Genomic DNA, 56,434 nt, shown 5'->3' on the forward strand with positions numbered 1-56,434 from the left:
GGGCCGGGACCCGATCTCCAGGGCCACGTTGAGCCCGGCGAAATGCTGGGCGAGCTCCCGGATGCGCGCCAGGTAGCGGTCGCGGACCTGTTCGACTATGAAGGCGTTCGGCGCGTAGAGCACGACGCTGTCGGCGCGCTCCTCGGCCTGCAGGGGTTTGAGCCAGGTATGGACGTCCTCGGCCGGGAATTCGGCTTCGAGGCGTTCCAGACAACGGGGCCAGGCATCCATCGGAAAGGCAAAGCTCGTGGGGCGATCGCCGCGCCGCCATCGCGTCGCCGGACGACCGCAGGGGTCGGAGTGGGACTGGGCAGACTATCATCGGCCCCGGTGTTTCCCCAAGACTTATTCACAGGGCATCCACAGCGTCCAAGGCGGCCTGCGATGGCGCGGGTGCCCGGCGGGTTGACCCGACCGGCAGGCGCCCCGTAGAATTTCCGGTTCTTTCGATCCGAACAAGCCGAGTGCCGCCATGGCCACCAAGCGCACCTACCAGCCCAGCAACCTCAAGCGCAAGCGCGACCACGGGTTCCGTGCCCGCATGAAGACCGCCGACGGCCGCAAGATCCTGGCGCGTCGCCGCGCCAAGGGCCGCAAGCGCCTGACCGCCTGATCGCGCCGCGGTCCCTGCCCGGCATCGACGGGCATCAGCCGGGCCGCCGCGATCCGCAACACCTGATGACCTCCGACCCGCGCGCGCGATTCCCTCGCAGCGCGCGGGTTCGTTTGCGCGCGGAATACACCGCCGTGTTCGAGCAGGGCCGGCGTTCCGGCGACAGCCTGCTTGGACTGCACTGGGTACCCGGGCCGCAGCCCGCCCGCCTGGGCCTGGCGGTGTCGCGCAAGGTCGATCCCCGCGCGGTTGGCCGCAACCGGATCAAGCGCATCCTCCGCGAAGCGACCCGCCGGATGCGGCCGCAACTGGCCGGTGGCGACTATGTCGTGGTCGCGCGTCCGGCGGCCGGCCGGGCGGCGCGGGCGCAGATCCTCGAGGCCTACCTGACGCTGCTGCGCCGTGCCGGTGCATTGCCCCCCCCGGCCGCCGGCGGCACAATGCCCGCGGCCCTGTCGCCGAACACCCCCCGTCCCCCGACGCCCCCTTCCACGCCGGACTCCTGAGCCGGCCGAGCCCGCCTGCCCGATGAACCAGACCCGCGTATTCCTGATCCTTGCCTGGCTGATGGTGGCGATGCTGCTGTGGATGGAATGGGGCAAGGAACAGGCCGCGCCGCCGACCGAGGCCGCCACGACCACGTCCCTGCCGGCAGCCGGTCCGGACGCGGCCGCGATCCCCGCCGCCGTGCCCGCGGCGACCACGCCGTCCGCCGATCCGAGCGTGCCCGCCGCGTCCGTGCCGGCGGCCGCGTCCGTCCAGGCCCCCGTGTCGCCGTCGGCCGCCGCCGCCCGCGTCCATGTGCGCACCGATGTCCTGGACCTGGTCCTGGATGGCGGCAGCGTGCTGCAGGCGGACCTGCCCAAGTTCCCGCAGACCCGGCAGCCCGGCAGCGCCCCGGTCCGCCTGTTCGACACCGATCCCGCCCATCTCTATGCAGCCCAGGCCGGCTGGGTCAGCGCCAGCGGCGCGGCGCCCAACCACCAGTCCGGGTTCGTCCCGGCCGGACCCGAGCGCGACTTCGTCCTGGCCGACGGCCAGGAGCAGGTGGTGGTGCCGTTTGTCTGGCAGGGTCCGGACGGGGTCAGCATCCGTCGCACCTACACCCTCACCCGCGGCTCCTATGCGGTGGAAGTGCGCGACGAAGTGGTCAACCAGGGCAGCACGCCGTGGCAGGGCCAGATCTACCGCCAGCTGCTCCGCAAGCCGCCGCTGATCAAGCGCGGCTACACCCAGCCCGAATCCTTCAGCTTCACCGGTACGGCCTGGTACGACGGCGAATACAAGCGGCGCAAGTTCGACGAGGATTATCTTGACGGTGACAAGAAGGTTAATAAGCATGTAGCGCAAAGCTGGGTCGCGATGCTGCAGCACCACTTCTTCAGCGCTTGGGTTCCTGAAGGAGAGGAGCTGTCGACGATCTCACTGGGCGCACCGACCGGGGTTGCACTAGTGCGCGAATTGGGCGACGAAATACAGGTCGCACCAGGGGCCACCGCCACCACCCAGGCGCGCTTGTACGTCGGCCCGAAGTTGGTCTCGCAGATCAAGGCACAAGAGGTAAAGGGCCTTGAACGAGCTGTGGACTACAGCAGCAACATCATCCTTGCCACTCTAGGCGAGGGCCTGTTCTGGGTGCTGAGCCACCTGTATGGCCTGTTCGGCAACTGGGGCTGGGCGATCATCGGCCTGGTGGTGCTGGTCAAGGCGGTGCTCTATCCGCTGTCGGCGGCGCAGTACAAGAGCTTCGCCAAGATGCGCAAGTTCCAGCCGCGCATCCAGCAGCTCAAGGAGCGCTACGGCGACGACAAGCAGAAGTTCCAGACCGCGATGATGGAGCTTTACAAGAAGGAGAAGATCAACCCGATGGGCGGCTGCCTGCCGATCCTGGTGCAGATGCCGGTGTTCCTGGCGCTGTACTGGGTGCTGGTGGAGTCGGTGGAGCTGCGCCACGCGCCGTGGATCCTGTGGATCCAGGACCTGACCGCGCGCGACCCGTACTTCATCCTGCCGATCATCAACGTGGCGGTGATGTGGTTCACCCAGAAGCTGCAGCCTGCGCCGGGCATGGATCCGATGCAGCAGAAGATGATGCAGTTCATGCCGGTGGCGTTCGGCGTGATGATGGCCTTCTTCCCGGCCGGCCTGGTCCTGTACTGGGTCACCAACGGCGGCCTGGGCCTGCTGCAGCAGTGGTGGATGATGAAGCGCCACGGCGAGCCGGCAGCGAAGGCCACGCCGGCCAAGTGACCGCGGCGCCGGCCCGGTTTCCCGCAAAAACCCGCCTTACCGGCGGGTTTTTGCTGTGCCAGACTGGATCGCGATGAGCGAGCGTCCGGCCAACGACACGATCGCGGCGATCGCCACCGCGCCGGGCGCCGGCGGCGTCGGCATCGTCCGCCTGTCCGGCCCGCGTGCGCTGGCGATCGCCGAGGCGATCGGCGGCCGCGCACTGCTTGCCCGGCGCGCCACCCGCGCACTGTTCTCCGATGCCGCCGGCGAGACCATCGACGACGGCATCGCCCTGGCGTTCCCGGGCCCGCACAGTTTCACCGGCGAGGACGTGGCCGAGCTGCAGGCGCATGGCAGCCCGGTGCTGCTGCGCCGCCTGGTCGAGCGCTGCTGCGAGCTGGGCGCGCGCCCGGCCCGACCCGGCGAGTTCAGCGAGCGCGCCTTCCTCAACGGCAAGCTCGACCTGGTCCAGGCCGAGGCGATCGCCGACCTCATCGCGGCGGCCGACCTGCGCGCGGCGCGGGCGGCGCGACGCTCGCTGGAAGGCGCGTTCTCGCACCGCATCGACGCGGTCGCGGCGACCCTGCTGCGCCTGCGGATCCACGTGGAGGCGGCGATCGACTTCGTCGACGAACCGATCGAGACGCTCGGCATCGACCGCGTCCGCGTCGAGCTGCACGGCCTGTGCGATGCGCTGCGCCAGCTGCTCGCCGAGGCCGAACGCGGCCGCCGCCTGCGCGACGGCCTGCACGCGGTGCTGCTGGGTCCGCCCAACGCCGGCAAGAGCTCGCTGCTCAACGCGCTGGCCGGCGATGCGCGGGCGATCGTGGCCGATGTCGCCGGCACCACCCGCGACGTCCTGCGCGAGACCGTGCGCATCGACGGACTGGAGCTGGAACTGTCCGACACCGCCGGCCTGCGCGAAGGCGGCGACGCGATCGAACGTGAAGGCATGCGCCGCGCCCATGCCGAACTGGCCCGCGCCGACGTGGCCCTGCTGGTCCTCGACGCCCGGGATCCGTGCGCCGGCCGCGATGCGCTGGCGGCCGCGTCGGCCGGAGTGCCAGCACGGTTGTGGATCCTGAACAAGTCCGACCTGGCCGATCCTGCGGCCATCGGCGAAGCGGCAGCCGACGAGGTGCGGGTCTCGGCCCTTACCGGCGCCGGCATGGAAGAACTGCACATGGCCTTGCGGCGGCTGGCTGCGGGAGGGGCTCCGGAGGCCGTCGAAGGCGAGTTCAGCGCGCGCGCGCGCCAGGTCGGGGAGTTGCGTACGACCCTGGCGCACGCCGAGGCAGCTACTGCCGAGCTGGCCGCCGAGCGGATGGAGCTGGCGGCCGAGGAACTTCGGCTGGCGCACCGGGCGCTGGGCCGGATCACCGGGCAGACCAGCGCCGATGAACTGCTGGGCCACATCTTCTCCAGCTTCTGCATCGGCAAATAGGCCGCCGGGACTTGACCCACGTCACGCTTCGCGGCGTCCGCCGGCCCCCGCCAAGGGACCGCGGCGCTTGTGGCCGGACCCCCGGCGGTTGACAATCCCCGGAGGATTGCGCGATCTAGGGGACGCGATCCATGCCGTATCCGAGTTTTTCCACGGGGGAGTTACCAATGCTGTCCATGACGATTTCGCCGAAGTCGCGGCTGTGCGCATGCCTGTTGCTGGCCGCCGCGCTCGGCGCCTGCTCCAAGCAGGAAGAAGCCGCGCCCGCTGCGGGCGCCACGCCCCCGGCCCCGAGCGCACCGGCCGCTGCCGCCCCGGCGGCGCCGCCCGCCCCCGCGGTCGCGGCCACCGTCCAGGCGATGGGCGCCGACCAGCTGCGCGATGCCGCCAGCCAGGCGCTGCGCGAGAACCGGATGTACGCGCCGGCCGGGGACAACGCCATGGAGTACTACCTGGCGCTGCGCGACAAGCTGCCCGACGACCCGGGCGTGTCCAGCGCACTGACCGACCTGATGCCCTACACCGTCATCGCCGCCGAGCAGGCGGTCGGCCGCGAGCAGTTCGACGAGGCCCAGCGCCTGGTGGCGCTGATCGAGAAGGCCGACAAGACCGCGCCGGCATTGCCGCGGATCAAGCAGAGCATCACCAACTCGCAGCAGGCGGTGGCCCAGCGCAGCGAGGCCGAAGCCGCGCGTGCCAAGGCCGAAGTGGAGGCGCGCGCCCAGGCCCAGCAGCAGCAGCTGGCGCAGCAGCAGGCCGCCGAAGCCGAAGCCGCCCGCCGCCTGGCTGCAGAAGCCGAAGCCGCGCGCGAGGCCGCGGCCGAACGCCAGGCCGCCGCGGCCCGCGAGGCGGCCGCCCGCCAGGCCGCCGCGCAGCAGGCGGCCGCCACGCCGGCACCGGCGCCGGCCCAGCGCAACCTGCGTCCGATCAGCATGGCCTCGCCGCGCTACCCGCCGGACGCGCTGCGCGCCGGGACCTCCGGCGAAGTCCTGGTCGAGTTCACCGTGGGCACCGATGGCTCGGTCACCGATGCGCGCGTGCTGCGCGCCAACCCGGCCCGCACCTTCGACCGCGAGGCGCTCAATGCGGTACGTCGCTGGCGCTTCGAGCCGGTCGACGCGCCGGTGACCACCCGTCGCACCGTGGCCTTCAACCCGGGCGGCGGCTGACAGCGGCCCACCGGCGGAAGGCCAGGAAAAAGGCCCGGCAATGCCGGGCCTTTTCTTTTCCACTCCGGAACCGGCTGGCCGGTCGCGACGGATCAGGTCGAGATCGCCAGCTTCTCCTGGCGGTAGCGCATCACCGCCGCCAGCCACAGCAGCAGGGCCAGGCCCAGGCTGCTGCCCAGGTACACCGCCCAGACCTGCGCGGAGATCGGCTCGGCGCGGATCACCTTCAGCAGCAGCTGGTTCTGCGCCAGGAACGGCACCGCGAACTGCCACAGCTGGGTCTTCACCGGATTCACCATCAGCATCATGGTGGGGATCATCGGCATCAGCATCAGCCAGGTCATGTGGCTCTGCGCTTCCTTCAGGCTCTTCGCCGCCGCGGCGAGGAACGTGAGCAGCGAAGTTCCGATCAGCAGCATCGGCAGCAGCACGAACAGCATGCTGGCGATGGACATCAGCGACATGTCGAGGGAGCGGGCCATGCCGGTGGCGAACTGCGCGCTGAGCTTGATCGCCAGCAGCGACAGCAGCAACGACACCACGCCGAGCAGGCAGGCGGCGACGATCTTGCCGCTGACGATCGCTCCGCGCGGGGCCGGCGTGGCCAGCAGCGGTTCCAGGGTCTGCCGTTCGCGTTCGCCGGCGGTGGCATCCAGCACCAGGGCCGCGCCGCCGAGGAAGGCGGTGATGATCAGGAAGTACGGCAGCATCACCGACAGCATCAGGCCGCGCTTAGCCTCGGGCGTGGACACGTCCAGCGTGCCGGTGTTGACCGGCTGCGCCACCGACGGGTCCATGCCCCGCGCCAGCAGGCGCAACGCCCCGACCTGGCCGCTGTACGCGGACAACGCCCCGCGCAATCGTTGCCCGGGAATGCTGGAGTCGCGCTGCGTCGTGTCCAGCATCACCTCCACCAGCGCCGGCCGGCCGGCGCGCCAGTCCTCGGCGAAGCTCTCCGAGACGCGCAGGCCCACGTCCTGCCGCTGTTCGCGCAGTGCCGCTTCCAGGTCCGCCGGCGCTTCCACCGCCTTGATCCCCTGGGTGGCGAGGAACGCCACCAGGTTCGGCGCGCGCTCCATGCCGATGACCGGCACCTCCAGCACCTTGTCGATCTGGGTCTTGGCCCGCTTCTCGGCCAGCGCGCCCATGCCCAGGATCAGCGCAGGAAACAGCAACGGCCCCAGCAGCAGGGTCAAGGCAAGCGTGCGGCGGTCGCGGCCGATGTCGCGCAACTCCTTCAGCATCACGATCCACATCGTCGACAGCGTGCTCATGCGTGCAGGCCCTCCTCGGAGCCGATCACCTTGACGAAGGCGTCTTCCAGGTTGCTTTCGCCGGTCTGCTCGCGCAGCTGGTCGGCGGTGCCCTCGGCCACGACCTGGCCCTTGGCGATGATCACGATCCGGTCGCAGAGCGCGGCCACCTCCTGCATGATGTGGCTGGAGAAGATCACGCAGCGGCCCTCGTCGCGCAGGCCGCGCAGGAAGTCGCGCATCGCGCGCGTGGTCATCACGTCCAGGCCGTTGGTCGGTTCGTCGAGGATCACGTTGCGCGGGTCGTGGACCAGCGCGCGCGCGATCGCGGTCTTGGTCCGCTGGCCCTGCGAGAACCCTTCGGTCTGGCGCTCGAGGATCTCGCCCATGTCCAGCGCCGAGGACAGCGCGGCGATGCGTTCCTCCACGCGCGCGGCCGGGATGCCGTGCAGGCGGCCGAAGTAGGCGATGTTCTCGCGCGCGGTCAGGCGCTTGTATACGCCGCGGGCGTCCGGCAGCACGCCCAGCGCGCGGCGCACCGCGACCGGATCGGCCGCCGGGTCCACGCCATCCACTTCGATCCGGCCCTGGTCGGGCCGCATCAGCGTGTAGAGCATGCGCAGGGTGGTGGTCTTGCCCGCGCCGTTGGGCCCGAGCAGGCCGGTGATCTGGCCGTCGTGGGCTTCGAAGCTGACGCCGGAGACCGCGTTCACGGTGCCGGTCTTGGTCTTGAAGCTCTTGTGCAGGTCATGGGCGCGGATCATGGCGCGGCTCCCGCTGGATTGTGTCGGCGCATCAGGGTTCCCATCCGTTGAAACTGGTGAAAGGCGGCACGTAGGTCATCGAATCCAGGCAGCCGGCATCCAGCGCCTTCGCATCGGTCGACTCGAGGAACTGGCCCAGCAGCCTGGGCATGCAGCCCAGGCCGAGGGTGCCGTGGGCCTGGCCGCGCAGGACCAGGTGGCGGCCGTTGGGCAGCGTCTGCAGGACGCGTTCGGCGTAGCGCGGCGGCGTCACCGGGTCCAGTTCGCCCGACAGCAGCAGGACCGGCACGTCCGACGACAGCGGCGCGGTGAAATCCTCCGGCCGGCCGCCATGCGGCCAGGTCGCGCAGGCGGCGAAGAACATGCGTGCCACCTCCGGCCCGAGCAGCGTGCCTTCGGCACCGCCTTCCCGGTACCGGTCCGCGTCCTCGGCGCAGATCACCGACCACTGCATGCCGCGCGCCATCGAGCCGCCCATGTTGCGGCCCATCAGCTCGTGCAGCGACATCAGCGGCGCGTAGCGGCCCTGGCTGGCCTCGTCCAGCACCAGCGGCAGCAGCGAGGCGGTCTGCGGCATGTACGAGAACATGAAGGCCAGGCCGGTGACGGTGTCGGCGCTGACGGTGCCGGTACGGCTCTCACCGCTGGCCGGGTCGCGGTACTCGACCTGCGCCGGTGCGTCCTTGAGCTTGGCTACCAGTGCCCCGAGCTGTGCGCGCGCATCCTGCGGAAAGCGCTTGGCGCAGGCCGGCAACTGGTGGCACTGCTGCGACTGCAGGCCGATCGCATCCTCGAAGGTGTGCGCGAACTCGCCACCGACCACCAGGTCGTTCGGCGCCACGCCGTCGAGCACGATGCTGCGCACGTGCTGCGGGAAGCGCCGGGCGTACTGCTGGGCCACGCGCGTGCCGTAGGAGCCGCCGACCAGGTTGATCTCGCGCGCGCCGATCGCCTCGCGCACCGCGTCCAGGTCGGCGATGGCGTCGGTGGTGGCGTAGAAGCGCGGATCGGCGCGGTCGGCCGCCTGTTCGGCGCAGCGCCGGGCGAAGTCCGCGATCGCCGCGGCGTCGACGGTGGCGGCGGCCTGCGGATCGGCGTCCCCGCCTTCGGGCGCGCACGACAGCAGGTTGGAGCCGCCGGTGCCGCGCTGGTCGACCAGCACGACGTGGCGCTGCTTGCGCACTTCCCTGAAGGCCGGATCCAGCTGCGGCCAGACCTGCACCGCCGACTGGCCGGGACCGCCGGCCAGGAAGAACACGGGGTCGTCGGTGGCCGACCCCTCGTCGGTCGCCGGCAGCCAGGCCAGGTTGAGCTTGATCCTGCGGCCGTCGGGCGTGGCCCGGTCTTCGGGAACCTCGAACGTGGCGCATTGCGCCTGCACGTTGCCGGCGGACATGCCGCTGGCCAGCGTGCACGGTTCGAAGGCGATGCCGCCGTAGTGGCGGGTGGAGCCGGTCGCCGCTTCGGGCGCCGGGGCGGAATCGCAGCCGGCGAGCAGGGCCGTGGAAACGGCGAGCACGGTGGCGGCGGTGAGCTGGCGGGTGTTGCGGGACATCATCGAAACGGCCCCTCTCGGTTGCACTTCTGGATGGAAAAGCGGTTGCGTGGCACGGTCACTCGGGCGAGAACACGTCCTCGATGCTCAAGCCGAACAGGCGCGCGATGCGGAACGCCAGCGGCAGGCTCGGATCGTACTTGCCGGTCTCCAGCGCATTGACCGTCTGCCGCGACACCTCCAGCCGCTCGGCCAGCTCGCCTTGCGACCAGCCGCGCGCGTCGCGCAGTTCGCGCAGGCGGTTGTTCACCGGTAGCGCCGCGCGACCACGACCTTGGCCAGGCCGTAGGTGAGGCAGACCAGCGGGAACAGCCAGATCAGCACCGCGCCGGCAGGCAGGTCGATGACCTTGGCCGTCTGCAGGAAGCCGCCCGCCAGGTAGAGCAGCGAGACCAGCGCGGTGGCAATACACACGGCTTCCAGCTCGATGCGCTGTTGCATCTCGTCCGAATCGCGGATGTAGCGGACGATGGCGCGCAGGGCGAACGCGATCGGCGGCACCGGCAGCAGCGCCACCAGGGCGCGCAGCGCCGGCGCCTCGACGTGCCGCAGCAGCCAGACCGAGGCGAACAGGACCAGGGTGTAGGCGCCCATCGCCAGCAGCAGCTCGCGGGTGTAGCGCCTGCGCAAGCCCGGCGAAGCCGAATCGCAGGGCTCGGGCAACTGCCCGCGCAGCAGCGCGGCGAAGGCCAGCACCAGCGCGAACACGAACAGCACCGGACCGGCCCAGGCAGGCAGCAGGCCGGGCCACAGGCGCGGGGGCACCGCTCCGGCCAGGCCCGCCAGTACGGCAGCGGCCAGCAGGCCCCAGGTGGTCGTGCGCCGGCTCACGGCCGGATCCACCGGAAAGGACGGAGGTGGCGCGCCATCGCGGAAATCCTTGTCAAGGAAGCTTGACAGGACGATAGGGGTCCGGCCGCGGGCTTGTCAAGCTTCCTTGACAGCAGGCGGAGCGCTCCGCCGGACCCGCCGGGGTGCTGCCTACGTGCGCCGGCATAGGCGCCGGCCTACTTGTTGGAGACGTATTTCTCGCGCCGGATCTGCGGGATCGGCAGTCCGTATCCCTTCAGCGCCTCGAAGCAGGCATCGACCATGTCCGGGTTGCCGCACAGGTAGGCGATGTCGGTGGTGGGGTCCGGGGCGAACTCGGCCAGTTGCTGCTGCACGTAGCCGTGGCGCACATCCGGGTGGGCGTGCGCCGAGCCGGCCGCGGGCAGTTCGCGCGACAGGCAGGGCACGTAGCGGAAGCGCGGATGCGCCTCGGCGAAGGCGCGGAAATCCTCCGCGTAAAGCAATTCACCGGGTGTACGCGCGCCCGCCAGCACCACCACTTCCAGGTCGCGTTCGGCCATGCGCTGCGCCAGCACCGGCAGCATCGAGCGGTACGGGGTGACGCCGGTGCCGGTGGCGATCAGCAGGTAGCGGCGGTTGTGGTCGCCGGGCATCAGGCAGAAGCGGCCATAGGGTCCACTGGCATTGACCCGGTCGCCGATGGCCATCCCCTCGAACAGCGCGGTGGCCGCGCCGCCGGCGACGTGGCTCACCGCGATCTCCACCGCTTCGCCCGGCCCCAGTGCGTGGTCGTGGATGGTGGACAGCGAGTAGCTGCGCCGCGCCGGCGTGCCGTCGGCGTAGTCGAAATGGATCTGGATGAACTGGCCCGGTATGAAGTCCAGTGGCTGGCCGTCGTCGCGGGCCAGCACGTAGTGGCCGATGGTGGGCGCCAGCATGCGGCGGTCGACGAGGCGGAGCGGGAACTGGACGGGCACGAGGGTCGTTTTCGCAACGGTGTGTGGCCGGGAGCGTACCCGGCGGCGGCCTATAATAGCCGCAGCCCCCGAACCAGGCGCCGGTACGCGGCGCGAAGGCGTCCATGACTTCCCCCGGCGAAGCAGCCGTGCCCGCGCTGCGCGTGCGCGACCTGCGCAAGACCTACGACAACGGCGTCCAGGCGCTCAAGGGCGTCTCGCTCGACGTCGCCCCGGGCGACTTCTTCGCCCTGCTCGGCCCCAACGGCGCCGGCAAGTCCACCCTGATCGGCATCACCAGCTCGCTGGTCAACCTCAGCGAAGGCTCGGTGGAAGTGTTCGGCATCGACCTCACCACCCGCCGCAGCGATGCGATGCGGATGATCGGGCTGGTGCCGCAGGAGATCAACTTCAACCTGTTCGAGCAGCCGTTCGACATCCTGGTCAACTACGCCGGCTTCTACGGGATCCCGCGCGAGGAGGCCGAGGCGATGGCCGAGGCCGAGCTGCGCCGCGCGCACCTGTGGGAGAAGGCCAGGGTGATGAGCCGCACCCTGTCCGGCGGCATGAAGCGCCGCCTGATGATCGCCCGGGCGATGATGACCCGCCCGCGCCTGCTGATCCTGGACGAACCCACCGCCGGCGTGGACATCGAGATCCGCCGCGACATGTGGCGGGTGCTGCGCGAGATCAACGCCGCCGGCACCACCATCATCCTGACCACGCATTACCTGGAGGAAGCCGAGAGCCTGTGCCGGCACCTGGCGATCATCGACCACGGCACGATCGTCGAGTCCGGGCCGATGCGCGCGTTGCTGGCCAAGCTCGACGTGGAAGGCTTCCTGTTCGACATCGACGGCGCGCTGCCGGCGCAGCTGCCGGTGATCGAGGGCACCACCCTGGTGGCGCTCGACCACCACACCCTGGACCTGGACATGCCGCGGGCGATGGACCTCAACCGCGTGTTCGCCGCGCTGCAGGACGCCGGCATCCGCGTGCGCTCGATGCGCACCAAGAGCAACCGCCTGGAAGAGCTGTTCGTGCGCCTGACCGGCCCGAAGCAGGAGGCCGCCGCATGAAGCACGACGCCGACACCGCGGCCGCCATCGCCGCCACGCGCAGCGACGCGGCGCGCAACTGGACCGCGCTGGGGACCATCGTCCGCCGCGAAGTGCGCCGCATCCTGCGCATCTGGGGCCAGACCCTGGTGCCGCCCGCGATCACCATGACCCTGTACTTCCTGATCTTCGGCGGCCTGATCGGCTCGAAGATCGGCGACATGGGCGGCTTCACCTACATGCAGTTCATCGTGCCCGGGCTGGTCATGATGAGCGTGATCCAGAACAGCTACGGCAACATCTCCTCTTCGTTCTTCGGCGCCAAGTTCGGCCGCCACGTCGAGGAGCTGCTGGTCAGCCCGATGCCGAACTGGGTGATCCTGGGCGGCTACGTCGCCGGTGCGGTGCTGCGCGGGCTGATGGTCGGCGTGATCGTGCTGGCGATCGCCATGTTCTTCACCCCGGTGCGCATCCCGCACCCGCTGGTGACCTTCACCACGGTGCTGCTGGGCGCGACCATCTTCTCGCTGGCCGGCTTCGTCAACGCGGTCTACGCCAAGAAGTTCGACGACGTCGCGATCGTGCCGACCTTCATCCTGACCCCGCTGACCTACCTGGGCGGCGTGTTCTATTCGGTGACCCTGCTGCCGGGCTGGGCGCAGGCGCTGACCCACGCCAACCCGATCTTCTACATGGTCAATGCGTTCCGCTACGGCCTGCTCGGTACCTCGGACGTGCCGTTGTGGGTGGCCTACGCGCTGATGCTCGGTTTCGTCGCTGCGCTGTCGACGCTGTCGCTGTGGCTGCTGCGCCGCGGCGTGGGCCTGCGCAGCTGAGCCCGAGCATGCGTGTGCTGGTGCTCGGCGCCGGCGGCACCGGCGGCTACTTCGGCGGCCGCCTGGCCCAGGCCGGCGCGGACGTGACCTTCCTGGTTCGGCCGGCGCGCGCGATGCTGTTGCGCGAACGCGGCCTGCGCCTGCGCAGCCCGCTGGGCGATGCCGACCTCGACGTCGCGGCAGTGACCGCCGATGAACTGCCTTCGCAGCCGCCATTCGACCTGGTCGTGCTGAGCTGCAAGGCCTACGACCTGGACAGCGCGATGGACGCGATCGCGCCCGCCGTCGGCCCGGCGACCAGCGTGCTGCCGATCCTCAACGGACTGCTGCACTACGCCGCGCTCGACGCGCGTTTCAGCCGGGCGCGCGTGCCGGGCGGACTGTGCTTCATCAGCGCCACGCTCGGCGCCGGCGGCGAGGTCGTGCATATGGGCGGGCCGGCCTCGATCACCTTCGGCCTGCGCGAAGGCAACACCGATACCGGCGTGCTGGCGCAACTGGCGTCCAGCTATGCGGCCGCTGGCGTGGACCACCTCCTGGCGACGGACGTCGCACAGGCGCAATGGACCAAGTTCAGCTTCCTGGCCGCGCTAGCGGCCGGTACTTGCCTGATGCGCAGCAGTGTCGGCGACATCGTCGCCAGCGAAGGGGGCGAGGCGTTCATGGCCGCGTTGCACGAGGAATGCCTGGCGGTCGCCGCCGCCGAAGGCCAGCCGGTGCCGGACACCGAAGCGCGCATCGCGCGCGGCCACCTGACCCGTGTCGGTTCGCCGGTCACCGCCTCGATGCTGCGCGACCTGCAGGCCGGCGCGCGGGTCGAGGCGCTGCAGATCGTCGGCGACATGGTCCATCGCGCGCATCGGGCCGGCCTGGCCGCGCCGCGACTCGAAGCCGCCTGGATCCATCTGCAGGCCTACGAATCCGCCCGTACCGCCGGCTGAGGCCGGGTCCGTCATCGCCGCCTGCACCGGCTTGGCTACACTCGCCTTCCCTGGACGCGGAGTATGGATGCATGGAAACGAGCAGGACCTTGTTGGCCCTCGGCGTGACGATCGCCTTGCTGGGCGGGTGCAAGAAGCAGGAAGACGCGGCGCCGGCCGCCGCCGAACCGGTCGCGGCCGCCACCGCCGAGCCGGCGCCTTCGGTACCCGCGCCTGCAGCGGCTGAAGCGGCCGCCCCCGCCGCCGCAGCCCCGGGCACCCGCTTCGACCTCGCTGCGCTTCCGGTCAGCACCGCCGCGCTGCCCGCCTGGCCGTACCTCGTGCCACCGGCGGGCTACGAGTTCGACGATGCCAACCGGCTGCAGGAGCGGACCAAGGACCTGGCGCGGATCCCGGTGTGGACCGGCGGCCAGCTGCTGTGGGTGGAAGGCCGGGTCTTCAGCGACGGCATCGAGAATGCCGACGGCAAGACCTTCTCCAGGTTCGAACTGGCCAAGGGCCTGCGCCAGCAGATCGAGGCGCTGGGCGGCGTGCGGGTGAGCGAGCGCAGCTACGCCCGTGACTTCTACGCGGCCAACGAGAAGGCGCTGGACGACTTCCGCCAGGAGTTCGACGACCTGCAGGACGCCTACTGGTACGACAAGGACGTGGACACCTACGCCATCCGCCGCGCCGACGGCGTGGTCTGGGTAGTCCTGCAGACGCGCAACGAGGATGCCGCGGTGCTGGTGGCCGAAGGCCCTGCGCCGACGGCGGACTGACGGCTCAGGCGGTCGCTCCCGGCAGGCGGAAGAACGCCGCCGCCGTCGCCGTCGAGGCGGCGGCGGTGGTCTCCAACGCCTCGCCGCGGTCGCGCGCCAGCTCCTCGACGATGTGCGACAGGAACGCCGGCTCGTTGCGACGGTCCCTCGGCATCGGCTTGAGGGTGCGCGGCAGCAGGTAGGGGGCGTCGGTCTCCACCATCAGCCGGTTCGCCGGGATGTTCTTCACCAGCTCGCGCAGGTGCGCGCCGCGGCGCTCGTCGCACAGCCAGCCGGTGATGCCGATGTGCCAGTCGCGGTCGAGGTAGTCGAACATCTCTTCGCGGGTGCCGGTGAAGCAGTGCACCACCGCCGGACCGGTCCGGCCCTCGAAGTCCTTCATGATCGCCAGGAAGTCGGCGTGCGCATCGCGCTGGTGCAGGAACAGCGGCTTGGGGTTGCCGGCGGCCGCCAGGTCCGCGCCGATCTGCAGCTGGCGCTCGAACGCCCTGCGCTGCGCCGGCCGCGGCGAAAAGTCGCGGAAGTAGTCCAGCCCGCACTCCCCCACCGCCACCACCTGCGGATGCGCGTGCAGGGCGCGCATTTCCGCGTCGCACTCGTCGGTGTACTCGGTGGCGTGGTGCGGATGCACGCCGGAGGTGGCGAACAGCACGCCCGGATGCGCCTGCGCCAGCTGCAGCGCCAGCGGCGAATGTTCGCGGCTGGCGCCGGTGACCACCATCTGCGCCACCCCGGCTGCGCGGGCGCGGGCCAGCACCGCGTCGCGGTCGCGGTCGAAGCTGTCGTGGGTGAGGTTGGCGCCGATGTCGACGAGGAGCATGCGGGAAGAACCGGGTGGTGGCCGTCTATTGTAGGAGCGGGCATGACCGCGACACGAGCGCTGCAGTTGCGATCGGATTGCCTGTTCCAGCGTCGTCGGGTCGCGGTCATGCCCGCTCCTACAACAAGGCGGCGGTCCGTATCCTGTGTGCATGGAATCCGCCACCTTCCCCATTTCCCCGCTGCTGCCGGCCATCGCCGACAGCCTGGCGGCGCATCCGCGCCTGGTGCTCGAAGCACCGCCGGGCGCCGGCAAGACCACCCAGGTGCCGCTCGCCCTGCTGCATGCGGCGTGGGCAGAAGGCCGCCGCATCGTGATGCTCGAGCCGCGCCGTGTCGCCGCGCGCAGTGCCGCCGCGTTCATGGCGCGCCAGCTCGGCGAAGCGGTCGGCGAGACCGTCGGCTACCGGATCCGCTTCGAGAACAAGGTCGGCCCGCGGACGCGGATCGAGGTGGTCACCGAGGGCATCCTGACCCGGATGATCCAGGACGATCCCGAACTCGGCGGCACCGGGCCGGGCGGGATCGCCGCGCTGCTCTTCGACGAGTTCCACGAACGCCACCTGGCCGCCGACCTGGGCCTGGCGCTCGCGCTCGACGTGCAGGCCCAGCTGCGCGAGGACCTGCGCATCGTGGTGATGTCGGCCACGCTCGACGGCCAGCGCCTGGCGGATTTCCTCGACGCGCCGCGCATGTCCAGCGAGGGCCGCAGCTTCCCGGTGCAGGTTGCGCACTATCCGGCGCGCCGCGAGGAATCGATCGAGGCGCAGGCGCGCCGGGCGACCACCGAGGCGCTGGCGCGGCATCCGGGCGACGTGCTGGTGTTCCTGCCCGGCCAGCGCGAGATCGCGCGCCTGCAGGCGGCGCTGGAGGCGGCGGCCGCCCTGCCGGCGGATACCGAAGTGCTGGCCCTGCACGGCGAGCTGCCGGTGGAGCAGCAGTCGCGCGTGCTGCAGCCGGCACCGGATGGCCGCCGCCGCGTGGTCCTGGCGACCAACGTCGCCGAGTCCTCGGTCACCCTGCCCGGCGTGCGCGTGGTCATCGACAGTGGCCTGGCGCGCGAGCCGCGCTTCGATCCCAACAGCGGCTTCTCCCGGCTGGACGCGGTGGCGATCTCGCAGGCCTCGGCCGACCAGCGCGCCGGCCGCGCCGGCCGCGTTGCCGAGGGCTGGGCCTGGCGCCTGTGGCCGGAGTCGCAGCGCCTGGAGGCGCAGCGCCGCCCGGAAATCGCGCAGGTCGAGCTGACCGGGCTGGCGCTGGAACTGGCCAGCTGGGGCAGCGACGCACTGCGCTTCGTCGATCCGCCGCCACCCGGTGCGTTGGCCGCCGCGCGCGAACTGCTGCAGCGGCTCGGTGCGCTGGCCGACAGCGGCGGCCTGACCGCCGCGGGCAAGAGGATGCTGGCGCTGGGCACGCATCCGCGCCTGGCGGCCATGCTGCTGGCCGCGCGCGACCCCCGCGAACAGGCATTGGCCGCCGACCTGGCCGCGCTGGTCGAAGCGCGCGATCCGCTGCGCAGCCGCGGCGACGCGCTGGCCGAGCGCTGGCGTGCGCTGGCCGCGTTCCGTGGCGGCCACACGCCGGCCAACGCCAGCCGTACGGCGCTGGCGGCGATCGATGCCGCCGCCCGGCAGTGGCGACGCCGCCTGCGCTGCGACGCCACGCCACCGGACACCGTCGAGGCGCACGCGCTGGGCGACCTGCTCGCGCACGCCTTTCCCGACCGGATCGCCGCCCGGCATCCGGCCGATCCGCTGCGCTACCAGCTCGCCAACGGCCGCATGGCCAGGCTGTTCGACGACAGCGCCCTGCGTGGCGAGCCCTGGCTGGTGGCCAGCGAACTGCGCTTCGAAGCGCGTGGCGACGCCCTGCTGTTGCGCGCCGCGCCGGTCGACGAGGCGCGGCTGCGCGAGGATTTCCCGCAGCGCTTCGTCGAACGCGAAGGCGCGGTATGGGATCCGGACAGGCGCGCGCTGGTGGCGCGCCGCGAATCGCGCTTCGACCGCATCGTGCTGGACAGCCGGCCGGCCGGGCGCGTGGATCCGGCCCAGGCGGCCCAGGCGCTGACCGACGCGGTGCGTGAGCTCGGGGTGTCCGCGCTGCCGTGGACCGATGCGCTGCGCCAATGGCAGGCGCGCGCGTCGTCGCTGCGGCAGTGGATGCCGGAACTGGCCCTGCCCGATGTGGGCGACGGCGCGCTGGCGGCGACGCTGGACGCCTGGCTGCGGCCCGCCTTCGCCGGCAAGACCCGGCTCGATGCCCTGTCGGAGGAGGAGCTGGGCCAGGCGCTGAAATCCTCGCTGGACTGGAATGCGCGCCAGCACCTGGACCGGTTCGCGCCGGCGCGCATCGTCGTCCCCTCCGGCATGGAGCGGCGGATCGACTACGCGCTGGACGACGGGGGCGTGGCGCGCCCGCCGGTGCTGGCGGTCAAGCTGCAGGAGCTGTTCGGCCTGGCCGACACCCCGCGCGTGGCCGACGGCCGGGTGCCGGTGCTGCTGCACCTGCTTTCCCCGGGCGGCAAGCCGCTGCAGGTGACCGGCGACCTCAAGGGCTTCTGGGACCGCACCTATCCGGAGGTGAAGAAGGAGATGAAGGGCCGCTACCCGCGGCACCCATGGCCGGACGACCCGTGGAGCGCGACCGCGACCCACCGCGCCAAGCCGCGAGGCACCTGACCGGCCCGCCCGGGACTTGGGGCACCGCCGCGGCCCGGGGCCGGCATCGGCAATGAACCGCAGGCATCGGCCGATGAACGACCACGGCCTGGCCGCGGCGGCGCTGACGTATCGTCCACATGCCGTGGCCGACACTGGCCGCGCCTCCCACCTCTCTCCGCGGGGATCCCCATGAGCAAGCTGACCATCATTTCCGATCGCGCCCTGGAGCTGGCCGGACAGGCCGGCGCGGGCCTGCGCCACGCCGGTTCGAGCCTGCGCGACGCCGGCATCGGCGCCGAACAGTGGATCAAGACCGGCGCCGCGCTCGGCGCGGCCAAGGCCGGCTTCAAGGTCGCCCGTGGCACCGTGCGGCGCCATCCGGTCGCTGTGGCTACCGCGGCAGCGGTCGTCGGCGCCGGCGTGCTGGCCTACGTGCTGTACCGCAAGCGCCGCCAGCAGCAGGCCCAGGAGCCGATCGAGGGCGAGTCCAGCCGCGTGCCGCGCAGCAACGGCAACGCCTCGGCGCGTGCGCGCGCCAGCCGCGCACGCCGGCCGTCGTCGACCTCGACGTCGACCTGATATCCACCCCGCGCCGGGCAGGAGTGCCCGGCAGCGGTGGCGCCAGGCCGGCGCGCCCGCGTCTCAGGGCTTCAACCGTCCACGCTACCGGTGTTGCGCGACCGCGAAGCGCGCGTCAGCGGCGATCCACGGCGAGCCAGTCTCCGGGCATCAGCCACGCGCCGTCCCGTGCACGGTCCAGTCGATACGGGCCGACCGCCACCCGCACCAGCCGCAGCGTCGGCAGTCCCACGGCCGCCGTCATGCGTCGCACCTGGCGATTGCGTCCCTCGGTGATCTGGAGTTCCAGCCACGCGTCCGGCACGGTCTTGCGATGGCGCACCGGCGGGTCGCGCGGCCACAGCGCCGGCGCATCGATGCACCGGGCCTGCGCCGGACGGGTCGGTCCGTCGTTGAGTTCCACTCCGTCGCGCAGGGCGCGCAGCTGCTCCGGACGCGGGTCGCCTTCCACCTGTACCCAGTAGGTCTTGGGCTGCTTGTGCCGCGGATCGGTCAGCCGGTGCGCGAGCGCGCCGTCGTCGGTGAGCAGCAGCAGGCCCTCGCTGTCGTGGTCCAGGCGACCGGCCGGATACACGCCGGCCGGCAGGCCGAAGCCGGCCAGGGTCGGGCGCGGCGGCTGCGAGCGGTCGGTGAACTGGCACAGCACGCCGTAGGGCTTGTTGAACGCGACCAGCATCGGGATGCACGGACCTCAGGCGGTCGCCAGGCCGTGGCCGCCGAGCGGGCGCGTCTCGGTGCGCGAATCGAAGCCGGCGATCAGCGGCCGCCCGCGCGCGATCGCGTCCTTTACCGCCGGCAGCGCCAGCGAGCCCTGGTGGCTGGCCGCGCTGTCCCAGACTTCGGTGACCCAGAGCGCGTCCTCGTCGGCCGGATCCTCGGCGATGACGTAGGTCAGGCAGCCAGGCATCGCCGCAGTGCCCTCGAGCAGGATGGAGGCCAACGCGGCGCGCTGGCCCGGGATGGCGCGCATCCTTCCGATCAATCCGTACATCGACGTGGCTCCGTTCAAGTCCGGCAGGACCAACACCGACGCCCCCGCGCCCAGCAAGGTGATGAAGCTGCGTCGGTCCATGCCGTGCGGCGGGTTTACGGTGCGTGGCGGCAGCGTGCAGGCTGGGCCGCGTGCGCGGCCCCGGCGCTCTCACCCCCATTCGCTTCTCACTTTTTCACGAAGCGCAGGGTCATGCGGTCGCTCTCGCCGATGGCCTGGTACCTGGCGCGCTCGGCCTCGGGATGGTTGTTCGACGGCGGCAGGGTCCACACGCCGTTCGGATGGTCCTTGGTGTCGCGCGGGTTGGCATTGACCTCGCTGCTGCCAGCCAGCTCGAAACCGGCGGCCTTGGCCAACGCGATCACCTGGTCCTGGCCCACGTAACCGCTCTTGTCGTCGGCCGGCACGTCGCCCTTGGCGCGGTGCTCGACCACGCCGAGCACGCCGCCGGGCTTGAGCACCTCGTAGAAGCCCTTGAACATGCCTTCGGCCTGGCCGGCGCTGCGCCAGTTGTGCACGTTGCGGAAGGTCACCACCAGGTCTGCCGAGCCCGGCGCGCCGAACGACGGGGCCTTCGGGTCGTAAGCCACCACCACGGCCTTGTCGAACTGGGCGGCGCCGTCGGCGAACTTCTTCGCCAGCCCGTCCTTGCCGCGCTGGTAGTAGTCGCGCTGGCGGCCGGCCTCGAACGCTGCCGGATCGACGATCGCGGCCACGTACTTGCCGTCGTCGCGCAGGTACGGGGCGAGGATTTCCGAATACCAGCCGCCGCCGGGGGTGATCTCCACCACGGTCATGTCCGGACGGATGCCGAAGAAGGCCAGGGTCTGGCCCGGATGGCGGTACGGGTCGCGCGCGGTGTCGGCCGGGTCGCGCCAGCTGCCGGCGATGGCCGCCTGCAGCGCCGCATCGGGCGCCGGCAGGGTGGCGCTGTCGGCCGGCTTGACCGCCTGCGCCAGCGGCGCGGCGAGTGCCAGGGCCAGTCCCAGCAGGCAGGCGCGGGAGAGCGGGGTGCGGTTCGACATCGCAAGGCTCCAGTCGATGGAAGGTGGCGGCGAGCCTAGCACGCGCCCGGTCGCGGCCCGTGTGCACGGGTCGGCAATGTCGACCCTGGCCGACGAGGCGCGGGTGATCGGCCCCGGCGTGTAGCGCGACTTGCCCCCTCGCCTTCATGGACAGGCCGCAACCACTCCGTCGTAGAGCGGGGCTCGCCCCGCTGCCGTTGCCGATGGCGCCTTGAACCACCAGTGCAGCGGGGCAAGCCCCGCTCTACGCCAGCTTCAACGCATCCGGATAAGGCGGCGTGTCCGGCCATTCGCCGCTGCGCAGCTGCGCCTGCAGCTGCCACCACCACTGCGGCCGGAACAGCTGGCCGTGCACGGTCTTCAGTGCGGCGGCAAGCGGGCCCGGCAGGCCCATGAACATCGGGAAGCGCTCGGGGAACACATCTTCCGGCGCGACATGGAACCAGGGCTCGCTCGCCATCTGCTCGTCGTATGTCTGCGCCTGCGGCCACTCGCGGAACCGGCATTCGCCCACCGAACGGATCTCGTCGTAGTCGTAGAAGACCACGCGCCGGTGGCGCGACACGCCGAAGTTCTTCAGCAGCATGTCGCCGGGGAAGATGTCGTTGCGGGCCAGGTCGACGATGGCCTGGCCGTAGTCGAGCGCGGCCTCGCGCACCGCTTCGCCGGCCTGCTCGCGCAGGTACAGGTCCAGCGGCCGCAGCCGCCGCTGCACGTAGCACAGCGACAGCACCACGTCATCGCCGTCCTCGGCCAGGCTGCCGGCGCAGCTCGCGCGCAGTTCGGCCAGCAGCGAAGGATCGAAGCGGGCACGCGGGAAGCGCAGGTGGCGGAACGGTTGCGCGTCGAGCAGGCGGCCGATCCGGTCCAGCCGGAACACCCGCTCGTACTGCGCCTGCACCTGCTCGCGCGTGGTCGCCTTCGGCCAGGCGAAGCGGTCGCGGATCACCTTGAACACCAGCGGGTAGCCCGGCAGGGTGAACACGGCCATGACCATGCCCGGCGTGCCCTCGGCGCGGACCAGGCGCTCTTCCGGGTGGCCCTGGAAGTAGCGGAAGAAGCTGCGGTAGCGTTCGGTCTTGCCCTGCTTGGCGCGGCCGAGCACGGTGTACAGCTCGTCCACCGGCTTGTTCGGCAACAGCGTGCGCAGGAACACCACCGCGTCGCCCACGGTCGGCAGGTCGGCCTGGAAATAGCTGCGCGAGACGCCGAACAGCTGCGCCACGTCGGCGCGCCGGGTCAGTACCGCCTCGGCGCGGATCCCGCCGTCGCCGTGCACCAGCGCGATCACGCACGGCGAGAAGCGGTGCTCGCCGAACACGCGGCCGACCAGGTAGGCGCGGCGCTCGCGGTAGAACACCGTGTCCAGCAGCTCGATCCCGCGCACGGGGTGCCCGCCCCAGTGGGCCAGGTCGTCCTGCAGGCGGATGGCTATCGCCGCCGCGCAGCGCATGCGGTGCGCATAGGGCACGGCGAAGCGGTAGTTCTCCAGCACGCGCATGAAGGTGTCGGTCGGCCGCGTTTCCGACACCGCGTAGCTGTGCCGGGCGACCGGCGTAGTGATCGCGTCGGTCGGCTCGATCTCCAGGGCCACGAACTCGATGGCCGGATCCACGCCGCGGGTGCGGAAGAAGCGCCGGGTCAGCGTGTTGTAGAACGTCTTGTACAGCTCGATGTCGACCAGGCCGTCGATCAGCGCCGCGTACGCCGCGCGCACTTCGATCCACGGCGCGCGCTCGTGCGGGCGGGAGGACAGCAGCGCGCCCAGGCGCCGGCCGCATTCTTCGATGCAGGCGTCGTACAGGTCCAGGCGCTCGGTCGCGTCCTCGCGCGCCGCGGCCCAGTCGCGGGTTTCGAAGCGCTTCTGCGCGCGACGGCTGATCGCGGCGAAGCGCGCATGGTAGTCGTCGAAGGCGTCGCGGATCTGCGCGGCGATGGCATCGGCACGGGGCATGCGCACATGGTAGGGCGGGACCGGGCAGCGTCGCCACGGACCGCTTCGCGCTCTGCCGCGTCCGTCGACCGGTCGTCCGTGGAGCGGGGCTTGCCCGCTGCTCTCTTCGGCGTGCGACAGGAGCGGGACAGGCCCCGCTCCACGATGTCAGAGCACCTCGAGCGTCTTGACCCAGACGTAGCGCCCGGCAGGACCCCGGTCCACTTCGCCCAGCAGTCGCACCCGGGTATCCGGACCGACCTGTCGCCCGCCCCAGACGCCGGAGGCGATCTCCACGCGGATCTCGCCAGTGTCGTCGCGGAACGTGAAGTAGTCGCTGCGCTGGTGGTTGACGATGTTGCCGGTCAGGGTGACGTAGCTGCCGATGCGCGCGTTGCCGATGGCGGACACGGTGGTGGGCTGGCCGCTGGCACTGGGTCCGGTGAACTGCGCCATCGCGGCGGAAGCGGACAGCACGGACAGGCAGAACACGAAGGCGAAGACGATCCTCTTCATCGCGTTGCACTCCTTTGGCGGGAAATGCCGGGCCGGAGCAGTGCCGGACGGCCGGCGCATCGATTATGCATGCGCCACGCCGTTGCCCCTGACTGCGTGGCCGTTGCGGTCAGCCGCGCGTCCCGGCCGCCTGATCGAGCAGCCATTCGCGCACGGTGGCAAAGCCGGCGTGCGACAGGCTGCGCTCCGGGTACACGAGGTAGTGGCCGAAGCCGGCCTGCATCCGCTCCTGCGCCAGCGGCTGCAGCCGGCCAGCGCGCACCAGTGGTTCGGCCAGGGTCCAGCGCGCCAAGGCCACGCCAATGCCCTGCACCGCGGCCTGGTGCAGGGTCTCGGTGTCGTCGAACCGCGCGACATAGCGTTCGGGCGGCAGCCCGCCGAAGCGCGCGAACCAGTCCTTCCAGCGATCGGCCGGATCGCCCAGCAGCGGCCAATGTGCCAGCTGGTCCGGCGCCGGCGTGCCGAGCCTTTCGACCAGCCCGGGACTGGCCACCGGCACGATGGATTCGTCGAACAGCAGCTCCGCACGCACGCCCGACCACTGACCGCCGCCCAGGCGCAGTGCCAGGTCCACCGGCTCGCGCTCGAAGTCGACCACGTGGATGCTCGATTGCAGGTTCAGCGCCAGCTCCGGGAACTGCGCCAGGAACGCCGGCAACCGCGGCACCAGCCAGGCGGTCGCCATCGACGGGATCAGGCTCAGGGTCACCGTGTTGTCGCCGCGCACGGTGGCGTGGCGCAGCGCGTGCTCGATGGTGGCCAGCGGACCGGCGATCGCGTCGAACAGGCGTTGCCCGTCCGGGGTCAGTTCCACCCCGCGCGGCCCGCGCGCCAGCAGGCGATGCCCCAGCCGCTGTTCGAGCAGGCGCATGCGATGGCTCAGCGCGCTCACGGTGAGGTTCATGCGCTCGGCCGCGCGGGTCAGGTTGCCCAGGCGGGCGGCGGTGACGAAGGCGTCCACCTGATCCAGCGGGAGTCGGCTCATCTTGAACTCACCTCAAGCCTAGCTTGCTGATGTTTCGCTATGTGAGCGCAAATCGTGACCCTATCTTGGCAATCATTCAAGCCGGCGCGCCGGCGCAGATAGGAGCGGTGTGATGGGCAGCGGGAACCGGAAACAGGTGTGGCACCAGCTGGCCGTGATGTACCAGGGCCTGCTGTTCCTGGGCGGCCATGTCGTCGATCCCGGGCTGGCCACGGGTGAGGATCGCCGAGCGCGCTCGCGCGATGCCGCCGGCGAAGCGGCCGCGCACCGGCACGCGCGCGCGCAGGTGCGGCTGGATGCGCGCCGGATGCGTGCGGGCACCACGCTGTCGCTGTTCCGCTGACAGCCGGCCTGGAACGACGACGCCCGGCACAGGCCGGGCGTCGGATGGAACCGGTAGCGGCCGGGGCCGCGATCAAGCTCAGCCCAGCATCGCCAGCGCGGCGTTGAAGGTCGCCGACGGACGCATCGCCGGACCGGCCTTGGCCAGGTCCGGGTGGTAGTAGCCACCGATGTCGACCGGCTTGCCCTGCGCACCGTTGAGCTCGCCGATGATGGCCGCCTCGCCTTCGGTCAGGGCCTTGGCCAGCGGGGCGAACTTCGCCTTCAGGCCCGCGTCCTGGTCCTGCGCGGCCAGGGCCTGCGCCCAGTACAGGGCCAGGTAGAAGTGGCTGCCGCGGTTGTCGAGTTCGCCGACCTTGCGCGCCGGCGAGCGGTTGTTGTCCAGGATCAGGCCGTTGGCCTGGTCGAGCGCGGCGGCTAGCACGCCGGCGGAAGCATTGCCGGTCTGCTCGGACAGGTGCTCCAGCGAGGCGGCCAGGGCCAGGAACTCGCCCAGCGAATCCCAGCGCAGGTAGTCCTCCTCGACGAACTGCTGCACGTGCTTGGGCGCCGAGCCGCCGGCGCCGGTCTCGAACAGCCCGCCACCGGCCATCAGCGGCACGATCGACAGCATCTTGGCGCTGGTGCCCAGCTCCAGGATCGGGAACAGGTCGGTCAGGTAGTCGCGAAGAACATTACCGGTCACCGAGATGGTGTCCTTGCCCTGGCGGATGCGCTCCAGCGAGAACTTCGTGGCCTCCACCGGCGACAGCACGCGGATGTCGAGGCCGGCGGTGTCGTGGTCCTTCAGGTACTTCTCGACCTTGGCGATGACCTGGCGGTCGTGCGCGCGCGCGCCGTCCAGCCAGAACACCGCCGGGGTGCCGCTCAGGCGGGCGCGGTTGACGGCGAGCTTGACCCAGTCCTGGATCGGCGCGTCCTTGGTCTGGCACATGCGCCAGATGTCGCCGGCCTCGACCTTGTGCTCGAACACGACCTTGCCCGCCTCGTCGGTGACGCGCACGGTGCCGGCGGCCGGGATGCGGAAGGTCTTGTCGTGGCTGCCGTACTCCTCGGCCTTCTGCGCCATCAGGCCCACGTTCGGCACGCTGCCCATGGTGGTCGGGTCGAACGCGCCGTGCGCCTTGCAGTCGTCGATCACCGCCTGGTACACGCCGGCGTAGCAGCGGTCCGGGATCACCGCCTTGGTGTCCTGCAGCTTGCCTTCGGCGTTCCACATCTTGCCCGAGTCGCGGATCATCGCCGGCATCGAGGCATCGACGATCACGTCGCTGGGCACGTGCAGGTTGGTGATGCCCTTGTCGGAGTTGACCATCGCCACCGCCTGGCCGGCGGCGTACACCGCCTCGACGTCGGCCTTGATCGCGGCCTGCTGCGCTTCCGGCAGCGAGGCGATGCGCGCGTACAGGTCGCCGATGCCGTTGTCCGGGGAGAAGCCCACCGACGCCAGCGCCTCGGCGTGCCTGGCCAGCGCGTCCTTGTAGAACTCCGAGACCACCACGCCGAACATGATCGGGTCGGAGACCTTCATCATGGTCGCCTTCAGGTGCAGCGAGAACAGCACGCCCTGCGCCTTCGCATCGGCGACCTGGGCGGCGACGAACGCGGCCAGCGCCTTGCGGCTCATGGTCGAGGCATCGACGATCTCGCCGGCCTTGACCGCGACCTTCTCCTTCAGCACCACGGTCCTGCCGTCGTCCTGGACCAGCTCGATCTTCAGGCTGCCGGCGGCGTCGACGGTGGCCGACTGCTCGCTGCCGTAGAAGTCGCCGCCGTCCATGTGCGCCACGTGGGTCTTCGAGTCCTTGCTCCACGGCCCCATGCGGTGCGGGTGCTTGCGCGCGTAGCTCTTCACCGATGCCGGCGCGCGGCGGTCGGAGTTGCCCTCGCGCAGCACCGGGTTGACCGCGCTGCCCTTGGTCCGGTCGTAGCGGGCCTGGATGTCCTTTTCCTTCTCGTCCTTCGGCGCGTCCGGGTAGTCCGGCAGCGGGTAGCCCTGGGCCTGCAGCTCCTTGATCGCGGCCTTCAGCTGCGGCACCGAGGCGCTGATGTTGGGCAGCTTGATGATGTTGGCCTCGGGCCTGGTCGCCAGTTCGCCCAGTTCGGCCAGGTGGTCGCCGATCTTCTGCGCATCGCCCAGGTAGTCCGGGAACTGGGACAGGATGCGGCCGGCCAGCGAGATGTCGCGGGTCTCGACCTGGATCCCGGCGGTACCGGCGAAGGCCTGGACGATCGGCAGCAGCGACTGGGTCGCCAGGAACGGGGCTTCGTCGGTGAGCGTGTAGATGATCTTCGGCGTGTTCGACATGGTCTGGGCGGGCTCTCTTCGGTTCGACAGGCGGAACGGGAAGGCCGGCGGCGGCGGCACGGAAAGCGGTGCGGCCCGGCGCGGCGAAACCCCCGCATTGTCGCGTGTTTTGCCCGCCGCTGCGCGCGCGCCGGCCATGCCCGGCGGTATGGCGCGGGACTGTCCGGGACAGTGTTCGCGCGCGATACGCTCGCATCGGCCCGCCACGCCCGCTCCGCGCCGGCCTCCTTGGCAGGACGCGCCCGGGATGGACGCACGGGTGGCGGGTGCGGCGGTGCGGGCCGCCACGGCGGGCGGCCTTTACAATGCGCGCATGGATACCCACTACCCCACCGTACGGCTCAAGAACGCCTGGCGCTCCAGCCACCCCTGGATCTTCCAGAAGGTGGTCGACAAGCCGGCGCAGAAGCCCAAGCCCGGCGAGATCGTCGACGCCTTCGACATCGACGGCCAGTTCATCGGCCGCGGTTTCTACAACGGCCATTCGCGGATCGCGCTGCGCATCCTGGAGACCGATCCGGCGGTGGCCGTCGATGCGGCCTGGTTCGAGCGCCGCATCGGCGCGGCGGTCGAGTTGCGCCGCCAGGTGTTGAAGCTGGACGAGGTCTCCAACGCCTGGCGGGTGGTCCATGCCGAGGGCGACGGCCTGTCCGGGCTGGTGGTGGACCGCTACGACGACCTGCTGGTGGTCGAATTCTTCAGCGCCGGCATGTACCGCCACCGCGAGTGGATCTATGCGGCGCTGCGCGCGCAGTTCCCCGGCGCGCGCATCTACAGCTTCGCCGACGAACACGTGCAGAAGCAGGAGAGCTTCGACTACCGCCCGGTCTACAGCGAGGGCGGCTCGCCGGAGCCGGCGGTCATCACCGAGCACGGGATCCGCTTCCGTGCCGACCCGGCCGGCGCGCACAAGACCGGCTTCTTCGCCGACCAGCGCGAGAACCGTGAATGGTTCTCGCGGCAGGTCGCCGGCAAGACCGTGCTGGACCTGTGCTGCAACACCGGCGGCTTCGCCGTGTACGCGGCCGCGCGCGGCGCGTCCGAAGTCACCGGCATCGACATCGACGAAGCGGTGATCGAGATCGCCAAGGGCAATGCGCGGCTCAACGGCGTCAAGCCGCGCTTCGTCCAGGCCGACATCTTCCCGTGGCTGCGCGACGCGGCCAACCGCGGCGACCGCTACGACGCGGTGATCCTCGACCCGGCCAAGATGACCCGCGACCGCGACCAGGTCATCACCGCGCTGAAGAAGTACCTGGACATGAACAAGCTGGCGCTGGGCGTGGTCAAGCCGGGCGGGCTGTTCGCCACCTTCTCCTGCACCGGCCTCGTCGCCGAGGACCAGTTCCTGGACATGCTGCGCCGCGCCGCGTTCTACGCCGGGCGCACGGTGCAGGTGCTGAAGGTGGCCGGCGCCGGCGCCGACCACCCGTTCCTGGCCAACGTGCCCGAGTCGCGCTACCTCAAGGCGGTGTTCTGCCGCGTGCTGGACTGAGCCCGACACACCGGCGCGCCCATGCGGCCGGCGGCCGCTCCCTCGTAGAGCGGGGCTCGCCCCGCTGCTTTCAAGGGTCTCGTGGCCAGACCGGAGCAGCGGGGCGAGCCCCGCTCTACGACAGCGGTGCGGACCGTAGGCGTCAGCGTCCGAGCTGGCTGTTGCGCCGGGCATAGGCCACGTACAGCACGAAGCCGACCACGTTCCAGGCCAGGAAATACAGCTGGGTCTTCTGCGGCAGGCTCCAGAACAGGTAGGCGCAGCCGAGGATGGCCAGCGGGGCGACCATCCAGGCCAGCGGCGTGCGGAACCCGCGCGCGCGATCCGGCTCGCGCTTGCGCAGCACCAGCAGGCATACCGACACGGCGATGAAGGCGACCAGCGTGCCGGCATTGGCCAGCGCGGCGATCTCGTCCAGGCGGGCCACGCCGGCGAGGGCGGCGACCAGGATTGCGGTGAACACGGTGATCGCCACGGGCGTGCCGGTCCTGGGATTGACCAGCGACAGCGAACGCGGCAGCAGGCCGTCGCGCGACATCACGAAGAAGATCCGGCTCTGCCCGTAGAAGAACGCCAGCAGCACCGTCGGCAGCGCGATCACCGCGGCGATGCCGATGGCGGCGGCGGCCGTGCCGTGGCCGAGCTCGCGCAGGATCAGCGCCAGCGGCTCGGCGCTCTGCCCGAACACGGTGTAGGCCATCGCGCCGACGGCCGCCAGCGCGACCAGCACGTAGATCAGGGTGCAGCCGATCATCGAGCCGATGATGCCGATCGACAGGTTGCGGCTGGGGTCCTTGGTCTCCTCGGCGGCGGTGGAAATCGCATCGAAGCCGTAGAAGGCGAAGAAGATGATCGCCGCGGCGGCCATCACCCCGCGCTCGACGCCGTCGGCCCCCATCGACTTCGGGAAGCCGTACGGCATGAACGGCTGCAGGTTCCCGGCGTCGAACGCCGGCAGGGCGATGGCGATGAACACCGCCAGCGCGATCAGCTTGACCACCACCAGCACCGCGTTGAGCGTGGCGCTCTCGCGGGTGCCGGCGATCAGCAGCCCGGCCACGGCGAAGGTGATGAGGATCGCCGGCAGGTTGATGATCCCGCCCGCGTGCGGCCCGGCCGCCAGCGCCGGCGGGATGGTGATCCCTACCCACTGCATGAAGCCGACGAAATAGCCCGACCAGCCCACCGCCACGGTGCTCACCACCAGCGAGTACTCCAGGATCAGGCTCCAGCCCACGATCCAGGCCAGGGTCTCGCCCAGCGCGGCATAACTGTAGGTGTAGGCGCTGCCGGCGGCCGGCATCATGGTCGCCATCTCGGCATAGGCCAGCGCCGCGCAGGCGCAGACCATGCCGGCGATCACGAACGACAGCAGCACCGCCGGGCCGGCCTTGTCCGCACCGACGCCGATCAGGGTGTAGATGCCGGTACCGACGATGGCGCCGATCCCGAGCGCCACCAAGTGCGGCCAGGTCAGGGTCGGGACCAGGCGGCGGCCTTCTTCGTGCTGGGTGATGGTGTCGAGGGACTTGCGGCGGTGCCAGCTCATGGAAATCCTGCGGCGGAAGCGAAGCGCGGAGTGTGGCGCAATGCGGCGCAGCAAAGCCATGGGCCGGTGCGGCCGGATCAGGCGGAGCCGGACCCGCGCCCGGCGTGGCGGCGGGCCGGCCGGTGCCCGTGCAGGACGTAATCGCGCAGCGCGACCGCATTGTTGTGCTCCTCGTCGCGGGCGGCGTAGACCAGGGTCACCGGTCCGCGGACCAGGTAGCCGCGCAGCTGGGCCAGCGCCTCCGGGTTGGCCTCCAGTTCGGCGGCGTAGCGCGCGCGGAAGCCCTCCCAGCGCGCCGGATCGTGGTTGAACCACCTCCGCAGCGCGGTGCTGGGTGCCAGCGCCTTCAACCAGGCCTCGGCCTGCAGGTCCGCCTTCGACACCCCGCGCGGCCATACGCCGTCGACCAGCAGGCGCTGGCCGTCGCCCGGCGCCGGCTCCTCGTAGGCGCGCTTGAGGAAGATGGGAGGGCGGGCGCTGCTGGCCATGGCGGCAGTCTGGGCGCATCCGGTTGTAGTGGCGTGAATGGCGTGGCCGCCCGCGGCCCCGGGCACGACGCGAAGGGGGCGGCGCCGGCCGCCGGGGCCGGCGGCTCCGGTGCGAACAAGGCCGATGGCGGCACCCGGCGTCGCGCCTGCCGAGACAGCCGCCGCTAGACTGGGCGCATGACCGACACTTCCCTGCTCTACCTGCTCGCCGGCCTGCTGCTGGCGGTGCTGGCGTTCCAGCTCGCCCTGTTCCTGCGCCGTCCCGACGCCGCGCTCGAGTCGCTGCGCGCGCGGCTGGAGGAGGCGCTGCGCAACGAGCAGCGCGACGGCCGCCTGGAACTGCGCCAGCAGCTCGACGGCCTGGCCGCGACCCAGGGCCAGCGGATCGACGGCTTCGCCCGCCACCTGGCCGACCTGGGCACGCGTACCGACGGCCGCCTGGACCAGCTGCGCGACACCCTCACCGAGGACGCGCGCAAGGGCCGGCTCGAGGCGGGCGAATCGCAGCAGCGCTTCACCGAGGCGCTGTCGGCGCAGTTGCGCGAGCTGACCCAGCGCAACGAGCAGCGCATCGGCGAGATGCGCGCCACCCTGGAGCAACAGCTGCGCGCGCTGCAGGAAGACAACGCGCGCAAGCTGGAGAAGATGCGCGAGACGGTCGACGAGAAGCTGCAGAGCACGCTCACCACCCGCCTGGACTCCTCGTTCAAGCTGGTTTCCGAGCGGCTGGAACAGGTCCAGCGCGGGCTCGGCGAAATGCAGCAGCTGGCCACCGGCGTGGGCGACCTCAAGCGGGTGCTGACCAACGTCAAGAACCGCGGCGGCTGGGGCGAAGTGCAGCTGGAAAACATCCTCGAGCAGACCCTGACCCAGGACCAGTACGCGCGCGGCGTGCGCGTGCGCCCGGATGGCGCGGAGATGGTCGACTTCGCCGTGCGCCTGCCCGGGCGCGGCGAAGCGGACGCGCCGGTGTGGCTGCCGATCGACTCCAAGTTCCCGCGCGAGGACTACGAGCGCCTGCTCGATGCGCAGGAGCAGGGCGACCCGGAGCTGGTCCGCGCGACCGGTGCCCAGCTCGAACGCGCGATCCGGATCCAGGCCAAGTCGATCAGCGACAAGTACATCGCGCCGCCGCATTCCACCGACTTCGCGGTGATGTTCCTGCCCACCGAAGGCCTGTACGCCGAGGCCCTGCGCCGCGCCGGCCTGACCGACGCGCTGCAGCGCGAGCACCGCGTGGTGATCGCCGGCCCGACCACCGTCACCGCGCTGCTCAACAGCCTGCAGATGGGCTTCCGCACCCTGGCCATCGAGCAGCGCTCCAGCGAGGTGTGGAGCCTGCTGGGCGCGGTGAAGAGCGAGTTCGGCAAGTTCGCCGGGATCCTCGAGAAGGCCGAGAAGCAGATCAACACGGTCGGCAAGAGCCTGGGCGACGCCAGCCGCAAGACCCGCACGATCGAGCGCAAGCTGCGCGGGGTCGAATCGCTCGGCCAGGACCAGGCGCAGGCGCTGCTGGGCGACCTCGGCCCGGACGAAGAGCCGGAAGCCGACGATACCGACGAGACGTAGTCGCACTTCGCTGTTGGCCGTGCTGCCGGGGCGGGTCCGCATCGCGGCCGCCGCGCACCACGCCGACCCATCCGGCGGGCCCCGGCCCGCTCCCACAGGAGCTACAACCATGACCGACACCCTCGATGCGATTGCCGTGACCACCATCGACGGCCGCCCCGCCACCCTCGGCGACTGGGCCGGCAAGGTGCGCCTGGTCGTCAACGTCGCCTCCAAGTGCGGCCTGACCCCGCAGTACGAAGGCCTGGAGAAGCTCTACCGCGAGAAGCACGCGGCGGGGCTGGAGGTGCTGGGCTTTCCGGCCAACGACTTCCTCGGCCAGGAGCCGGGCGACGAGGCGCAGATCGCCAGCTTCTGCTCGGTCAACTTCGACGTCACGTTCCCGATGTTCGCCAAGATCGCCGTCACCGGCGACGGCATCCATCCGCTGTACCGCGCGCTGGTCGCGGCGCAGCCGGCCGCGACCGGCGAAGGACCGATGCGCGGCAAACTGGCTGGCGCCGGCATCGCCATCAATCCGGCGCCGGGCGTGCTGTGGAATTTCGAGAAGTTCCTCGTCGGCCGCGAGGGCCGCGTAGTGGCCCGCTTCGCCCCGGACGTCACCGCCGACGACCCGCGCCTGCGCGCGGCGATCGACGCCGCGCTCGCTGCCTGAGCGGCGAACCGGGAGAGCGGCGCTTCCGATCGCTTTCGGGGCCTGGCCAAGAGTCTTCTGTTGCGTCGATTCCGAACGGGCCAGCGTCAGGATCCAAGGCATCTCGTCGCGCTGGCTCCGGAGGGGGCCGCCGTCCTGCCGCCATGGGGGCCGTCGCTCGCGCCGGCGTCCCTGCCTCAGCTCGCGACCGCGGCACAGCCCTGTGCCGCTCGACCCCCATGGCGGCAGGACGGCGTCCTTCCGGCGCGTCGAGGGCGTGGCTTCGATCGGTGCCCGGGGCTCGCAGCGATAGAGCACTCCGCAGAAATCATGGAACGGCGACAGCGACGCGCTGCTCTCGCAGTCACCCCATCGATCGAAGCCACCACCCCGAAGATCCCCGAGGACGCCGTGTCCTGGGGAGAGGGCCCAAGTGGCACATGGATGTGCCACGACCCGAGTAAAGACAGGATGTCGTCCCGAGGGATGGGCCCTCTCCCCAGGGCACGGCGGCCCCTTCCGAAGCCGACGCTTTCCTTCGGTGTCTGCGAAGCCGAAGCGGTCACGGCCCATCCGAAGCCGACGCTCCCACCGCCTTCTCCGAAGCCAACGCTTCGGGCAGAGCCGCGGGCCGCTACCCCGCAGGCGCGCAAAGAAAAAGCCCGGGAGCGATCCCGGGCTTCCATCTGCTTCGGTGCGTGGCGGCCTGCGCCTCAGCCGCCCGGAATCGGCACCGGCATCGCGTCGGCCGGGACGGTCGGATACGGATCCTCTTCCTCGAGGTAGTCGGGCAGGCCATCGGACTGTTCGCGGCGGCGGCGGTCGCCCTCGATCTGGAACGTGCGCCGCTGCATCCAGGCGTTGCGGACCAGCGCGTACTCGTCCGAGGCGTCCTGGCGCATCGCGTCCAGCGACAGCAGCTGTGAACGCTTGTCGACCAGCTGCAGCCCCTGCAGCCCGTAGCGGATGGTGTCGTCGTCGACCTGGCGGGTCACCGACAGAGGCGCGTCGCCGACCAGCCCGAACACGTCGCGCACCGTGCGCGGCCCGAACAGCGGCAGCTCCACGTAGCGCGAACTGCGCCAGCCCCAGATGCCCAGGGTCTGGCCGAAATCCTCGCTGCGGCGCTTCATCTTCAGGTCGCTGGCCGGATCGAAGATGCCGCCGATGCCCAGGGTCGAGTTGACCACGAACCGGCCAAGCGTCTGCACCGCGTGGCGCGGGCGGCCCTGCAGCAACTGGTTGACGAAGGTCAGCGGCGAGCTGAGGTTGTCGAAGAAGTTGGCCACGCCCAGCCGCATCGGCTGCGGAACCACGGTCGCGTAGGCCTGCGCCAGCGGCCGGGCGATCGCGTTGTCGACTGCGGTGTTGAACGCATGGATCCGGCGGTTCATCGGCTCCCACGGATCGAACGGCGCCGGGGCGGCGGCAGCACCGCTGCCTTCCGGCGTGCCCGCGGCCGGGACTTCCCCGTAGAGCGCGGCGTAATCGTCCTCGGCCGCAGTCGGTGTGGCGGACGCGCCGTCCTCGGCGGAAACAGCTGCGTCGTCGACGGCGGGCTCGGCGACTGGGGCGGCGACCGCGACCGGGGGCGTGGCCACTGCTGCGTCCACCGGGGCGGCTGCGCTCTCGGCCGCGGCCACCGGCGGTGCGCCGGACCCGGCGGCCTGGCCAGCCACCGGCTCGGCCGCGGCGGGCGCGACACCCGGCTTCGGCGCGCTGGCGCAGGCGGCCAGGGCCAGCAGCAGGACGACGGATCCCAGGCCGCGGAGCGCGCGGTTCATGGCGACGGCTCCGCGAAGCCCAGCGCCGCGTCGAGGCGGTAGGCGGCGCGCAGTTCGGCCAGGCCTTCCGGCGCCCCGGTCACCTGCACCGCCGCGCCCTGCGCGGACAGACGGTCGGCGGCTTCGGCCAGCAGTGCCAGGCCGGCACTGTCCAGCCGCTGCACGGCGGCGACGTCCAGCACCTGCGCACCCGGCAACTGCGCCAGCAGCACCGGCCAGGCCGCGGTGGCCGCGGCGCGGTCGAGGACACCGGACAGGCGCAGCACCGGGCCGTCGCGATGCAGCGACAGCCCGGAGGCCTCAGCGAGCGCCATCGGCATCCGTGCCTGGGCTGATGCTGCCGGCGCGCAGGTCGGCGGCGACCTGGGGGATCGACTTCTGCCGCAGCGGCGCGTCGAACTGGCTGCGGAAGGTCTGCACGTAGGACACGCCTTCGACCATCACGTCGAAGATCTTCCAGCCGCCGTTGTTGCGCACGTAGTAGTCGACCGGGATCGGGTCGCCGCCTTCGCGCAGGATCTCGGTGGAGACCTTGACGCCACGGTTGTTCGGCAGCGGCGACTCGCCCTTCAGGCGGATCCGCGGCTTGCCGTCGAAGCCGAGCAGGGCCGCGCCGTAGCGCTGCATCAGGTTGTCGGTCATCGCGTCGGCGAACAGCTTGACGTCGGCGTCGCTGGCGCCGCGGCCGTGCGGGCCCAGCACCAGGCGCGCGGCGTACTCGCGGTCGAACACGTTGCGCAGCTCGGTGTCGATGTAGGCGCGCAGGGTGTCCGGGCTCTTCTGGAACTCGGCGCGCCGCTGCTGCAGCGTGGACAGGATGCGGGTGCCGTTGTCGACGACCTGCTTGCCCGGCGTGATCGTGGCGACCTGCTGGGCGTGGACGGCCACCGGCGCCGACGCCAGCAGCGGCAGGGCGAGGGCGAGGGAGAGGGAGAAGGCGAGTGGCTTCATGGCTGGATCGCTTCGCTGGGGGAGGGTGCTGCTTCGTCGTGCGGCGGCGGGGGCGGAGGCGCACCCGCGCCTGCGCCGCCGAACATGTACTTGCCGACCAGCTGGATCAGGTCGATCGCCGGCTGGGTGTAGGCGATCTCGTCGCCCGGTCGCAGCGGCTCGGGGTCGCCGCCCGGCTGCAGGCCGATGAAGCTCTCGCCGAGCAGGCCGCTGGTGAAGATGCCGGCCGAGGTGTCGCCCGGCAGTTCGGCAAAACGCTTGTCGATGGCCAGGGTGACGACCGAGTCGAACTTCACCGGATCCAGGTCGATCCTGTCGACCCGGCCCACGACCACGCCGCCGATCTTGACCGGTGCCTGCAGCCGCAGCTGGCCGAGGTTGGAGAAGCGCGCGGTCAGCGGGTAGGTGCCGCCGCCGATGCCGAACTGGCGGTTGGTCGAGGCGAACGCCAGCACCAGCAGCGACGCCAGCGCCAGCACGAGGAAGGCGCCGACCGCGAATTCGAGCCTGGGACCACGGATTGCCATGGGTAGATACCTATCGGATCGCTTCTAAACGGGATTGCAACAAGGTGCTCGATCACACCCGGGTTTTTGGTTCAGCACCTGCAGTTGGACGTGCAGGCTTGTGAAGGATTCATGCCAGCGAGGGTTCGTGCGGAGGGCCGCCCATGCACCAGGCGACCCTGTCGCCGCCCTCACCTGAACAGCAAGGCCGACATCACGAAGTTCAACATCAACACCAGCAAGGAGGCGTTGACGACCGCGCGGGTGGTGGCCACCGAGGTGCCCTCGATGGTCGGCTCGGCATGGAAACCCACGTACGAGGCCACCAGCGCCGCGGTGCCGCCGAACACGGCCGACTTCAGCAGCGCCACGCCGAAGTCGTCCCAGAAATCGACGCTGCCCTGCAGCGCCGACCAAAACGTGCCGTTGTCCAGGCCCAGCACCTGCACCGCCTGGAACCAGCTGGCGCTGATCGCCAGCGAGCAGAAGAACACGGTCAGCAGCGGCACGCACAGCACCGCCGCCCAGAAGCGCGGCGCCACCGCCTTGGCCACCGGGTCGATCGCCATCAGCTCCAGCGCCTTGATCTGGTCGGTGGCGCGCATCAGGCCCAGCTCCGCGGCGATGGAGCTGCCGGCGCGGCCGATGAACAGCAACGCGGTCAGCACCGGGCCCAGCTCGCGGTACAGCGACAGGCCCAGCAGCGTGGACAACGCATCGGCCGCGCCGAAGGTGGTCAGGGTGCGGTAGCCCTGCAGGGTCAGCACCAGGCCCACGAAAGCGCCGCCGACGGCGATGATCGGCAGCGAGCGGCCGCCGATCTTGTAGATCTCGCGGACCAGTTCGGCGAAGAAGTCGCGGGTCGGCAGCGAGGCGCGCAGCACCGACAGCGAGAACAGGCCGGCGCGGCCCAGCGATTGCAGGGTGGTGGCCACCGCGGTGCTCATGCGTGCGCCCCGGCGGCGCGCGTGCGCGGCACCGCGCCCTCGAACGGGATCGGGCCGTCCGGCTCGCCGTGCAGGAACTGGCGCAGCAGCGGGTCCTCGCTGGATTCCAGCTGGGCCGGGGTGCCGTCGAAGACAATGCCGCCGTTGGCGATCACCACCGCCTGGTCGGCGATCGGCAGGGTCTCGCGGACGTGGTGGCTGACGATGATGCTGGTCAGGCCCAGGCTGCGCGACAGGCGCCGGATCAGGCTCATGATCACGCCGGAGGCGATCGGGTCCAGGCCGGTCAGCGGTTCGTCGTACAGCATCAGCGGCGGGTCCAGCGCCAGCGCGCGGGCCAGCGCCACGCGCCGGGCCATGCCGCCGGACAGCTCGCGCGGATACAGGTCGGCGGCAGCGCGCAGGCCGACCGCATTGAGCTTCATCGCCACCAGCCGCTGCAGCAGCGGTTCCGGCAGCCGCGTATGCGCGCGCAGCGGCAGGGCCACGTTCTCGGCCACGCTCAGGTCGGTGAGCAGGCCGTTGCCCTGCAGCAGCACGCCGATCCCCTTGCGCATCTCCAGCAGGTCGCGGGATCCCTGCGGCACGGACTGGCCGAACACGCGGACCTCGCCGGCGGCCGGCACCAGCTCGCCGGTCAACGCGGCCAGCAGGGTCGACTTGCCGGTGCCCGACGGGCCCAGCACGGCGGTGATGCTGCCGCGCGGGACCACCAGGTCGAGGTCGCGCAGGATCGTCCGCCCGCCACGATCGAGGCGGACGCCGGTCAATTGCACGGCAGCGGTGGCAGGGACTGTCATCGCGGGGGGATTCGAGGGGAGGCAGGGCTTTACGGAAAAACAACGATCCAGCTTCGGGTGGTTCGACTGAACAAAAAGCGAACCGACGCGTCCAATAATCGCACAGGCTCCCGGCCAGCGACCGTGCGGGAAGTTGGGATGCTGCGTCGTGGCGGCCGCGCGGCCGCCCTCGAGGTGGCGCAGCGGCGTCTCGGAGGACGAGACCGGGCTCAGGCATCATGCCGCGATGACGGGGACCGCCGGCGACTTCCGCCTCTACTGCTCCAATGCGCTGGACGTGCTGGCCGACCTGCTGGCCGAGGCGCTGCGCACGCCGGCGCCGGGCCAGCCTGCACTGGCCCCGGACACGGTCCTGATTCCGCAGGTGGCGATGCGCCGCTGGCTGCAGGCCACCCTGGCCGCCCGCCACGGCGTGGCCGCGAACCTGGAGTTCCTCACTCCCGGTGAATTCGTCGCCCGGGCGCTGGCGGCCAACCCCGACCCGGCCTCGACGCCGGACGCGGAGCTGGACGCGGCGGTGCTGCAGTGGCGGCTCTACGCGGCGCTGGGCGAGGCCGGCGTGATCGGCCGCCCAGCCCTGCGCGCGCTGCGCGAGCACCTGGGCGGCGGCGATCGTGGCGGGCACGACCCGGGCAAGGCCTGGGCACTGGCCGGCGAACTGGCCGCGGTGTTCGAGAAATACCAGGCCTGGCGCCGCGACTGGCTGCTGCGCTGGGAGGCCGGCGCCGACCCGGACGATCCGCAGGCCGTGCTCTGGCGCGAGGTCGCCGCCGGCCGCGCCCACCGCGCGCGCCGGATCCAGGATTACCTGGCGCGGTTCGGCGGGCGCGACGGGGGCGGCGCGCTGCCGGCCGGGCTGCCGCCGCGCCTGTTCGCCTTCGCCACGCTCAATGTCTCGCCCGACGTGCTGCGGGTGATGGCGACCCAGGCCCGGGTCGGCACCCTGCACTTCTACCTGCCCACGCCGACCCGGGCCTACTGGGGTGACCTGCAGGCGCTGGGCGCGCGCCTGCGCGCCGACCCGCAGGCGCCGCCGGCCTGGCTGGCCGGCGAGGACCCGGGCGAGAACCCGCTGCTGCGCGCCTGGGGCGCGGCCGGGCGCGATTTCATGGCCCTGCTCGGCAGCTACGAGGTGGTGCATCCGTCCGGCGAGATCGAGGCCTGGGTCGACCCGGAACTCGCCGCCGGCCCGACCCGCGCCGAGGGCGGCCTGCGCGACAGCCTCCTGCATCGCCTGCAGGCGGACCTGTTCCACCGCCGCGCCGCGCCCGCCGGCCCGCCGCGGCCGCAGCTGGACCGCGACGATCCCAGCCTGCAGGCCCACGCCTGCCATACCCGGCTGCGCGAACTGCAGGTGCTGCACGACCGCCTGCGCGCGCTGCTGGAGGATCCGCGCTTCGATCCGCCGCTGCAGCCACGCGAGATCGCGGTGCTGGCGCCGGACATCGACCCGTACGTGCCCTACCTGGATGCGGTGTTCGGCGGCCACGGCCAGGACGATCCGATCCCGTGGGCGATGGCCGACGCCAGCCCGCTGGCCGGCGAGCCGCTGGCCGAGGTGTTCCTGCGCCTGCTCGACCTGCCGGTGTCGCGCTTCGGCCTCGGCGAAACCCTGGACCTGCTCGCCAGCCCGCCGCTGGCCGCCGCCGCCGGGCTCGACGCCGCCGCCTTCGAGCGCCTGCATGGCTGGCTCCGCGCCACCGGCGCGCGCTGGGGCCTGGACGCGACGCACCGCGCGCGCCTGGGCGCGCCGGCCGACGACGCCTACACCTGGCAGTTCGCGCTCGACCGGCTGCTGCTGGGCCATGCCAGCGGCAGCGAAGCCTCCATCGGCGGCGTGGCCCCCTGGCCGGAACTGGAAGGCAGCGCGCTCGACGCGCTGGATACCCTGTTGCGCCTGCTGCGCGTGCTGGCCCGGCACCAGCGCCTGTTCGCCGAGGCGATGCCGCCGGCGCAGTGGCGCGAACGCCTGCTTGGCCTGCTCGACGCGCTGCTGCCGCGGCCACCGGCCACGCCCGGCGGCGAGCGCGCGCTGGAGCGGCTGCGCCGCCTGGTCAACGCGTTCGCCGGCGACGCCGCGCGCGCCGGGGTCGAGCAGCCCATCCCGGTCGAGGTGGTGCGCGCGTACTTCGGCGCGGCGCTGGCCGAGGCCGACACCCGCGCGCCGCTGCTCACCGGCGGGGTCAGCTTCGCGCGGATGGTGCCGATGCGGTTGCTGCCGTTCCGGGTGATCTGCCTGCTCGGCATGGACGAGAGCGATTTCCCGCGGCGCGACCCGGCCGCCGGCCTCAACCGGCTCACCGCCGAGCTGGGTACGGCGCAGCGCCGGCATGGCGACCGCTCCACCCGCGACGACGACCGCTACCTGTTCCTGCAGCTGTTCTCCTCCGCGCAGGACGTGTTCTACGTCAGCTGGCTCGGCGCCGACCCGCGCGACGGCAGCGCGCGCGAGCCGTCGGCGCTGGTCGGCGAACTGCTCGCCGCCGCCGGCGCGCACCACGCCGATCCGGCCGCGGCCGCACGCGCGCTGGTGGTGCGGCATCCGCTGCAGCCGTTCGCGCCGGCGGCGTTCGGCGCGGCCGATATCGACGGACAGCGGGATCCGCGCCTCTTCAGCTATCGTGGGCACTGGAACGCCGCCGCCCATCGCCTGGCCGGCGCACGCGCGCCGCTGGCGCCGTGGATCGATGCCGGGGCCGCGCTCGCGCCGGTCGAACCGGACGAGGGGGCGTTGCCGCTGGATGCGCTGCGCCGGTTCCTGGTCGACCCGGCCGGGCAGTTCCTGCGCCAGCGCCTGGCGCTGCGCCTGCCGGAGGTGGAAGAGGAGGCCGAGGACGTCGAGCCGTTACAGGCGCCCGGTCGCGGGCTGGAGCGCGCGCAGTTGCAGCGCGCGGTGTTCGAGGCGCTGCTGCACGGCGCGGATGCCGAGGCGATCTACCCGGTGCTGCGCGCGCGCGGCCTGTTGCCGTCCGGTCCGCTGGGACGGCGGGCGCTGGCCGGCGTGCTGGACGAAATCCGGCCCTATGCCACGCGTTTCGCCCAGTGGCGCGGAGATGCGTTGCCGACGGCGCTGCCGGCGCTGGAAGTGCCGATCGATGGCGTGCGCCTGCAGGGCCGGCTCGACGATGCCTGGCCGCAGGGCCTGGCACGGCTGCGCTTCGGCAAGCCGAACGGGCCCTCGGCGATCCGCCACGGGCTGGACTGGCTGTTGGCGCAGGCCGCGGGTGTGGAGCTGCCCTTCGTCGACATCCATGACGGCGATGAGGGCATCGGCGTGTATCCGCGCCAGGCCCTCGGTCGCGAGGCGGCGATCGCCGCGCTGCGCCACTTGCTGGCGCTGCGTGCGGAAGGCCTGCACCGGCCGCTGCCATTCGCGCCGCACAGCGGCTGGGCGTTCTATCGCGAAGCCGACACCGCTCGCGGCGTGCGCGAGGCGGCAAAGAAGTGGCGTGGCAGCACGCGTTCGTGGGCCGAGGGCGACAGCGAGGCGCTGCGGCTGGCCTTGCGTGGCCGCGATCCGTTTGCCGACGCGCCGACGCTGCAGGAGTTCGCCGCGCTGTCGCGTTCGATCTTCGCCGCGGTGACGGGCGGGGTGGTCGAGGATGGCGAGGTCGACGGGCTCGACCTGCCTGGCGACGAGGACGCGGAGGACGCGGCATGAGCCACGCGCCTGCGCACGATGCCTCGCACGACCCCTGGCTGGCCCTGCCGCTGGATGGCGTGCGCCTGATCGAGGCCTCGGCCGGTACCGGCAAGACCTTCACCCTGGCCACCCTGGTCACCCGGCTGGTGGTCGAGCGCGACCTGCGCCTGGCCCAGATACTGGCCGTGACCTTCACCGAGGCGGCCACGCAGGAGCTGCGCAAGCGCATCCGCGAACGCCTCCAGCTGGCGCTGGACCTGGCCGGCACCACCCCGGCCGACGATGAATCCCCGGAGTTCGCGCTCACCCGCGCGCTGCTCGACGCGCACCGCCAGCGCAGCGGCGAACCGGTCGACGCAGTGCGGATGCGCCTGCGCCGTGCGGTGGACGACATCGACCTGGCCGCGATCTTCACCATCCACGGCTTCTGCACGCGGGTGCTGCGCGAGCATGCGCTGGAAAGCGGACAGGGCTTCGATCCGCCCGGGCTGCTGGCCAACGACCGCGACCTGCGCGAGGAAGTGGCCGCCGACCTGTGGCGCGCGCATGCGATGGATGCGGCTGCCGTCGACGACCTGGCCGCGCTGTGGAAAGAAGGCCCGCAAGCGTTGGCTGCCGACCTCCCTGCGCTGCTGCGCGAGCCGGTCCTGCTGCCGCCGGCATTGCCGTTGCCGCCGGATCCGGCGCCGATGCTGGAGGTGGCTGGCCAGGCATTGGTCGCCGGCTTCCGCGCCCATGGCGACGACTTCCGCGCCGCGATGCTGGCGGCGGTCGAAGCCAAGGTGCTCAACGGCAACAGTTACCGCGCCGATTGGATCGACGCGCTGTGGCAGGCCTGGGCCGGCTGGTGCGTTGCGGGCGATCCCGCCGCCCCGCTGGACGAGCGCATCGCGCGCCTCACGGCCGAAGCGCTGTCGGCCAAAACCAACAAGGGCAAGGAGGCGCAGACACCGGCTTCCCCGCTATGCGCACTGATCACCGCCTACCTGGAGGCCGGGCAGGCACAGGCGCGCTACCTGGCGCTGCGTCGAGCCGCGTTGCTGCACCGCCTGCGTGACGACGCGCGCCTGCGCATCGCCGCGCTCAAGCGCACCCGGCGCGTGCAGACCTACGACGACCTGATCGATGGCGTGGCCGACGCGCTGGACGGGCCGCAGGGCGACCAACTGGTCCGGCGCTTGCGCGAGCAGTACCGGATCGCCTTGGTCGACGAATTCCAGGACACCGACGCGCGCCAATGGCGGATCTTCGAGCGGGTGTTCGGCGCGGGTTCTCCGGAGCGGGGTCGCGAACCGGCTGATCCGGCCGGCGGGCATGGCCCGCTGGCGCCCGGTCGCGCGCGAAGCAGCGATTCGCAAGCGCGCTTCCTCGCCCTCATCGGCGACCCCAAGCAGGCGATCTACGGTTTCCGGGGCGGCGACGTGCACACCTACCTGGAGGCCTGCGCAGTGGCCGCGCCGGCACCGGTGCTGGCGCACAACTTCCGCTCGCGGCCGTCGCTGCTGGCCGCGATCGATGCGCTGTACCGGCAGGCCGGCGGGCAGGCCTTCGTCGATGGCCGCATCGCCTTCCATCGCGTCGAGCCCGGTGGCAAACGCGCCGATGCCGACTTCCAGCGTGGCGGCACCGCCGCACCGGCGCTGACCGTGTGGCGCGCCGCCGATCCGCCGGTGGACGACAAGGGCAAGGTCAAGCCGTGGAGCGCCGGTGATTCGCGGCAGAAGGCCACCGACGCCTGCGTCGCGGCGATCCACCGCGTGCTGCGCGAGGGCCGCGACGGCACCGCCACGCTGCTCGACAAGGGCGAGGCGCGCCCGGTGCGCCCGGGCGACATCGCCGTGCTGGTGCGCAGCCATGCGGACGCCGGTCGCATCCAGCGCGCGCTGGCCGACGCCGGCATTCCCGCCGTCGCGGCCGGCAAGCAGAGCCTGTTCGCCACGGCAGAGGCGCGCGAGCTGCATGCCCTGCTGCTGGCGTTGTTGCACGCGGCCGACGACGCGCGCCTGCGCGCCGCGTTGTCGACCGTGCTGGTCGGCGTCGATGCAGCCGGAATCGATGCGCTCGAACATGATGCCGACGCCCATCGCCACTGGCAGCACCAGGCGCTGGCCTGGCGCGAACGCCTCCTGCGCGGCGGCCCGCTGGCGCTGGTAGGCGATCTGGCCGCAGCGCAGGCCGGGCGCCTGCTGGGCCTGCTCGACGGCGAACGCCGGCTCAGCAACTATCTGCAACTGGCCGAAGCACTGCAGGAAGCGCAGGTGCGCACGCTCGGCCTGCAGGGCCTGGTCGACTGGCTCGGCCGCCGCATCGCCACCGCCGACCCGGACGACGAGAGCCAGTTGCTGCGGCTGGAATCGGACGCGCGCCGCGTGCAGATCGTGACCCTGCACAAGAGCAAGGGCCTGGAGTACCCGCTGGTGTTCCTGCCCTTCGCCGGCATCGGCGGCAAGGAGCGCAGCGCCGGTCGCAAGTGCGTGGTCCATGACGATGGCAACGGCCGGCGCCTGCACTGGCGCCTGGACCTGCCCGAAGCGGCGTGGCCGGAGGCGGAGAAGGCCTGGAAGCAGGAGCAGCGCGCCGAGGACGCGCGCCTGCTCTATGTCGGCCTGACCCGCGCCGAGCACGCGCTGTGGCTGGCGACCGGCGCGTTCTACCAGCACAGGGACAGTCCGCTGCACGCCATGCTCGCCGACCTGGACGCGCTGGCCGGCATCGAGGGCGTGCAGGTCGACCGGTCGCCACCGCCGTCGCTGCCGCGCCTGCCTCCGGAATCCGAAGCGGCCGTGCCACCCGCGCGCATCGCCACCCGCGCGCTGTCGCACGACTGGTGGGTGTACAGCTTCACCCAGCTGGCGCACGCCGATGCTGGCGGCGACCGGTCCAGCGCGGCCACGCTGCCCGCGGCCGGCGGCAACGATGAGCCGGTGCCACTCGACGCCACCGCCGCAGGGGCCGATCCCGGCGCCGACGACGCAGGGGGGGCGCCATCCGATCCGCGCTTCGCCGGCAACCGCTACGGCGTGGCCCTGCACGCGGCGTTCGAGCACGCGGACTTCGCCGCCTGGCGCGACTGGCGCCCTGGCGACGCCGCGCCCGCCGGCGAACACGCGGTGATTGCCGCGGCGCTGGAGGACGGCGGTTACGCGGCCGCCGAGCTCGGCGACGGCATCGCCCTGACCGCCACGCTGATCGGCCACAGCCTGACGGTGGTCCTGCCCGAGGGCGTGCGCCTGTGCGACGTGCCCGCCGGCGAGCGCCGCGCGGAGATCGAATTCCAGTTCGCACTGCAGCCGACCCGGGTCGAGGCGCTGCTGCGCCTGCTGCACGCGCATGGCGTGGTCGCCGCGCGCCAGGGCTTCGGCCTGCGCCAGCGGCTGGAAGGGCTGATGACCGGCCTGGTCGACCTGACCTACCGCCACGACGGCCGCTGGTACGTGCTCGACTACAAGTCCAACCGCCTGCCGCGCTACGACGCGCCCAGCCTGGAGGCGGCGATGGCGCACAGCGAGTACGACCTGCAGGCGCTGATCTACACCCTGGCCCTGCACCGCTGGCTGCGCTTCCGCCTCGGCGATGGCTACGACTACGCGCGCGATTTCGGCGGCATCCGCTACCTGTTCTGCCGGGGCGTGGATGCCGCGCGCGGCGGCGCAGGCGGACCGGGCCTGCACGCGCAGCGCTTCGCCCCGGAGCTGGTGCATGCGCTCGACGCCCTGTTCGGCCTGCCGGCGTCCGGGGTGGCCGCATGAGCCTGTTTCGCGATCTCCAGCAGGCCGGCGTGTTGCGCGCGCTGGACGATGCGCTCGCGCTGGCCCTGCGCCGGCTCGATCCGCAGACCCCCGACCTGGTGCTCGCCGGCGCCGCGCTGGCATCGCTGGCGGTGGCCCAGGGCCATGCCGGATTCGATCCGGCGCGGCCGCGGGCGCTGGTCGAGGCATCGCTGCCCTGGCCCGACGCGGACGAATGGATCGCGGAGCTGCAGGCTTCGCGCTGGGTCGCCGCACCGGATGCGGCGCTGGCCGGATCGGCGGCCGACGCGCCGCTGGTGTTCGAGCGGTTCGACGACGGTGGCAGCCTGCTCTACCTGCGCCGCTACCGCGAGTACGAACGCCAGCTCGCGGGGCGGCTGCGGCGGATCGCCGCGCAGCCGTTGCCGGTCGGGGACCGCGCCGCGCTGGCGCCATTGCTGGCGGCGCTGTTCCCGCACGCCAATGCGAGTGCCGATGCCGGCGAAGACCAGCAGGCCCGCGCCGCCGAAACGGCACTGCACCATCCGCTGCTGCTGGTCACCGGCGGACCGGGTACCGGCAAGACCACCACCATCACCCGCCTGCTCGTGCTGCTGGCCGCGCAGGCGCGCGAAGCCGGGCGCCCGGCGCCGCGCATCGCCCTGGCCGCACCCACCGGCCGCGCCGCCGAGCGCATGGCCGGGAGCGTGCGCGGCGCCGTGCAGCAGCTCGCCGCCGCCGGCATCGAGCGCGCCCTGTGCGAGGCGCTGCCGGCGACCGGCACCACCCTGCACCGCCTGCTCGGTGCGATCCCGGATTCGCCGCGCTTCCGCCACGACGCCGACCATCCGCTGCCGTTCGACGTGGTGGTGGTCGACGAGGCCTCGATGATCGACCTGCCGCTGATGGCCAAGCTCGCCGACGCGGTCGCCGACGGTGCACGCCTGGTGCTGCTGGGCGACCCCGACCAGTTGCCGTCGGTGGAGGCCGGCGACGTGCTGGCCGGCATCCTGCACGCCGCCGACGCGGCGACGCCGGCGTTCCCCGCCGCGCACGTGCACCTGGTCCGTGGCTATCGCCAGGACGCCTCGCTGCGGCTGGCCCCGCTCGCTGCCGCGGTGCGCGACGGCGACGCGCCTGCCGCGCTGTCGCTGCTGCGCGGCGGCGACCTGGCCGGCGTGCACTTCCACGAGAACGCGCTCGACCCCTTGCAGGCGCAGCGCGAACCGCTGCTCGCGCACTGGCGCGCGCTGGCCCAGGCCACCGATCCGGCGCAGGCGCTGGCCGAGGCCGGCCGCATGCGCCTGCTCACCGCCGTGCGCGACGGCCCGCAGGGCGCGCGCACGCTCAACGCGCGGATCGAAGCACTGCTGGCCGGCACCGGCGTGGCCGGCGCGCGCGGCCGCGGCCCTTCCGGCGGGCACTTCCATGGCCGCCTGCTGCTGGTCACCGAGAACAGCTACCGCCATGGCCTGTTCAACGGCGACATCGGCGTGTGCCTGTCCGACCCGCGCGGCGTGCCGGTCGCCTGGTTCCCCGGCGCGGACCCGGCACACCCGCGCGCGTTCCACCCGGCCGCGCTGCCCGCGCACGAGAGCGCGTTCGCGATGACCGTGCACAAGGCGCAGGGCTCGGAATTCGACACGGTCTGGCTGCTGCTGCCGGCGCGACCCAACCGCGTGCTGTCGCGCGAGCTGGTCTATACCGGCCTGACCCGGGCCCGCCGCGAGCTGCACCTGGCCGCCAGCGCATCGATCCTCGAGGCCGCCCTGGCCCGCCACGCCAGCCGTCATTCCGGGCTGGGCTGGCGGCTGCAGCAGCAGGACTGACCGCACACGCGCCGCCGCGCTATCGCGCAACAAAGCGTGACCGATTTCACGGATCTCGGGTTCGCGTTGTGATGCCGGGAATCGTGGTGATGGCGGTGGCGCGGATGGGCTGGGGAGCCCGACCGCCATCGCGCCGGCATCCTGCCCGGTCCCGCCCAACCACCTTCTGAGTCACGCCTGGGGAGCTACCCGGAGGGATCGCATGCGTTACCTGTTCTGCCTGATCGGCCTGCACCGCTACCGCAAACCGACCCATGACGGCGGCATGCGCTGCAGATGCGGCCGCGTGCAATACCGCGTGCACTGGTAAGCCGGCGCGTTGACCGGGTGCACCAAGTGGCGCGCCTATACTCCGCTCCATGCCCAAGACCGCCACGTCCGTCCCGCTCCGCTTCAAGGCCAGGTTGCTGCGCCCGGCCGAGCCGGCCGGCGCGGACTGGATGTTCTTCGTCCTGGCGCCGGCTACCAGCGCCAGGCTGCCCACGCGCAGCCAGGTGTCGGTCGAGGGCAAGCTCGGCGGGCAGCCGTTCCAGGCCACGCTCGAACCCGACGGCGAGGGCAGCCACTGGCTGAAGGTGGAACCGGCGCTGGCCGGGGCCGCGGGCGTGGCGGCCGGCGACACGGTCGCGGTGGAGATGGCGCCGATGGCGAAGGAACCCGAGCCCGAAGTGCCGGACGACCTGCGCAAGGCGCTGGCCGCCGATCCGGCCGCGAAGGAGACCTGGGGCGACATCACCGCCGTGGCGCGGCGCGACTGGATCCAGTGGGTGACTTCGGGCAAGAAGGCGGAGACGCGGACCAGGCGCATCGAGGTGGCCTGCGACAAGCTGGCGAAGGGCCAGCGCCGGGCGTGCTGCTTCGACCGCTCCGGCATGTACAGCAAATCCCTTCGCGCGCCGGAGCCGGCGCGGTAGCACCCTCAAGCGCGTGCGTAGCGCTCCACCAGCGCCACGGCGCTCGCGCAGCCATCCTCCAGCGCCATGCGTCCACCCAGCTCCGCCGCCCGTGCACGGACCTGCGGGCGGCTGGCGAAGTCCACCGCCCGCGCCAGGCGCGAGGCGGTGATTGAACTGCCGGACAGCGGCCGGTCCATGATCCCGGCCGCGCGCAGGCGCGCACCCCAGAAGAACTGGTCACCGGCGAACGGCACGACCACCGAGGGAATGCCGGCGCGCGCCGCCGAATGGGTGGTGCCGGAACCGCCATGGTGGATCGCCATCGCGCAGCGCGGCAGCAGCCATTCGTGCGGGACATGGCCGACGGGATGGAAGTTCGCCGGCAGCCGCGCAGGATCCATCCCGCTCCACCCGGGATTGAACAGCGCGCGGCGGCCGCCGACCGCGCGCACCACCGCGTCCTGCAGGCGCGCGTCGTCGAAGCCGGCCATGCTGCCGAAGCCGACGTAGACCGGCGCCTCGCCGGCCGCCAGGAAGGCCTGCAGGCCGGATGGCGGCGCCCAGCCGGCCGTTGGCGGAATCCACTGCCCGGTGAGGTGCGCGTTGCCGGGCCAGTCGCGCGGCGGCGGCACCAGCGTCGGCGAGACGCCGTACAGCATCGGGTGGCCGATCCAAAGCGAGCGCCGCGGCGGCAATCCGGCCTCGGCACGGGCGCGGTTGGTGGCGTCCCGGAACAGCCGCCACGAGGCATGCCCGAACAGCGCGTGGCTGGCTTGGTTGAACAGCCGCGGCGGGGTGAACGGCAGGAACGGCGAGGCGAAGGCCGAGGTCGGCGAGACCGGGATCAGCATCGCGCCGATCGCCTGCACCCGCAGCGCTTCGGCCACCGACAGGCCGACGAATGCGGTCAGGCCGGAGACGATCACCGCGTCGCAGCCGCGGCCGGCCTCCAGTGCCTGGCGCATCCAATCGCCGGTGTGCGCGATCGCCAGCCGGCCCAGGTTGGCGGTAATGCGCTTCATCGCGCCCTCGGCGGCCAGCGTGCCGCGGATGTCGCCGGCCAGCGCGCTGCACGGCAGGCCCAGCGACCGCACGCCATCCAGCGTGGACACATCGGCGAGCAGGTGGACCCCATGTCCGGCCCGGGACAGGGCATGGCCCAGCGCGGCCAACGGGCGGGTGTCGCCTTCGGTGCCGTAGGTGAGGATCAGCAGTCGCATCGGCCCATGGTAGGTGGCCGCGCGTGGCGGGCGCGTGGGATACCGCTGCCAGCACGCCCACCCCCGACTTCCGGCACCCGTGCCCGGTCTCGCCTGCAACTAACCTGACGGGCCGACTGGCATGACCGCCGCGACCCGGAGATCCCGTTGAAGAAGACCCTGCTGACCGCCGCCACCCTGCTGGCCCTCGGCCTCGCCGCGCCGGCCACGGCCCACGACACCGACGAATGCGCCGACGTGGCCTGCACCCAGCACTGGCTGTACGAGGGCGCAGGCGACAGCGGCGGCGGTGACACCACCGCCGCCACCCGCTACGGAACCTGGGGCATCGATACGGCCGGCATGGACCGGACGGCCTCGCCGGGCGCCGATTTCTTCGGCTTCGCCAATGGCAACTGGGCGAAGAACACCCCGATCCCGGCCGACCAGTCCAGCTACGGTTCGTTCCGGGTGCTGCGCGACCTGTCCGAGGCGCGCGTGCGCGCGCTGGTGGAGGGCCATGCGCCGGGCGACCCGGCCACCGGCGGCGATGGCGCGAAGATCGCGGCGGTCTACCGCGGCTTCATGGACGAGGCGGCGATCGAGCAGCTCGGCGCCGCGCCGCTGCAGCCGGCGCTGGCGCGCATCCGCCAGGCGGACACCCACGCCGAACTGACCGCGCTGATGGGCGCGCGCGACACCTTCAACGTCACCCTGTTCGGCCTGGGCGTGTCCGACGACCAGCGCGACCCGGACCGCTACACCCTGTACATGAACCAGTCCGGCCTGGGCCTGGGCGACCGCGAGATGTACCTGCGCGACACCTTCGCGCCGCAGCGCGAGCGCTACCTGGCGTACATCGCGCAGATGCTCGAGCTGGGTGGCTGGACCGACCCGAAGGGCAGCGCCGAGGCGGTGCTGGCGCTGGAGACGCGCATCGCCCAGGCGCACTGGACCCGCGCCGAGAGCCGCGACCGCGACAAGACCTACAACCCGGTGGCGTTCGACGCGTTCGCGGCCTACGCGCCGGGATTCCCTTGGGCGACCTACTTCGCCGCCGCCGGCGTCGACCATGGCGATCGCGCGGTGGTGCGCCAGTCCACCGCGATCCCGAAGCTGGCGAAGATCTTCGCCGGGACCGACGTGGCCACCCTGCAGGCCTGGCAGGCCTTCCATGCGATCGACGGGGCCGCGCCGCTGCTGTCCAGCGCGTTCGCCAACGCCCACTTCGAGTTCCGCGACAAGTTCCTGTCCGGCCAGCTCGAGCAGCGCGAGCGCTGGAAGCGCGGCGTGGCCCTGGTCGAAGCCAGCCTCGGCGAGGCGGTCGGCCGCGAATACGTGGCGCTGTATTTCCCGGCCGACGCCAAGGCCAAGATGGACGGGCTGGTGGCCAACGTGAAGGCGGCCATGGGCGCGCGCCTGGAGACGCTGGAGTGGATGAGCCCGGCGACCAAGGCCGAGGCGCGCGCGAAGCTGGCCGGCTTCGGCTTGAAGATCGGCCATCCGGAGCAGTGGCGCGATTACAGCGGCCTGCAGGTGGCCAACGGCGACGTGGTCGGCAATGCGCTGCGCTCGCGCGCGTTCGAGTGGGACTACCGCCGCGCCCGCCTGGGCCAGCCGGTCGACAAGGCCGAATGGGGCATGACCCCGCAGACGGTCAACGCCTACTACAACTCGGTCAAGAACGAGATCGTGTTCCCGGCCGCGATCCTGCAGCCGCCGTTCTTCGATCCCGATGCCGATCCGGCAGTGAACTACGGCGCCATCGGCGGGGTGATCGGCCACGAGATCATCCACGGCTTCGACGACCAGGGCCGCAAGTCCGACGGCGCCGGCATGCTGCGCGACTGGTGGACGGCCGACGACGCGGCCAAGTTCGAGGCGCAGGCCGCCAGGCTGGGCGCGCAGTACGAGGCCTATGCGTTCCCGCAGCTGCCGGGCATGCACATCAACGGCCGCACCGCGATGGGCGAGAACATCGGCGACCTCGGTGGCCTGACCATCGCCCTGGAGGCCTACCGCCGCTCGCTCGGCGGCAAGCCGGCGCCGGTGATCGACGGCTTCAGCGGCGAGCAGCGCCTGTTCCTGGGCTGGGCGCAGGTATGGCGCACCCTGTGGCGCGACGACGCGCTGCGCCAGCAGCTGGTCAACGGCACCCATTCGCCGGGCCACATCCGCGCCTTCGCCCCGCTGCGCAACATCGATGCGTGGTACGCCGCGTTCGGCATCAAGGAAGGCGATCCGCTGTACATCGCCCCGGAAGACCGCGTGCGGATCTGGTAAGCCGCAGCGCGCGGCAGCGCACCGCCACCGGCCCCGTGCCGGTGGCGGCGCGGCTCAGACCTCGCCCTTGCGCGAGAGCAGCACCGCGAGCGGGCGGCTGCCGTCGAACTCGGCCAGCACCATCACGATGCTCGCGGTCACCGGCACCGCCAGGAAGGCGCCGGGCACGCCCCACAGCGCGGTCCAGACGGTCAGGCTGACCAGGATCACGAACGGGCTGAGGTTGAGCGAGTTGCCCATCAGGTAGGGGTCGAGCAGGTTGCCGTTGAGGAACTGCGCCACCGACAGCGCGCCGGCCAGCAGCAGCGCAGTCCTGAGGTCGCCGAACTGCAGCACCGCGAACAGCACCGGCAGCACCACGCCCAGCACCGAGCCGATGTAGGGCACGTAGTTGAGCAGGCCGATGACCAGCGCCCAGAACGGCGCCAGCTCCACCCCGAACAGGGCCAGGATGACCCAGCTGGCGAAGCCGAGCAGCACGCTCAGCGCGGTCTTGAGCGCCAGGTAGGTGCCGATCCGGCCGTTGATGTCGCCGATGATCCGGCGCACCCGCGCCACCCGCCCGGGATCGTCGGACAGCCGGCCGAGCTTGGCGTCGAAGTGCCGGCGCTCGAGCATCAGGAACACCACGTACAGGCCGACCACGGTGAATCCGGCGAGCATCGCGCCGAGCCAGGCCAGGGTGGAACCGGCCAGTGCCTGCACGCTGACCTGGCCCAGCACCCAGTCGCGGATGCCCTGCCAGCTCGGCTCGGAGTCGATGCCGAGCAGGCCTGCGCCCTGTTGCACCATCCACACCAGCTGCGCGCGGTAGTGCGGCACCTGCGCGACCAGCCGGTCGACGCTGTCCAGCGCCACCCAGCCCAGCACCAGCAGCGCGCCGAGGATCAACGCCGTGGCCAGCAGGTAATGAACCTGCACCGGCAGCTTCGCGCCGACCACCGGCAGGCGCGCGGCCAGCCGCGCCGCGCCGATGATCACGTACACCACCAGGATCGCGAACACGACCGGCACCAGGATGTCGCGGCCGACATGCAGCACCCAGCCGAGCAGCACCGCGAACACGGTGGCGCGGACCAGGGCGCGGAAGCGTTCGTTCATGCGGGCTGCCCATGGGTGGACGGGGCCATTGTGTTGCATGCGCACCGGTCGCGCACCTGCCGGCGGCGCGCCGGTTCCATCGGCACAGGGACGGCTTCGTCGGCGGCTGCGTGGTCCGGTCGCAACGCCGTTGCCGTCCCCGGTCCATGGTCGCAGGCTGTGCATCGCCGGCATCCCGCGCCGGCAAGGAGCCATGGATGAAGACCCTGATCGCCCTGCTCGCCTGGTGCCTGCTGCTGGTGCTGTGCTGGCCGCTCGCCATCCTCGCGCTGGTGCTGTGGCCGCTGGTGTGGTTGCTGTCGCTGCCGTTCCGGCTGGTCGGCATCACCTTTACCGCGCTGTTCGCGTTCCTGGCCGCGCTGCTGATGCTGCCGGCGCGGCTGCTGGGTGGTGGGCCACGCCCGGCCGCCGCTTCGACCTGAGCACACCGGCACGGCGCCGGCGCCGCCGGCGCGCGACAGTCAGTCCGGCAGCGCGCGATAGCGGAAGTCGCGGAAGCGCACCGCTTCCTGGCCGGCGCTGTACAGGCCCGCGCGCAGGCTGAGGAATCCGCCGAACACGTTGTGGTGGATGCCCGACACTTCCATGCGCGTGCCGTGCAGGCGCCAGGTGCGGCCACCGTCGAACGAGTAATGCCAGGTCAGCACGTGCGCGTCATTGGTCAGCCGCACGCGGACCGGGCCATCGCCCTGGCGGGGTACCCGCGCCCAGGGATGCTCCTCGGCGTACTGGAAGGTCTTGACCGATTCCGGGGTGAAGCCCAGGCCGACGAAGGCCTTGTGGTTGTAGAACAGCAGCAGGCCGCCTTCGCCGTCGTCGGGCACGTCCACCGTCACTTCGAGCTCGTAGCTGCGATCGACCAGCGTGCACAGCAGCGGCGCGCTGTCCGCCGGCGAGGTGCCCGCGCCGGCCAGCGCGAGTGCGCCGTTACCGCGGCTGATCCGGGCCAGGCCGTCATCGCCCGGCTGGAACAGGCACCACTGCGTGCCGAGCCGGTCGCTGGAGAAATCGTCGGACAACGCGGTGCCGGCGCTGGGCGTGGACGAGGGCAGCGGCTTGCGCAATGGCCGCGACAGGTCGCCGCCTTTCGCGCGGAACCAGCCGTCGGCGCCCCATTCGACCGGCTCCAGCAGCACCTGCCGCCCGAGCGTGCGATAGCCGTTCTCGTAGCCGTGGTAGACCATCCACGCATCGCCCGCCGGCCCGTCGACCACGGTGGCGTGGCCGCGCGACCACCACGGCTCGTCGACCGACAGCGTGCGCACCAGCGGGTTGTGCGGGCAGTGCTCCCACGGCCCGTGCACCGAACGCGAACGCGCGGCGATCACCATGTGCCCGGTGACCGGCCCGGCGGTGCCGCCCACCGCGGTGACCAGGTACAGCCAGCCGTCGCGCCAGAACAGCTTGGGCCCTTCCGGCGCGAAGTTCTCGGTGATCCACTCCTCCGGATAGCGCCACGGCTCGTAGGCCATCTCCAGTTCGCCGTCGGTGGCCAGGCCGTCGTCGGTGAGCCGGATCTTGCGGATGCCGTTGACGAACAGGTAGCGCTTGCCGTCCTCGCCGACCACATGGCCCGGGTCGATGCAGTGCTCGATGCCCAGGTCGTCCGGATCGCTCCAGCGGCCGCTGCGGATATCGTCGGTCCAGATCACGAAGATCCGCCAGCCCTTGTCGCCCGGATTGGCCGGCAGGTAGATGTAGTAGCGATCGCCATGCTTGCACAGGTCCATCGCCCACACGTCGCCCAGCGACTGGTGCAGGGCCGGGCCCAGCGGCGTCCAGTTCACCAGGTCGGTCGAGTGCCAGAGGACGATCCCGGGCACGTCGCGGAACGAGGAGAACGTCATGTAGTAGTCGTCGCCATCCTTGAGGATGGTCGGGTCCGGACGGTCGCCGGCGACGATGGGATTGAGGTAGGTGCCATCGCCCAGGTCGGCGCGGCGCTGGCCTTCCACGCCACGGCGCCAGCGTGGCGGCGCCGTTACGCACGATTCGACCGCAGCGGCCGTGGCGTTGCCGCCGGAAAGCGCAGCCAGCGGTGCGGCCACCGCGCCGGCGGCCATCGTCCTGAAGAGATCCCTGCGCGTGGCCATCGGCTTTCCTCTGGTTTTCGCGGCGAATCTAGCCCGTGGTCGAGCCGGCATGCCAGCCATGCCCGGCCGGCATGGCGCGAGTCTCGCTACGTCGGTTGGCTTTGCTTGAATCAGGGCGCGTCGGCTTCGGACGGGGCCGCCGTCCTGCCGCCACGGGGGTCGTCGCTCGCGCCGGCGTCCCTGCCTCAGCTCGCGACCGCGGCACATCCCTGTGCCGCTCGACCCCCATGGCGACAGGACGGCGTCCTTCCGGCGCGTCGAGGGCGTGGCTTCGATCGTTGCCCGGGGCTCGCAGCGATAGGGCACTCCGCAGAAGTCATGGAACGGCGACAGCGAGGCGCTGCTCCCGCAGTCACTCCATCGATCGAAGCCACGACCCCGAAGATCCTTGAGGACGCCGTGTCCTGGGGAGAGGGCCCAAATGGCACATGGATGTGCCACGACCCGAGTAAAGACAGGATGTCGTCCCGAGGGATGGGCCCTCTCCCCGGGGCACGGCGGCCCCTTCCGAAGCCGACGCTCCAACCCGCCAGCTCCGAAGCCGACACGTCGGCAGCCAGCTCCGAACAAAGATTCCTTCGCCAGCCGCACCCCAAGCCGCCGCAAAGAGAAAGGGCAGGCCAATGGCCTGCCCTTTCATCCTTCCGGCGCGGGTAGCAGCGATTACGCCGCGGCCTTCTTCTCCGCGATCCAGCGGTCCACGCGCTTCTCCAGCAGGTCCAGCGGCATCGCACCGCCGCCCAGCACGGTGTCGTGGAAGCCGCGGATGTCGAACTTGTCGCCCAGCTCGGCCTCGGCCTTCTTGCGCAGGTCCTGGATCTTGATCATGCCGATCTTGTAGGCGGTGGCCTGGCCCGGGTTGACCAGGTAGCGCTGCACCTCGGACTTGACCGCCGCCGCCGGCACCGAACTGTTGGCGGTGAAGTAATCGATCGCCTGCTGCTCGGTCCAGCCCTTGGCATGCAGGCCGGTGTCCACCACCAGGCGGATCGCGCGCCACATCTCCGACATCAGCCGGCCGTACTCGGCGTAGTCGGTCTTGTAGGTGTCCGGGATCTCCTTGGCCAGCCACTCCGAGTACAGGCCCCAGCCCTCCGCGTAGGCGGTGGTGTTGTACTGCGTGCGGAACTTCGGGATGCCGGTCAGTTCCTGGGCGATGGCGATCTGCATGTGGTGGCCCGGCAGGCCCTCGTGGTACGCGATCACCTCCAGCTCGGTCTTCGGCATCGCGTTCATGTCGGAGAGGTGCGCGTAGTACACGCCCGGACGCGAACCGTCGGGGGTGCTCGGATAGTAGTGCTGCGCCGCGCCGGGCTGCTCGCGGAACGCCTCCACGCGCTTGACCACCAGGTCCGCCTTCGGCATCAGCCCGAAGTACTCTGGCAGGTGCTTCTTGATGTTGGCGATGTCGGCGGTGGCCTGGTCGATGTAGGCCTGGCGGCCGGCGTCGGTGTTGGGATACACGCGCGCCGGATCGTTGCGCACGTGCTCGAAGAACGCCTGCAGGTCGCCCTCGATGCCCATCTTCTTCTGCAGCGCCTCCAGCTCGCCGCGCAGGCGCGCCACTTCCGACAGGCCGAGCTCGTGGATCTGCTCGGCGGTCATGTCGGTGGTGGTGTTCTGCTTGAGCTGGTACTCGTAGTAGGCCTTGCCGTTCGGATGGGTGGTGCCCACGCCGGTGGCGTTGACCGCGGCCTTGGGCAGCTCCTCCTCGGCGAAGGCGATGACGCGCGCGTAGCCCGGCGCCACGTTCTCCAGCAGCGCCTTCTTCGCCAGCTCCTTCAGCTCGGCCGCGCGTTCGGCGGTGACCTTGCCGTCCTTGGCCAGCGCGTCGGCCTTGGCCTGGGCGTCGGCCCACAGCGCGCTGTCGGGGCCGTCGGTGAACGGCGCGCCGGTGACGACCTTCTTCGACTGGTCGAGCACGCCCTCGTAGGCGAACTTCGGCGGACGGATGCCCTGCGCGGTCGAGGCGCGGGTGCGCTCGAGCAGCTGGTCGAACACCACCGGCACCTTCTGCAGGCGCGAGACGTAGGCCAGGTAGTCCTTCTCGTCGTCGACCTGGTGGAAGTTGATCAGGAAGGTCGGCACCAGGTTCTGCATGCCGCTCATCTGGTCGAACGGATAGCCGTCGGCCAGGAACGGCATGCCGTCGCGCGCGCTTTCGTACTGGCGCTTCCACAGGTCCCAGGACAGCTGGGTTTCCGGATCGAGCCTGGCGTAGTCGAAGGTCGACTCCATTTCCTTGACCGACGCTTCCAGCCACGCGAGCTGCTTGCGGATCCCGGCCTCGGACATGTCGTCGATCTGGTCGTTCAGTTCCTTGCGGCCCTGGAACGAGAGCTGGATCGGGCTGAACTGCAGCTGCTCTTCGTACTTGGCGTCGAACCAGGCGTTGAGGCGTTCGGAT

48 protein-coding genes (2 of these 48 only partly in view) are annotated in these 56,434 nt (G+C 71.5%); 21 read left to right on the plus strand and 27 right to left on the minus strand.

The genetic code is table 11. The features are described from left to right. Positions 1-231, minus strand: partial view of a chromosomal replication initiator protein DnaA gene (dnaA, locus tag CSC66_RS03210; protein ID WP_162375943.1) — the 5' portion only. It extends 1,113 nt beyond the left edge of the window; 231 of the gene's 1,344 nt are visible here — the first part of the coding sequence; the start codon lies at positions 229-231; its stop codon lies off the left edge, out of view. Positions 232-472: 241 nt separating this feature from the next. On the opposite strand from dnaA, the gene rpmH reads away from it, so the two are divergent. From rpmH to CSC66_RS03235, 5 genes are all read left to right on the plus strand, one after another. Beyond that, on the plus strand, positions 473-613 hold the full coding sequence (gene rpmH, locus CSC66_RS03215) for a 50S ribosomal protein L34 (RefSeq protein WP_013536759.1): 141 nt from the start codon (positions 473-475) through the stop codon (positions 611-613). Positions 614-675: 62 nt separating this feature from the next. After that, positions 676-1,119, plus strand: coding sequence for a ribonuclease P protein component (gene rnpA, locus CSC66_RS03220; protein ID WP_162376161.1), 444 nt, complete (start codon positions 676-678; stop codon positions 1,117-1,119). A gap of 22 nt (positions 1,120-1,141) precedes the next feature. After that, a complete protein-coding gene (yidC, locus tag CSC66_RS03225) occupies positions 1,142-2,863 on the plus strand; it encodes a membrane protein insertase YidC (protein WP_162375944.1) in 1,722 nt (573 codons plus the stop codon). A gap of 73 nt (positions 2,864-2,936) precedes the next feature. Then, a complete protein-coding gene (gene mnmE / locus CSC66_RS03230) occupies positions 2,937-4,289 on the plus strand; it encodes a tRNA uridine-5-carboxymethylaminomethyl(34) synthesis GTPase MnmE (protein WP_162375945.1) in 1,353 nt (450 codons plus the stop codon). Between the two features lie 167 nt (positions 4,290-4,456). Continuing rightward, positions 4,457-5,458, plus strand: a complete 1,002-nt coding sequence (locus CSC66_RS03235) for an energy transducer TonB (protein ID WP_162375946.1) — start codon at positions 4,457-4,459, stop codon at positions 5,456-5,458. 92 nt (positions 5,459-5,550) lie between these two features. Here CSC66_RS03235 and CSC66_RS03240 read toward each other — a convergent pair whose 3' ends face one another. From CSC66_RS03240 to CSC66_RS03265, 6 genes are all read right to left on the minus strand, one after another. Next, a complete protein-coding gene (locus CSC66_RS03240) occupies positions 5,551-6,732 on the minus strand; it encodes an ABC transporter permease (RefSeq protein ID WP_162375947.1) in 1,182 nt (393 codons plus the stop codon). Then, positions 6,729-7,475, minus strand: coding sequence for an ABC transporter ATP-binding protein (locus CSC66_RS03245; protein ID WP_162375948.1), 747 nt, complete (start codon positions 7,473-7,475; stop codon positions 6,729-6,731). Before CSC66_RS03245 ends, CSC66_RS03240 begins: the two co-directional genes overlap by 4 nt. Positions 7,476-7,506: 31 nt before the next feature. After that, positions 7,507-9,030: an alpha/beta hydrolase gene (locus CSC66_RS03250; RefSeq protein WP_162375949.1), complete on the minus strand. Its 1,524-nt coding sequence runs from the start codon at positions 9,028-9,030 to the stop codon at positions 7,507-7,509. Between the two features lie 58 nt (positions 9,031-9,088). Beyond that, a complete protein-coding gene (locus CSC66_RS03255; RefSeq protein WP_162375950.1) occupies positions 9,089-9,280 on the minus strand; it encodes a helix-turn-helix transcriptional regulator in 192 nt (63 codons plus the stop codon). Further along, positions 9,277-9,861 carry a hypothetical protein gene (locus CSC66_RS03260; protein ID WP_162375951.1) on the minus strand — a complete coding sequence of 195 codons (585 nt, stop codon included), beginning with the start codon at positions 9,859-9,861 and terminating at the stop codon, positions 9,277-9,279. Before CSC66_RS03260 ends, CSC66_RS03255 begins: the two co-directional genes overlap by 4 nt. Before the next feature lie 176 nt (positions 9,862-10,037). Next, on the minus strand, positions 10,038-10,760 hold the full coding sequence (locus tag CSC66_RS03265; RefSeq protein ID WP_238394247.1) for a ferredoxin--NADP reductase: 723 nt from the start codon (positions 10,758-10,760) through the stop codon (positions 10,038-10,040). A 143-nt stretch (positions 10,761-10,903) separates the two neighbouring features. On the opposite strand from CSC66_RS03265, the gene CSC66_RS03270 reads away from it, so the two are divergent. The 4 genes from CSC66_RS03270 to CSC66_RS03285 all read left to right on the plus strand — a co-directional run bounded on the left by CSC66_RS03270 (position 10,904) and on the right by CSC66_RS03285 (position 14,374). Then, a complete protein-coding gene (locus CSC66_RS03270; protein ID WP_162375953.1) occupies positions 10,904-11,857 on the plus strand; it encodes an ABC transporter ATP-binding protein in 954 nt (317 codons plus the stop codon). Beyond that, positions 11,854-12,672, plus strand: a complete 819-nt coding sequence (locus tag CSC66_RS03275; RefSeq protein WP_162375954.1) for an ABC transporter permease — start codon at positions 11,854-11,856, stop codon at positions 12,670-12,672. Before CSC66_RS03270 ends, CSC66_RS03275 begins: the two co-directional genes overlap by 4 nt. Positions 12,673-12,680: 8 nt before the next feature. Beyond that, a complete protein-coding gene (gene panE, locus CSC66_RS03280; protein ID WP_162375955.1) occupies positions 12,681-13,613 on the plus strand; it encodes a 2-dehydropantoate 2-reductase in 933 nt (310 codons plus the stop codon). A 71-nt stretch (positions 13,614-13,684) separates the two neighbouring features. Then, the gene (locus CSC66_RS03285) at positions 13,685-14,374 is read left to right on the plus strand and encodes a hypothetical protein (RefSeq protein ID WP_162375956.1); all 690 of its coding nucleotides are present in this window, start codon (positions 13,685-13,687) and stop codon (positions 14,372-14,374) included. 4 nt (positions 14,375-14,378) lie between these two features. Here CSC66_RS03285 and CSC66_RS03290 read toward each other — a convergent pair whose 3' ends face one another. After that, positions 14,379-15,194, minus strand: a complete 816-nt coding sequence (locus CSC66_RS03290; protein ID WP_162375957.1) for a TatD family hydrolase — start codon at positions 15,192-15,194, stop codon at positions 14,379-14,381. Between the two features lie 151 nt (positions 15,195-15,345). Here CSC66_RS03290 and hrpB point away from each other — a divergent pair, with 151 nt between their 5' ends. Beyond that, entirely contained in the window at positions 15,346-17,871 is a 2,526-nt protein-coding gene (hrpB, locus tag CSC66_RS03295) for an ATP-dependent helicase HrpB (RefSeq protein WP_162375958.1), read from the plus strand. Between the two features lie 171 nt (positions 17,872-18,042). Then, a complete protein-coding gene (locus CSC66_RS03300; protein WP_162375959.1) occupies positions 18,043-18,432 on the plus strand; it encodes a hypothetical protein in 390 nt (129 codons plus the stop codon). Positions 18,433-18,547: 115 nt separating this feature from the next. On the opposite strand, the gene CSC66_RS03305 is transcribed toward CSC66_RS03300, so the two are convergent. The 6 genes from CSC66_RS03305 to CSC66_RS03330 form a co-directional block, all read right to left on the minus strand. Continuing rightward, positions 18,548-19,108, minus strand: a complete 561-nt coding sequence (locus CSC66_RS03305) for a pseudouridine synthase (RefSeq protein WP_162375960.1) — start codon at positions 19,106-19,108, stop codon at positions 18,548-18,550. Positions 19,109-19,123: 15 nt separating this feature from the next. After that, positions 19,124-19,423, minus strand: a complete 300-nt coding sequence (locus CSC66_RS03310; protein ID WP_162375961.1) for a putative quinol monooxygenase — start codon at positions 19,421-19,423, stop codon at positions 19,124-19,126. Positions 19,424-19,590: 167 nt separating this feature from the next. Then, the gene (locus CSC66_RS03315) at positions 19,591-20,448 is read right to left on the minus strand and encodes a class I SAM-dependent methyltransferase (protein WP_162375962.1); all 858 of its coding nucleotides are present in this window, start codon (positions 20,446-20,448) and stop codon (positions 19,591-19,593) included. A gap of 244 nt (positions 20,449-20,692) precedes the next feature. Continuing rightward, entirely contained in the window at positions 20,693-22,402 is a 1,710-nt protein-coding gene (gene aceK / locus CSC66_RS03320; RefSeq protein WP_162375963.1) for a bifunctional isocitrate dehydrogenase kinase/phosphatase, read from the minus strand. A gap of 147 nt (positions 22,403-22,549) precedes the next feature. Continuing rightward, positions 22,550-22,897, minus strand: coding sequence for a YgiW/YdeI family stress tolerance OB fold protein (locus CSC66_RS03325; RefSeq protein ID WP_162375964.1), 348 nt, complete (start codon positions 22,895-22,897; stop codon positions 22,550-22,552). Between the two features lie 109 nt (positions 22,898-23,006). Further along, positions 23,007-23,882, minus strand: coding sequence for a LysR substrate-binding domain-containing protein (locus CSC66_RS03330; RefSeq protein WP_162375965.1), 876 nt, complete (start codon positions 23,880-23,882; stop codon positions 23,007-23,009). A 112-nt stretch (positions 23,883-23,994) separates the two neighbouring features. Here CSC66_RS03330 and CSC66_RS03335 point away from each other — a divergent pair, with 112 nt between their 5' ends. Next, positions 23,995-24,225, plus strand: coding sequence for a hypothetical protein (locus CSC66_RS03335; RefSeq protein WP_162375966.1), 231 nt, complete (start codon positions 23,995-23,997; stop codon positions 24,223-24,225). A gap of 78 nt (positions 24,226-24,303) precedes the next feature. On the opposite strand, the gene CSC66_RS03340 is transcribed toward CSC66_RS03335, so the two are convergent. After that, positions 24,304-26,532 carry an NADP-dependent isocitrate dehydrogenase gene (locus tag CSC66_RS03340; RefSeq protein ID WP_162375967.1) on the minus strand — a complete coding sequence of 743 codons (2,229 nt, stop codon included), beginning with the start codon at positions 26,530-26,532 and terminating at the stop codon, positions 24,304-24,306. A 313-nt stretch (positions 26,533-26,845) separates the two neighbouring features. Here CSC66_RS03340 and CSC66_RS03345 point away from each other — a divergent pair, with 313 nt between their 5' ends. After that, positions 26,846-28,027 (plus strand): class I SAM-dependent rRNA methyltransferase, encoded by a 1,182-nt coding sequence (locus CSC66_RS03345; protein ID WP_162375968.1) that lies wholly within the window; start codon positions 26,846-26,848, stop codon positions 28,025-28,027. A 142-nt stretch (positions 28,028-28,169) separates the two neighbouring features. Here CSC66_RS03345 and CSC66_RS03350 read toward each other — a convergent pair whose 3' ends face one another. Both CSC66_RS03350 and CSC66_RS03355 read right to left on the minus strand, forming a co-directional pair. Continuing rightward, the gene (locus tag CSC66_RS03350; RefSeq protein WP_162375969.1) at positions 28,170-29,576 is read right to left on the minus strand and encodes an amino acid permease; all 1,407 of its coding nucleotides are present in this window, start codon (positions 29,574-29,576) and stop codon (positions 28,170-28,172) included. Positions 29,577-29,653: 77 nt separating this feature from the next. Continuing rightward, positions 29,654-30,064 (minus strand): DUF488 domain-containing protein, encoded by a 411-nt coding sequence (locus CSC66_RS03355; protein ID WP_162375970.1) that lies wholly within the window; start codon positions 30,062-30,064, stop codon positions 29,654-29,656. Between the two features lie 177 nt (positions 30,065-30,241). Between CSC66_RS03355 and CSC66_RS03360 the strand changes: the two genes are divergently transcribed. Continuing rightward, complete coding sequence (locus CSC66_RS03360) at positions 30,242-31,633, plus strand: DNA recombination protein RmuC (RefSeq protein ID WP_162375971.1); 1,392 nt, start codon at positions 30,242-30,244, stop codon at positions 31,631-31,633. Positions 31,634-31,742: 109 nt separating this feature from the next. After that, positions 31,743-32,288 (plus strand): glutathione peroxidase, encoded by a 546-nt coding sequence (locus tag CSC66_RS03365; protein WP_162375972.1) that lies wholly within the window; start codon positions 31,743-31,745, stop codon positions 32,286-32,288. A 692-nt stretch (positions 32,289-32,980) separates the two neighbouring features. Here the strand turns inward: CSC66_RS03365 and CSC66_RS03370 are convergent. The 6 genes from CSC66_RS03370 to CSC66_RS03395 all read right to left on the minus strand — a co-directional run bounded on the left by CSC66_RS03370 (position 32,981) and on the right by CSC66_RS03395 (position 37,255). Further along, positions 32,981-34,051: an MlaA family lipoprotein gene (locus CSC66_RS03370; protein ID WP_162375973.1), complete on the minus strand. Its 1,071-nt coding sequence runs from the start codon at positions 34,049-34,051 to the stop codon at positions 32,981-32,983. Next, positions 34,048-34,365 carry an STAS domain-containing protein gene (locus tag CSC66_RS03375; RefSeq protein WP_162375974.1) on the minus strand — a complete coding sequence of 106 codons (318 nt, stop codon included), beginning with the start codon at positions 34,363-34,365 and terminating at the stop codon, positions 34,048-34,050. The genes CSC66_RS03370 and CSC66_RS03375 overlap by 4 nt, the downstream gene beginning before the upstream one ends. Then, the gene (locus CSC66_RS03380; protein ID WP_162375975.1) at positions 34,352-35,002 is read right to left on the minus strand and encodes an MlaC/ttg2D family ABC transporter substrate-binding protein; all 651 of its coding nucleotides are present in this window, start codon (positions 35,000-35,002) and stop codon (positions 34,352-34,354) included. The genes CSC66_RS03375 and CSC66_RS03380 overlap by 14 nt, the downstream gene beginning before the upstream one ends. Continuing rightward, positions 34,999-35,529 carry an outer membrane lipid asymmetry maintenance protein MlaD gene (gene mlaD, locus CSC66_RS03385; protein WP_162375976.1) on the minus strand — a complete coding sequence of 177 codons (531 nt, stop codon included), beginning with the start codon at positions 35,527-35,529 and terminating at the stop codon, positions 34,999-35,001. The genes CSC66_RS03380 and mlaD overlap by 4 nt, the downstream gene beginning before the upstream one ends. A 170-nt stretch (positions 35,530-35,699) precedes the next feature. Beyond that, positions 35,700-36,455: an MlaE family lipid ABC transporter permease subunit gene (locus CSC66_RS03390; protein WP_162375977.1), complete on the minus strand. Its 756-nt coding sequence runs from the start codon at positions 36,453-36,455 to the stop codon at positions 35,700-35,702. After that, positions 36,452-37,255 carry an ABC transporter ATP-binding protein gene (locus tag CSC66_RS03395; protein WP_162375978.1) on the minus strand — a complete coding sequence of 268 codons (804 nt, stop codon included), beginning with the start codon at positions 37,253-37,255 and terminating at the stop codon, positions 36,452-36,454. The genes CSC66_RS03390 and CSC66_RS03395 overlap by 4 nt, the downstream gene beginning before the upstream one ends. 226 nt (positions 37,256-37,481) lie before the next feature. Between CSC66_RS03395 and recC the strand changes: the two genes are divergently transcribed. The 4 genes from recC to CSC66_RS03415 all read left to right on the plus strand — a co-directional run bounded on the left by recC (position 37,482) and on the right by CSC66_RS03415 (position 47,369). Next, complete coding sequence (gene recC / locus CSC66_RS03400) at positions 37,482-40,916, plus strand: exodeoxyribonuclease V subunit gamma (protein WP_162375979.1); 3,435 nt, start codon at positions 37,482-37,484, stop codon at positions 40,914-40,916. Beyond that, the gene (locus CSC66_RS03405) at positions 40,913-44,647 is read left to right on the plus strand and encodes a UvrD-helicase domain-containing protein (protein WP_162375980.1); all 3,735 of its coding nucleotides are present in this window, start codon (positions 40,913-40,915) and stop codon (positions 44,645-44,647) included. Before recC ends, CSC66_RS03405 begins: the two co-directional genes overlap by 4 nt. Next, the gene (gene recD, locus CSC66_RS03410; protein ID WP_162375981.1) at positions 44,644-46,455 is read left to right on the plus strand and encodes an exodeoxyribonuclease V subunit alpha; all 1,812 of its coding nucleotides are present in this window, start codon (positions 44,644-44,646) and stop codon (positions 46,453-46,455) included. Before CSC66_RS03405 ends, recD begins: the two co-directional genes overlap by 4 nt. Before the next feature lie 359 nt (positions 46,456-46,814). Beyond that, positions 46,815-47,369: a YdeI/OmpD-associated family protein gene (locus CSC66_RS03415; protein WP_162375982.1), complete on the plus strand. Its 555-nt coding sequence runs from the start codon at positions 46,815-46,817 to the stop codon at positions 47,367-47,369. 5 nt (positions 47,370-47,374) lie between these two features. Here the strand turns inward: CSC66_RS03415 and CSC66_RS03420 are convergent, their stop codons facing one another. Further along, on the minus strand, positions 47,375-48,571 hold the full coding sequence (locus CSC66_RS03420) for a glycosyltransferase (RefSeq protein WP_162375983.1): 1,197 nt from the start codon (positions 48,569-48,571) through the stop codon (positions 47,375-47,377). A gap of 147 nt (positions 48,572-48,718) precedes the next feature. On the opposite strand from CSC66_RS03420, the gene CSC66_RS03425 reads away from it, so the two are divergent. Further along, positions 48,719-50,833 carry a M13 family metallopeptidase gene (locus CSC66_RS03425; RefSeq protein WP_162375984.1) on the plus strand — a complete coding sequence of 705 codons (2,115 nt, stop codon included), beginning with the start codon at positions 48,719-48,721 and terminating at the stop codon, positions 50,831-50,833. A gap of 54 nt (positions 50,834-50,887) precedes the next feature. On the opposite strand, the gene CSC66_RS03430 is transcribed toward CSC66_RS03425, so the two are convergent. Next, a complete protein-coding gene (locus tag CSC66_RS03430) occupies positions 50,888-51,934 on the minus strand; it encodes an AI-2E family transporter (RefSeq protein WP_162375985.1) in 1,047 nt (348 codons plus the stop codon). Between the two features lie 197 nt (positions 51,935-52,131). On the opposite strand from CSC66_RS03430, the gene CSC66_RS03435 reads away from it, so the two are divergent. Next, on the plus strand, positions 52,132-52,356 hold the full coding sequence (locus CSC66_RS03435; protein WP_162375986.1) for a hypothetical protein: 225 nt from the start codon (positions 52,132-52,134) through the stop codon (positions 52,354-52,356). A gap of 39 nt (positions 52,357-52,395) precedes the next feature. Here CSC66_RS03435 and CSC66_RS03440 read toward each other — a convergent pair whose 3' ends face one another. Then, entirely contained in the window at positions 52,396-54,027 is a 1,632-nt protein-coding gene (locus CSC66_RS03440) for a family 43 glycosylhydrolase (RefSeq protein ID WP_162375987.1), read from the minus strand. Positions 54,028-54,690: 663 nt separating this feature from the next. Further along, a protein-coding gene (locus CSC66_RS03445) for a DUF885 domain-containing protein (RefSeq protein ID WP_202935585.1) crosses the window boundary here: on the minus strand, positions 54,691-56,434 show its 3' portion. 149 nt of this gene lie beyond the right edge of the window; only the last 1,744 of its 1,893 coding nucleotides appear in the window; the start codon falls outside the window, past its right edge; the stop codon is at positions 54,691-54,693.

The organism is Pseudoxanthomonas kaohsiungensis (assembly GCF_010211765.1).
GTDB lineage: Bacteria > Pseudomonadota > Gammaproteobacteria > Xanthomonadales > Xanthomonadaceae > Pseudoxanthomonas > Pseudoxanthomonas kaohsiungensis.

Excerpts from the sequence above, each read along its gene's own strand:
- CSC66_RS03240 (WP_162375947.1), bottom strand. The coding sequence starts at position 6,732 with ATGAGCACGCTGTCGACGATGTGGATCGTGATGCTGAAGGAGTTGCGC.
- CSC66_RS03370 (WP_162375973.1), bottom strand. The coding sequence starts at position 34,051 with ATGAACCGCGCGCTCCGCGGCCTGGGATCCGTCGTCCTGCTGCTGGCC.
- CSC66_RS03310 (WP_162375961.1), bottom strand. The coding sequence starts at position 19,423 with ATGTACGGATTGATCGGAAGGATGCGCGCCATCCCGGGCCAGCGCGCC.
- mlaD (WP_162375976.1), bottom strand. The coding sequence starts at position 35,529 with ATGGCAATCCGTGGTCCCAGGCTCGAATTCGCGGTCGGCGCCTTCCTC.
- CSC66_RS03305 (WP_162375960.1), bottom strand. The coding sequence starts at position 19,108 with ATGCTGGTCGCGTTCAACAAGCCCTACGGCGTGCTGTGCCAGTTCACC.
- CSC66_RS03275 (WP_162375954.1), top strand. The coding sequence starts at position 11,854 with ATGAAGCACGACGCCGACACCGCGGCCGCCATCGCCGCCACGCGCAGC.
- CSC66_RS03365 (WP_162375972.1), top strand. The coding sequence starts at position 31,743 with ATGACCGACACCCTCGATGCGATTGCCGTGACCACCATCGACGGCCGC.
- CSC66_RS03285 (WP_162375956.1), top strand. The coding sequence starts at position 13,685 with ATGGAAACGAGCAGGACCTTGTTGGCCCTCGGCGTGACGATCGCCTTG.
- CSC66_RS03375 (WP_162375974.1), bottom strand. The coding sequence starts at position 34,365 with ATGGCGCTCGCTGAGGCCTCCGGGCTGTCGCTGCATCGCGACGGCCCG.
- mnmE (WP_162375945.1), top strand. The coding sequence starts at position 2,937 with ATGAGCGAGCGTCCGGCCAACGACACGATCGCGGCGATCGCCACCGCG.
- CSC66_RS03360 (WP_162375971.1), top strand. The coding sequence starts at position 30,242 with ATGACCGACACTTCCCTGCTCTACCTGCTCGCCGGCCTGCTGCTGGCG.
- CSC66_RS03270 (WP_162375953.1), top strand. The coding sequence starts at position 10,904 with ATGACTTCCCCCGGCGAAGCAGCCGTGCCCGCGCTGCGCGTGCGCGAC.
- CSC66_RS03325 (WP_162375964.1), bottom strand. The coding sequence starts at position 22,897 with ATGAAGAGGATCGTCTTCGCCTTCGTGTTCTGCCTGTCCGTGCTGTCC.
- CSC66_RS03235 (WP_162375946.1), top strand. The coding sequence starts at position 4,457 with ATGCTGTCCATGACGATTTCGCCGAAGTCGCGGCTGTGCGCATGCCTG.
- panE (WP_162375955.1), top strand. The coding sequence starts at position 12,681 with ATGCGTGTGCTGGTGCTCGGCGCCGGCGGCACCGGCGGCTACTTCGGC.
- CSC66_RS03440 (WP_162375987.1), bottom strand. The coding sequence starts at position 54,027 with ATGGCCACGCGCAGGGATCTCTTCAGGACGATGGCCGCCGGCGCGGTG.
- CSC66_RS03290 (WP_162375957.1), bottom strand. The coding sequence starts at position 15,194 with ATGCTCCTCGTCGACATCGGCGCCAACCTCACCCACGACAGCTTCGAC.
- CSC66_RS03350 (WP_162375969.1), bottom strand. The coding sequence starts at position 29,576 with ATGAGCTGGCACCGCCGCAAGTCCCTCGACACCATCACCCAGCACGAA.
- CSC66_RS03355 (WP_162375970.1), bottom strand. The coding sequence starts at position 30,064 with ATGGCCAGCAGCGCCCGCCCTCCCATCTTCCTCAAGCGCGCCTACGAG.
- CSC66_RS03390 (WP_162375977.1), bottom strand. The coding sequence starts at position 36,455 with ATGAGCACCGCGGTGGCCACCACCCTGCAATCGCTGGGCCGCGCCGGC.
- CSC66_RS03340 (WP_162375967.1), bottom strand. The coding sequence starts at position 26,532 with ATGTCGAACACGCCGAAGATCATCTACACGCTCACCGACGAAGCCCCG.
- CSC66_RS03265 (WP_238394247.1), bottom strand. The coding sequence starts at position 10,760 with ATGCTGGCGCCCACCATCGGCCACTACGTGCTGGCCCGCGACGACGGC.
- CSC66_RS03300 (WP_162375959.1), top strand. The coding sequence starts at position 18,043 with ATGAGCAAGCTGACCATCATTTCCGATCGCGCCCTGGAGCTGGCCGGA.
- rpmH (WP_013536759.1), top strand. The coding sequence starts at position 473 with ATGGCCACCAAGCGCACCTACCAGCCCAGCAACCTCAAGCGCAAGCGC.
- CSC66_RS03405 (WP_162375980.1), top strand. The coding sequence starts at position 40,913 with ATGAGCCACGCGCCTGCGCACGATGCCTCGCACGACCCCTGGCTGGCC.
- CSC66_RS03315 (WP_162375962.1), bottom strand. The coding sequence starts at position 20,448 with ATGTCGAACCGCACCCCGCTCTCCCGCGCCTGCCTGCTGGGACTGGCC.
- CSC66_RS03335 (WP_162375966.1), top strand. The coding sequence starts at position 23,995 with ATGGGCAGCGGGAACCGGAAACAGGTGTGGCACCAGCTGGCCGTGATG.
- yidC (WP_162375944.1), top strand. The coding sequence starts at position 1,142 with ATGAACCAGACCCGCGTATTCCTGATCCTTGCCTGGCTGATGGTGGCG.
- CSC66_RS03245 (WP_162375948.1), bottom strand. The coding sequence starts at position 7,475 with ATGATCCGCGCCCATGACCTGCACAAGAGCTTCAAGACCAAGACCGGC.
- CSC66_RS03330 (WP_162375965.1), bottom strand. The coding sequence starts at position 23,882 with ATGAGCCGACTCCCGCTGGATCAGGTGGACGCCTTCGTCACCGCCGCC.
- aceK (WP_162375963.1), bottom strand. The coding sequence starts at position 22,402 with ATGCCCCGTGCCGATGCCATCGCCGCGCAGATCCGCGACGCCTTCGAC.
- CSC66_RS03415 (WP_162375982.1), top strand. The coding sequence starts at position 46,815 with ATGCCCAAGACCGCCACGTCCGTCCCGCTCCGCTTCAAGGCCAGGTTG.
- CSC66_RS03250 (WP_162375949.1), bottom strand. The coding sequence starts at position 9,030 with ATGTCCCGCAACACCCGCCAGCTCACCGCCGCCACCGTGCTCGCCGTT.
- CSC66_RS03380 (WP_162375975.1), bottom strand. The coding sequence starts at position 35,002 with ATGAAGCCACTCGCCTTCTCCCTCTCCCTCGCCCTCGCCCTGCCGCTG.
- recC (WP_162375979.1), top strand. The coding sequence starts at position 37,482 with ATGACGGGGACCGCCGGCGACTTCCGCCTCTACTGCTCCAATGCGCTG.
- CSC66_RS03435 (WP_162375986.1), top strand. The coding sequence starts at position 52,132 with ATGAAGACCCTGATCGCCCTGCTCGCCTGGTGCCTGCTGCTGGTGCTG.
- CSC66_RS03420 (WP_162375983.1), bottom strand. The coding sequence starts at position 48,571 with ATGCGACTGCTGATCCTCACCTACGGCACCGAAGGCGACACCCGCCCG.
- CSC66_RS03395 (WP_162375978.1), bottom strand. The coding sequence starts at position 37,255 with ATGACAGTCCCTGCCACCGCTGCCGTGCAATTGACCGGCGTCCGCCTC.
- hrpB (WP_162375958.1), top strand. The coding sequence starts at position 15,346 with ATGGAATCCGCCACCTTCCCCATTTCCCCGCTGCTGCCGGCCATCGCC.
- CSC66_RS03345 (WP_162375968.1), top strand. The coding sequence starts at position 26,846 with ATGGATACCCACTACCCCACCGTACGGCTCAAGAACGCCTGGCGCTCC.
- recD (WP_162375981.1), top strand. The coding sequence starts at position 44,644 with ATGAGCCTGTTTCGCGATCTCCAGCAGGCCGGCGTGTTGCGCGCGCTG.
- CSC66_RS03430 (WP_162375985.1), bottom strand. The coding sequence starts at position 51,934 with ATGAACGAACGCTTCCGCGCCCTGGTCCGCGCCACCGTGTTCGCGGTG.